Annotated in this window: 51 protein-coding genes, 2 tRNA genes, 1 pseudogene and 1 riboswitch (1 of these 55 running past the window's edge); of the genes and pseudogenes, 29 read left to right on the plus strand and 25 right to left on the minus strand. The window is 70.4% G+C overall.

Going from position 1 to position 55,808, the window contains the following annotated elements; translation table 11 throughout:
* Positions 1–169: 169 nt before the first annotated feature.
* Positions 170–691 (minus strand): NUDIX hydrolase, encoded by a 522-nt coding sequence (locus ACWCP0_RS22570; protein ID WP_451080604.1) that lies wholly within the window; start codon positions 689–691, stop codon positions 170–172.
* Positions 688–2,148 (minus strand): zinc-dependent metalloprotease, encoded by a 1,461-nt coding sequence (locus ACWCP0_RS22575; protein ID WP_451080605.1) that lies wholly within the window; start codon positions 2,146–2,148, stop codon positions 688–690. Before ACWCP0_RS22575 ends, ACWCP0_RS22570 begins: the two co-directional genes overlap by 4 nt.
* Before the next feature lie 190 nt (positions 2,149–2,338).
* Here ACWCP0_RS22575 and ACWCP0_RS22580 point away from each other — a divergent pair, with 190 nt between their 5' ends.
* The 4 genes from ACWCP0_RS22580 to ACWCP0_RS22595 all read left to right on the plus strand — a co-directional run bounded on the left by ACWCP0_RS22580 (position 2,339) and on the right by ACWCP0_RS22595 (position 5,581).
* Positions 2,339–3,451 carry an SDR family oxidoreductase gene (locus tag ACWCP0_RS22580; RefSeq protein WP_451080606.1) on the plus strand — a complete coding sequence of 371 codons (1,113 nt, stop codon included), beginning with the start codon at positions 2,339–2,341 and terminating at the stop codon, positions 3,449–3,451.
* Positions 3,452–3,613: 162 nt separating this feature from the next.
* Entirely contained in the window at positions 3,614–4,075 is a 462-nt protein-coding gene (locus ACWCP0_RS22585; RefSeq protein ID WP_451080607.1) for a molybdenum cofactor biosynthesis protein MoaE, read from the plus strand.
* Positions 4,076–4,237: 162 nt separating this feature from the next.
* Positions 4,238–4,408, plus strand: a complete 171-nt coding sequence (locus ACWCP0_RS22590) for a hypothetical protein (protein WP_451080608.1) — start codon at positions 4,238–4,240, stop codon at positions 4,406–4,408.
* Between the two features lie 84 nt (positions 4,409–4,492).
* A complete protein-coding gene (locus ACWCP0_RS22595; RefSeq protein ID WP_451080609.1) occupies positions 4,493–5,581 on the plus strand; it encodes a YlbL family protein in 1,089 nt (362 codons plus the stop codon).
* 129 nt (positions 5,582–5,710) lie between these two features.
* Here ACWCP0_RS22595 and ACWCP0_RS22600 read toward each other — a convergent pair whose 3' ends face one another.
* Positions 5,711–6,268, minus strand: a complete 558-nt coding sequence (locus ACWCP0_RS22600) for a PPA1309 family protein (protein ID WP_451080610.1) — start codon at positions 6,266–6,268, stop codon at positions 5,711–5,713.
* 154 nt (positions 6,269–6,422) lie between these two features.
* Between ACWCP0_RS22600 and ACWCP0_RS22605 the strand changes: the two genes are divergently transcribed.
* From ACWCP0_RS22605 to ACWCP0_RS22620, 4 genes are all read left to right on the plus strand, one after another.
* A complete protein-coding gene (locus ACWCP0_RS22605; protein WP_451080735.1) occupies positions 6,423–9,311 on the plus strand; it encodes a UPF0182 family membrane protein in 2,889 nt (962 codons plus the stop codon).
* 95 nt (positions 9,312–9,406) lie between these two features.
* Positions 9,407–9,480, plus strand: a tRNA-Met gene (locus ACWCP0_RS22610).
* Positions 9,481–9,694: 214 nt separating this feature from the next.
* Positions 9,695–11,836: a sel1 repeat family protein gene (locus tag ACWCP0_RS22615; protein ID WP_451080611.1), complete on the plus strand. Its 2,142-nt coding sequence runs from the start codon at positions 9,695–9,697 to the stop codon at positions 11,834–11,836.
* Between the two features lie 85 nt (positions 11,837–11,921).
* A tRNA-Met gene (locus ACWCP0_RS22620) sits at positions 11,922–11,995 on the plus strand.
* A 222-nt stretch (positions 11,996–12,217) separates the two neighbouring features.
* Here the strand turns inward: ACWCP0_RS22620 and ACWCP0_RS22625 are convergent.
* Positions 12,218–12,634 carry a Fur family transcriptional regulator gene (locus tag ACWCP0_RS22625; protein WP_451080612.1) on the minus strand — a complete coding sequence of 139 codons (417 nt, stop codon included), beginning with the start codon at positions 12,632–12,634 and terminating at the stop codon, positions 12,218–12,220.
* Positions 12,635–12,761: 127 nt separating this feature from the next.
* Here ACWCP0_RS22625 and ACWCP0_RS22630 point away from each other — a divergent pair, with 127 nt between their 5' ends.
* Positions 12,762–14,240 (plus strand): catalase, encoded by a 1,479-nt coding sequence (locus ACWCP0_RS22630; RefSeq protein ID WP_451080613.1) that lies wholly within the window; start codon positions 12,762–12,764, stop codon positions 14,238–14,240.
* Between the two features lie 86 nt (positions 14,241–14,326).
* Here the strand turns inward: ACWCP0_RS22630 and ACWCP0_RS22635 are convergent, their stop codons facing one another.
* A complete protein-coding gene (locus tag ACWCP0_RS22635; protein WP_451080614.1) occupies positions 14,327–14,737 on the minus strand; it encodes a CBS domain-containing protein in 411 nt (136 codons plus the stop codon).
* Between the two features lie 799 nt (positions 14,738–15,536).
* Here ACWCP0_RS22635 and ACWCP0_RS22640 point away from each other — a divergent pair.
* A complete protein-coding gene (locus ACWCP0_RS22640; protein ID WP_451080615.1) occupies positions 15,537–16,310 on the plus strand; it encodes an enoyl-CoA hydratase-related protein in 774 nt (257 codons plus the stop codon).
* 300 nt (positions 16,311–16,610) lie between these two features.
* Here the strand turns inward: ACWCP0_RS22640 and ACWCP0_RS22645 are convergent, their stop codons facing one another.
* Both ACWCP0_RS22645 and hisN read right to left on the minus strand, forming a co-directional pair.
* On the minus strand, positions 16,611–17,801 hold the full coding sequence (locus ACWCP0_RS22645; RefSeq protein WP_451080616.1) for an NAD(P)/FAD-dependent oxidoreductase: 1,191 nt from the start codon (positions 17,799–17,801) through the stop codon (positions 16,611–16,613).
* Positions 17,802–18,111: 310 nt separating this feature from the next.
* Positions 18,112–18,912, minus strand: coding sequence for a histidinol-phosphatase (gene hisN, locus ACWCP0_RS22650; protein WP_451080617.1), 801 nt, complete (start codon positions 18,910–18,912; stop codon positions 18,112–18,114).
* Positions 18,913–19,069: 157 nt separating this feature from the next.
* Between hisN and ACWCP0_RS22655 the strand changes: the two genes are divergently transcribed.
* On the plus strand, positions 19,070–19,699 hold the full coding sequence (locus ACWCP0_RS22655) for a TetR/AcrR family transcriptional regulator (RefSeq protein ID WP_451080618.1): 630 nt from the start codon (positions 19,070–19,072) through the stop codon (positions 19,697–19,699).
* Here the strand turns inward: ACWCP0_RS22655 and ACWCP0_RS22660 are convergent.
* From ACWCP0_RS22660 to ACWCP0_RS22675, 4 genes are all read right to left on the minus strand, one after another.
* Entirely contained in the window at positions 19,665–19,988 is a 324-nt protein-coding gene (locus tag ACWCP0_RS22660; protein ID WP_451080619.1) for a DMT family transporter, read from the minus strand. The genes ACWCP0_RS22655 and ACWCP0_RS22660 overlap by 35 nt on opposite strands.
* A gap of 103 nt (positions 19,989–20,091) precedes the next feature.
* The gene (gene rsgA / locus ACWCP0_RS22665; protein ID WP_451080620.1) at positions 20,092–21,105 is read right to left on the minus strand and encodes a ribosome small subunit-dependent GTPase A; all 1,014 of its coding nucleotides are present in this window, start codon (positions 21,103–21,105) and stop codon (positions 20,092–20,094) included.
* Positions 21,106–21,121: 16 nt separating this feature from the next.
* Positions 21,122–22,477 carry a 3-phosphoshikimate 1-carboxyvinyltransferase gene (gene aroA / locus ACWCP0_RS22670; protein ID WP_451080621.1) on the minus strand — a complete coding sequence of 452 codons (1,356 nt, stop codon included), beginning with the start codon at positions 22,475–22,477 and terminating at the stop codon, positions 21,122–21,124.
* Positions 22,478–22,525: 48 nt separating this feature from the next.
* The gene (locus ACWCP0_RS22675; RefSeq protein WP_451080622.1) at positions 22,526–23,227 is read right to left on the minus strand and encodes a M50 family metallopeptidase; all 702 of its coding nucleotides are present in this window, start codon (positions 23,225–23,227) and stop codon (positions 22,526–22,528) included.
* A 49-nt stretch (positions 23,228–23,276) separates the two neighbouring features.
* Between ACWCP0_RS22675 and ACWCP0_RS22680 the strand changes: the two genes are divergently transcribed.
* The 9 genes and pseudogenes from ACWCP0_RS22680 to ACWCP0_RS22720 all read left to right on the plus strand — a co-directional run bounded on the left by ACWCP0_RS22680 (position 23,277) and on the right by ACWCP0_RS22720 (position 31,976).
* Positions 23,277–24,092: an SOS response-associated peptidase gene (locus tag ACWCP0_RS22680; RefSeq protein ID WP_451080623.1), complete on the plus strand. Its 816-nt coding sequence runs from the start codon at positions 23,277–23,279 to the stop codon at positions 24,090–24,092.
* 33 nt (positions 24,093–24,125) lie between these two features.
* Entirely contained in the window at positions 24,126–24,773 is a 648-nt protein-coding gene (locus tag ACWCP0_RS22685) for an alpha/beta hydrolase family protein (protein ID WP_451080624.1), read from the plus strand.
* A gap of 278 nt (positions 24,774–25,051) precedes the next feature.
* Entirely contained in the window at positions 25,052–25,699 is a 648-nt protein-coding gene (locus tag ACWCP0_RS22690) for a sigma-70 family RNA polymerase sigma factor (protein ID WP_451080625.1), read from the plus strand.
* Positions 25,696–26,010 (plus strand): mycothiol system anti-sigma-R factor, encoded by a 315-nt coding sequence (rsrA, locus tag ACWCP0_RS22695; RefSeq protein ID WP_451080626.1) that lies wholly within the window; start codon positions 25,696–25,698, stop codon positions 26,008–26,010. Before ACWCP0_RS22690 ends, rsrA begins: the two co-directional genes overlap by 4 nt.
* A gap of 287 nt (positions 26,011–26,297) precedes the next feature.
* A pseudogene (locus ACWCP0_RS22700) lies at positions 26,298–27,701 on the plus strand (HD-GYP domain-containing protein); the annotation flags it as partial.
* Positions 27,702–27,934: 233 nt separating this feature from the next.
* Positions 27,935–29,185: an HD-GYP domain-containing protein gene (locus ACWCP0_RS22705; protein ID WP_451080627.1), complete on the plus strand. Its 1,251-nt coding sequence runs from the start codon at positions 27,935–27,937 to the stop codon at positions 29,183–29,185.
* A 187-nt stretch (positions 29,186–29,372) separates the two neighbouring features.
* On the plus strand, positions 29,373–30,353 hold the full coding sequence (locus ACWCP0_RS22710) for a tetratricopeptide repeat protein (RefSeq protein WP_451080628.1): 981 nt from the start codon (positions 29,373–29,375) through the stop codon (positions 30,351–30,353).
* A 60-nt stretch (positions 30,354–30,413) separates the two neighbouring features.
* Positions 30,414–31,043 (plus strand): peptide deformylase, encoded by a 630-nt coding sequence (gene def / locus ACWCP0_RS22715; protein ID WP_451080629.1) that lies wholly within the window; start codon positions 30,414–30,416, stop codon positions 31,041–31,043.
* Between the two features lie 195 nt (positions 31,044–31,238).
* Positions 31,239–31,976 carry a D-Ala-D-Ala carboxypeptidase family metallohydrolase gene (locus tag ACWCP0_RS22720; protein WP_451080630.1) on the plus strand — a complete coding sequence of 246 codons (738 nt, stop codon included), beginning with the start codon at positions 31,239–31,241 and terminating at the stop codon, positions 31,974–31,976.
* A 62-nt stretch (positions 31,977–32,038) separates the two neighbouring features.
* Here ACWCP0_RS22720 and ACWCP0_RS22725 read toward each other — a convergent pair whose 3' ends face one another.
* Complete coding sequence (locus ACWCP0_RS22725; RefSeq protein WP_451080631.1) at positions 32,039–33,004, minus strand: helix-turn-helix domain-containing protein; 966 nt, start codon at positions 33,002–33,004, stop codon at positions 32,039–32,041.
* A gap of 82 nt (positions 33,005–33,086) precedes the next feature.
* Here ACWCP0_RS22725 and ACWCP0_RS22730 point away from each other — a divergent pair, with 82 nt between their 5' ends.
* Complete coding sequence (locus tag ACWCP0_RS22730) at positions 33,087–33,326, plus strand: hypothetical protein (protein WP_451080632.1); 240 nt, start codon at positions 33,087–33,089, stop codon at positions 33,324–33,326.
* On the opposite strand, the gene ACWCP0_RS22735 is transcribed toward ACWCP0_RS22730, so the two are convergent.
* The 6 genes from ACWCP0_RS22735 to ACWCP0_RS22760 all read right to left on the minus strand — a co-directional run bounded on the left by ACWCP0_RS22735 (position 33,281) and on the right by ACWCP0_RS22760 (position 40,614).
* On the minus strand, positions 33,281–34,348 hold the full coding sequence (locus ACWCP0_RS22735) for a ribonucleotide-diphosphate reductase subunit beta (RefSeq protein WP_451080633.1): 1,068 nt from the start codon (positions 34,346–34,348) through the stop codon (positions 33,281–33,283). The two genes, ACWCP0_RS22730 and ACWCP0_RS22735, sit on opposite strands and share 46 nt — an antisense overlap.
* A complete protein-coding gene (locus ACWCP0_RS22740) occupies positions 34,348–36,726 on the minus strand; it encodes a ribonucleoside-diphosphate reductase subunit alpha (protein WP_451080634.1) in 2,379 nt (792 codons plus the stop codon). The genes ACWCP0_RS22735 and ACWCP0_RS22740 overlap by 1 nt, the downstream gene beginning before the upstream one ends.
* A 130-nt stretch (positions 36,727–36,856) precedes the next feature.
* A riboswitch (cobalamin riboswitch) is annotated at positions 36,857–36,981 on the minus strand.
* 42 nt (positions 36,982–37,023) lie between these two features.
* Positions 37,024–37,536 carry a GNAT family N-acetyltransferase gene (locus ACWCP0_RS22745; RefSeq protein WP_451080635.1) on the minus strand — a complete coding sequence of 171 codons (513 nt, stop codon included), beginning with the start codon at positions 37,534–37,536 and terminating at the stop codon, positions 37,024–37,026.
* Between the two features lie 133 nt (positions 37,537–37,669).
* Positions 37,670–39,295: a monocarboxylate uptake permease MctP gene (gene mctP, locus ACWCP0_RS22750; RefSeq protein ID WP_451080636.1), complete on the minus strand. Its 1,626-nt coding sequence runs from the start codon at positions 39,293–39,295 to the stop codon at positions 37,670–37,672.
* On the minus strand, positions 39,292–39,546 hold the full coding sequence (locus tag ACWCP0_RS22755; RefSeq protein ID WP_451080637.1) for a DUF3311 domain-containing protein: 255 nt from the start codon (positions 39,544–39,546) through the stop codon (positions 39,292–39,294). Before ACWCP0_RS22755 ends, mctP begins: the two co-directional genes overlap by 4 nt.
* Before the next feature lie 300 nt (positions 39,547–39,846).
* Positions 39,847–40,614: a GntR family transcriptional regulator gene (locus ACWCP0_RS22760; RefSeq protein WP_451080736.1), complete on the minus strand. Its 768-nt coding sequence runs from the start codon at positions 40,612–40,614 to the stop codon at positions 39,847–39,849.
* Between the two features lie 294 nt (positions 40,615–40,908).
* Between ACWCP0_RS22760 and ACWCP0_RS22765 the strand changes: the two genes are divergently transcribed.
* The 4 genes from ACWCP0_RS22765 (at position 40,909) to ACWCP0_RS22780 (ending at position 45,747) form a co-directional block, all read left to right on the plus strand.
* Positions 40,909–42,201, plus strand: coding sequence for an extracellular solute-binding protein (locus tag ACWCP0_RS22765; RefSeq protein ID WP_451080638.1), 1,293 nt, complete (start codon positions 40,909–40,911; stop codon positions 42,199–42,201).
* 135 nt (positions 42,202–42,336) lie between these two features.
* Positions 42,337–43,359, plus strand: a complete 1,023-nt coding sequence (locus ACWCP0_RS22770; protein WP_451080639.1) for a carbohydrate ABC transporter permease — start codon at positions 42,337–42,339, stop codon at positions 43,357–43,359.
* A 23-nt stretch (positions 43,360–43,382) separates the two neighbouring features.
* Positions 43,383–44,219, plus strand: coding sequence for a carbohydrate ABC transporter permease (locus ACWCP0_RS22775; RefSeq protein ID WP_451080737.1), 837 nt, complete (start codon positions 43,383–43,385; stop codon positions 44,217–44,219).
* Between the two features lie 7 nt (positions 44,220–44,226).
* Positions 44,227–45,747 carry a glycoside hydrolase family 3 protein gene (locus ACWCP0_RS22780; RefSeq protein WP_451080640.1) on the plus strand — a complete coding sequence of 507 codons (1,521 nt, stop codon included), beginning with the start codon at positions 44,227–44,229 and terminating at the stop codon, positions 45,745–45,747.
* Positions 45,748–46,038: 291 nt separating this feature from the next.
* Here ACWCP0_RS22780 and nagB read toward each other — a convergent pair whose 3' ends face one another.
* Complete coding sequence (nagB, locus tag ACWCP0_RS22785) at positions 46,039–46,824, minus strand: glucosamine-6-phosphate deaminase (protein ID WP_451080641.1); 786 nt, start codon at positions 46,822–46,824, stop codon at positions 46,039–46,041.
* A 156-nt stretch (positions 46,825–46,980) separates the two neighbouring features.
* Between nagB and ACWCP0_RS22790 the strand changes: the two genes are divergently transcribed.
* Together ACWCP0_RS22790 and ACWCP0_RS22795 are read left to right on the plus strand one after the other, a co-directional pair.
* Positions 46,981–48,051: an SIS domain-containing protein gene (locus ACWCP0_RS22790; RefSeq protein WP_451080642.1), complete on the plus strand. Its 1,071-nt coding sequence runs from the start codon at positions 46,981–46,983 to the stop codon at positions 48,049–48,051.
* Between the two features lie 336 nt (positions 48,052–48,387).
* Positions 48,388–49,854 carry a sensor histidine kinase gene (locus ACWCP0_RS22795; protein WP_451080738.1) on the plus strand — a complete coding sequence of 489 codons (1,467 nt, stop codon included), beginning with the start codon at positions 48,388–48,390 and terminating at the stop codon, positions 49,852–49,854.
* 185 nt (positions 49,855–50,039) lie between these two features.
* Here ACWCP0_RS22795 and ACWCP0_RS22800 read toward each other — a convergent pair whose 3' ends face one another.
* Both ACWCP0_RS22800 and ACWCP0_RS22805 read right to left on the minus strand, forming a co-directional pair.
* Complete coding sequence (locus ACWCP0_RS22800) at positions 50,040–50,297, minus strand: WhiB family transcriptional regulator (RefSeq protein WP_003953983.1); 258 nt, start codon at positions 50,295–50,297, stop codon at positions 50,040–50,042.
* 316 nt (positions 50,298–50,613) lie between these two features.
* The gene (locus ACWCP0_RS22805; RefSeq protein ID WP_451080643.1) at positions 50,614–51,582 is read right to left on the minus strand and encodes a diacylglycerol/lipid kinase family protein; all 969 of its coding nucleotides are present in this window, start codon (positions 51,580–51,582) and stop codon (positions 50,614–50,616) included.
* Between the two features lie 81 nt (positions 51,583–51,663).
* On the opposite strand from ACWCP0_RS22805, the gene ACWCP0_RS22810 reads away from it, so the two are divergent.
* Positions 51,664–52,089 (plus strand): hypothetical protein, encoded by a 426-nt coding sequence (locus tag ACWCP0_RS22810; RefSeq protein WP_451080644.1) that lies wholly within the window; start codon positions 51,664–51,666, stop codon positions 52,087–52,089.
* A gap of 25 nt (positions 52,090–52,114) precedes the next feature.
* On the opposite strand, the gene ACWCP0_RS22815 is transcribed toward ACWCP0_RS22810, so the two are convergent.
* The 3 genes from ACWCP0_RS22815 to ACWCP0_RS22825 all read right to left on the minus strand — a co-directional run bounded on the left by ACWCP0_RS22815 (position 52,115) and on the right by ACWCP0_RS22825 (position 53,987).
* Complete coding sequence (locus tag ACWCP0_RS22815; RefSeq protein WP_451080645.1) at positions 52,115–53,074, minus strand: RNA polymerase sigma factor SigF; 960 nt, start codon at positions 53,072–53,074, stop codon at positions 52,115–52,117.
* Complete coding sequence (locus ACWCP0_RS22820; protein ID WP_100111349.1) at positions 53,071–53,484, minus strand: ATP-binding protein; 414 nt, start codon at positions 53,482–53,484, stop codon at positions 53,071–53,073. Before ACWCP0_RS22820 ends, ACWCP0_RS22815 begins: the two co-directional genes overlap by 4 nt.
* Positions 53,485–53,726: 242 nt before the next feature.
* Positions 53,727–53,987 (minus strand): UBP-type zinc finger domain-containing protein, encoded by a 261-nt coding sequence (locus tag ACWCP0_RS22825; RefSeq protein ID WP_451080646.1) that lies wholly within the window; start codon positions 53,985–53,987, stop codon positions 53,727–53,729.
* A 46-nt stretch (positions 53,988–54,033) separates the two neighbouring features.
* Here ACWCP0_RS22825 and ACWCP0_RS22830 point away from each other — a divergent pair, with 46 nt between their 5' ends.
* Positions 54,034–55,635, plus strand: coding sequence for a Na+/H+ antiporter (locus tag ACWCP0_RS22830; protein ID WP_451080647.1), 1,602 nt, complete (start codon positions 54,034–54,036; stop codon positions 55,633–55,635).
* On the opposite strand, the gene ACWCP0_RS22835 is transcribed toward ACWCP0_RS22830, so the two are convergent.
* Positions 55,611–55,808 carry the 3' portion of a 1-aminocyclopropane-1-carboxylate deaminase/D-cysteine desulfhydrase gene (locus tag ACWCP0_RS22835; RefSeq protein ID WP_451080648.1) on the minus strand. Its footprint extends 711 nt past the window's final position, so the window shows 198 of its 909 coding nt (coding positions 712–909); the start codon falls outside the window, past its right edge; it ends in the stop codon at positions 55,611–55,613. The genes ACWCP0_RS22830 and ACWCP0_RS22835 overlap by 25 nt on opposite strands.

Here is a 55,808-nt window from a genome sequence, read left to right on the forward strand (position 1 = left end):
AGACCCCAAGCCGTTCATCTGGACCAAGAGCGCCGAGGAAATCCTCGAATCCCTCGCCCGCTTCTGCCGACGGATCTCCGGCGCAGGACACTAGCCGCACATACGGGTATGGGGCGGTCGCCATCGGCGACCGCCCCATACCCGTCGGCTGCAGCCCACTCTCTGGCGGCTACAGCCGCGCGCGCGTCCGCTCCATCAGCCGCACCACCGACTCGTCTGCCACGTTCGCCACGTCGTCGTAGGCGAACCAGCGGAGATCGAGCGACTCGTCGCTGATCTCCTCCACGGAGCCCGGCGGCGCCAGCGCGGCGTACTGCACATCGAGATGCCAGTGGCAGGGCGCCGGAATCGCATGCCGGTCCAGCCTCACCGGGCCGCCCGTCAGCAGCGTCAGGCCGCGCACCCCGGACTCCTCCGTCGCCTCACGCAACGCAGCCGCGGTCAGCGTCGCATCCCCCGGCTCGCAGTGGCCGCCCATCTGCAGCCACATGCCCAGCTTCTTGTGCAGCGTCAGCAGTACCTGGCCGCGCTCCGGGTCGATCACCAGCGCGCTGGCCGTCAGGTGCCCGGCCTCGCACGCCTTCCACATCCCGTCGGGATGGGCGGCAAGATGATCCAGATACGTCTGGCGCAGCTCTTCCTGGTCCTCGTACTCCTTCAGTACGCGGACGGCGTCGTCGTACAGACTCACTTGTCGGTGTCGTCCTCGTCGTTCCGGCCGGGCTTGTCGTCACCCTTGGTGCCCTGGCCTTCGGTGCCCTGCCCCTTGGCGGCCTCGCCGAGCATCTTGTCCAGCTCCGAGAAGTCCAGATGCTCGCGGTGGACGAAGCCGTCCGGGTCGTCCAGGTCGGACGCGGTCGGCAGCATGTCCGGGTGCGCCCAGAGGCCGTCGCGGCCGTCGAACCCGCGGGCGTCCGTCAGCGACGCCCACAGCCGCGAGGCGTCCCGCAGCCGACGCGGACGCAGCTCCAGACCGATCAGCGTGGCGAACGTCTGCTCGGCGGGGCCTCCGGACGCCCGGCGTCGGCGCAGCGTCTCGCGCAGGGCGTCGGCGGAGGTCAGCCGGTTCTTCGCGGCATCGTGGACAACGGCGTCGACCCAGCCCTCGACCAGCGCGAGCGCCGTCTCCAGCCTGGCGAGTGCCGCCTTCTGCTCCGCGGTGTCCTCCGGCTGGAACATGCCCTGCTGGAGCGCTTCCTGCAGCTGCTCGGGGTGCGTCGGGTCGAACTGGCCGACGACGTCCTCCAGCTTGGTCGTGTCGACCTTGATCCCGCGCGCGTATCCGTCGACCGCACCGAACAAGTGCGAGCGCAGCCACGGCACGTGGGCGAACAGCCGCTGATGGGCGGCCTCGCGCAGGGCCAGATACAGCCGCACCTCGTCCTTGGTGACGCCGAGGTCCTTGCCGAACGCCTCCACGTTCAGCGGGAGCAGTGCGGCCTTGCCGGCCGGTCCGAGCGGCAGCCCGATGTCCGTGGAGCCGACGACCTCGCCCGCCAGCACGCCGATGGCCTGACCGATCTGCTGGCCGAACATGGCGCCGCCCATGGAGCGCATCATGCCGATCAGCGGGCCGGCCATCGCCTGCATCTCCTCGGGCAGCACATCGCCCATCGCGAGGCCCACACGCTCGGCGACCGGGTCGACGAGCTGCTGCCACGCCGGAAGGGTCGCCTCGACCCACTCGGCGCGGCTCCACGCCACGGCGGTGCTCGCACCCGAGGGCAGCGACGTCACACTGTCGAGCCACAGGTCGGCGAGACGGACGGCCTCCTCGACCGCGGCGCGCTCGGCAGGGCCGATGCTCGCGTCCTTCGTGCCGTCCTGGGTGCCCTGCGAGACCGTCTGGCGGGCGATCTGCTTCGCCATGTCCCAGTTCACCGGGCCGCCCTCGTAGCTCAGCATCTGGCCGAGCTGCTGGAAGGCGGCGCCGAGGTCGGTGGGGTTCAGCGAACCGAACATCGCCGCGAACGGATTCTCCGCACCGCCCGCGCCGGCACCCGGGAACCCGAACGCGAAGGGGTTGTCCGGGCCGCCGCCCCGGCCGCCGGAACCCTGCCCACCTCCGGCGGGGTCCTTCTTCTTGCCCTCGTCGCCGTTCTCCGGCTCCTCCGGCGGAAGGCCGAATCCGAATGGGGTGTCACTCACGGGTTTCCTCGGCTCGTAGGGCCGCCGGCTTCCTGCCGGCGGCGAATGCCCGACAACACCACCAGCCTAGACATCCGGGCCGGACAAGGGCTCGATGCTCCGTCGACTCATGGCCTGCGGCAGGATGGACGCCACCTGGTACGCACGCGTCATTCGCGCACTTACTGAACACAACCGCTGGAGACGCCCGGTGAGTTCCCCAGATCCGCAGGTTCGCGCAGCGCGAAACCACTCAACCCCGGCCATGGGGCGCGGCCCCGTGGTCGCGGTCACCGGCGCCGCATCGGGCGTCGGAGACCTGCTGACCAGGCGCCTCGTCGCATCCGACGAGATCAAGCAGGTCATCGCCATCGACGAGCGGCGCGGCGACGTTCCCGAGGCGCACTGGCACATTCTCGACGTCCGCGACCCGGCGATCGCCGAGAAGCTGCGCGGCGCCGACGTCGTCGTCCACCTCGCGCTGGACCTGGACCTGGAGACGGACCCGGCGGCGCGTACCGCGTACAACGTGCGCGGCACCCAGACCGTGCTCACCGCCGCGGCGGCGGCGGGCGTCCACCGGGCCGTCCTGTGCACGTCGGCGATGGTCTACGGGGCGCTGCCCGAAAACGACATCCCGCTCTCCGAGGACGCGGAGCTGCGCGCCACGGCGGAGGCGACCGGCGTCGGCGACCTGCTGGAGATCGAACGCCTGGGCCGGCGCGCGCCCCGCGCCCACCCGGGACTGAACGTCACGGTGGTGAGGCCCGCCGTCCTGGTGGGCGGCACGGACACGGCGCTCACCCGCTACTTCGAGTCCCCGCGGCTGCTCGTGGTCGCCGGATCCCGTCCCACCTGGCAGTTCTGCCACGTGGAGGACCTGGTGAGCGCCCTGGAGTACGCGGCTCTGGAGAAGGTCGACGGGGAGTTCGCGGTCGGCTGCGACGGCTGGCTCGAGCAGGAGGAGGTCGAGGAGCTCAGCGGCATCCGGCGCATGGAGCTGCCGTCCGCCGTCGCGCTGGGCGCGGCGGCCCGGCTGCACCGGATCGGCCTCACCCCGTCCCCCGCCGGGGATCTCGCGTACACGATGCACCCCTGGGTGGTCAGCGTCGGACGGCTGCACGACGCCGGGTGGCGGCCGCACTGGACGAACGAGGAGGTGCTCGCCGCGCTCCTGGAGGAGGTCGAGGGCCGGCACACCGTCGCGGGCCGCCGCCTCGGCCGCAAGGACGCCACGGCCGCCGCCGGTGCCGCGGGCGCGACTGTCGCGCTGCTCGGTACGGCCGCGCTGGTGCGGCGTGCCCGCAAGCGGCGCGGCCTGTAGCGGCGCTGCCCGCGCCCGTACCTCGCTGTGGCCCGTACCTCCATGTGGCCGTACCTCTCCGTACCTTTCTGTAGGAGGCTCCAAAGGAGGCTCCAAGCACAGCCGAGGCCGGCCGGGGGAAGCGCTATTCCGCGATGTAGCGGCGTACGGCACGATGGGGCCATGGCACGCACGAATGAGCACCCCGGAGAGCAGGCGGCAGCGGACCCCATCCGCCTCCTGGAGATCCGTGACACCCCGCTTTCCGTCGACGAGGTCTTCCGCGCCGTCGGTGACGACGCGGCCGGCGGCACGGCGCTCTTCGTCGGCACCGTGCGCAACCACGACGGCGGCGCCGACGTAGACACGCTCGGCTATTCCTGCCATCCCACCGCCTCGGCGGAGATGCGCCGCGTCGCGGAGAAGGTGGCCGCGGAGTACCCGGTTCGGGCCCTCGCCGCCATCCACCGTGTGGGCGATCTGAAGATCGGGGATCTCGCGGTTGTCGTCGCCGTCTCCTGCCCGCACCGCGGTGAGGCGTTCGAGGCCTGCCGCAAGCTGATCGACGACCTGAAGCACGAGGTCCCGATCTGGAAGCACCAGCGCTTCTCGGACGGTACCGAGGAGTGGGTGGGGGCGTGCTGACCGCGCTGTCGGGATGAATGACGGGCACCCCTCCCGGCTGTCACCGCGAGTCGATTTGCGTAACCGCCCCCCTGGCCCGAGCGTTGAACCGACGGATGGTTAATCTGCTGATCAGGTAGCTGTTGCAGCAGTTGCTCCAGCTCAAGGGGTTGGGAGGTCGGGATGGCGGCACTTGCCTGGTTGCTGATTCCGCTGATCGCTGCCATCGGTGCAGCGATATGGGGAAGCTGGGCCTCGCGCGATCGAACCACCGGGGACGTGGCCGAGCTCGCCGGCTACGCCCGCTTCTGTGATGCCATGGAGAAGTCCCACTCCGGTTCGGACGCCGCCTGACGCCTGCCGCGACCCCTCCGCCCCGGGCCCCGTACGGACCGGCCCGACGGGTGTACTGACGGACCAGTCCCGTACTGTCGTTCCATGCCACGCCGCACTGCGACGATGCTCGCCTCCACCCTCGTCCTCATTGTGCTGCTCTGTGTGGGCGTGTTCATGACGCCGCCCTACTCCGAGATGACGCCCGGGCCCACAGTGAACACGCTCGGCGAGTCCGGTGGTGAGCCGGTGCTGCAGGTTTCCGGCCGCAAGACGTACCCGACCTCCGGAAACCTCAACATGACGACGGTCCGGGTCACCGGCGCCGACTACAAGATGAACCTCGCCGAGGTGGTCTACGGCTGGCTTGCTCACGACAACGTGGTGGTGCCGCACGAGACCCTCTATCCGGACGGCAAGACGGAGGAGCAGTCCACCCAGGAGAACGCCGAGGAGTTCACCCAGTCCCAGGAGAGCGCCAAGGTCGCGGCGCTGCGGGAGCTGGGGATCCCGGTGAAGACGCGTGTGGTCGTCTCCTCCGTCCGCAAGGACAGCCCCGCGCAGGGCGTGCTGCATGCCGGCGATGTGATCAAGGCCGTGGACGGTACGCCGGTCAAGGCGCCGGACGATGTCGCGAAGGCCGTCACCAAGCACGAGCCCGGCGGCACGGTGGTCTTCTCCGTCGTCCCGGCGAAGGAGGCGGCGGCCGCGGAGAAGGCCGGCAAGGAGCCGACCGCCGCGCAGGACGTGTCCGTGAACACCGTGAAGTCGGACGAGGGCGACCGGGCCATCGTCGGTATCACCGCCGGCACGGACCACACGTTCCCGTTCACCATCGACATCAAGCTCGCCGATGTGGGCGGACCGAGCGCGGGACTGATGTTCGCGCTCGGCATCGTCGACAAGCTCACCCCGTCCGATCTGACCGGCGGCAAGTTCGTCGCCGGCACCGGCACGATCGACGAGAAGGGTGCGGTCGGCCCGATCGGCGGCATCGAGATGAAGCTGGTGGGCGCGCGGAACGCGGGCGCGGAGTACTTCCTGACGCCCAGCGACAACTGCAAGTCCGCCGCCTCCGACATCCCCGACGGCCTCACCCTGGTCAGGGTCAAGACCATCGACGACGCCGTGAAGTCCCTGGAGAAGATCCGCACCGGCGACACGACCGGCCTGCCCAGCTGCTCCACAGGCTGACCGGGCCGACCGGGCCACGGGGGCGGCGCGCCCTGGACCGATCACGCCCCCTCGTGTCGCCGGCCGCCGACGCCAGACGCCAGACCCCGGACGTCAGCCGTCGGCCGCGCGCCCGGCGCCACCCCGCAACTACGCCTCGAAGGTCGCGGACAGCGCCTCGGCCAGCCCCGGCACCAGGTCGGAACCGGTCAGGACCTCCGTCGGGGAGTCCTTCTCCCGCAGCCGCAGCGCCGACTCGCGCGCGCCGTCGCGGAGCACCGCCACCGTCATCCGGACCTCCTGACGGTCCGGGTGACCTGCGACCCACTTCGCCAGGCCGGCCTCGTCGAGGCCCTCCGGTACGGACGCCTCGGCGGACGGTGGCAGCATCAGCCGCTCCACCGTCAGGGCGCAGCCCGCCACCGCGTCGGGCCAGGCGATCGTGGCGAGGAACTCGTCGAGAGCGGTGCCCGAGGGGATCTCGTCCTGCTCGACCGGGGTCAGCGGAGCGGCCGCCTCACCGCCGTCGAGACCGAGCTGGGCGGCGAGGCCCGGCTCCTGAGTGCGCAGCTGCGCGGTGTCGACGAGGGCGAAGAGCCTCGCCGGCTGGTCCCAGCCGAGGCCGGAGGTGTACTCGTCGATTTCGAGCACCGCTCGCGTGAGCGGGCTCGCGGCCATCGGGGGGCCTGAGGGGGAAACGTTGGACATGGTCAATATCCTGCCTCCTTCGGGCCCGGAGTCGGGAACTAGGTAAAGCTTCAGTAAGTTGCATGAGTGGGCTCTACGATCGCTGAGCCTGCTTGCACAGGGCTTACACGAATTACACGACCGCGAACTCGAGGGGCGCACGTTGGCTTTCCAGATGCCGGACCGCGGCGGAGGCCCTACCGGGCCACGGATCAGAGTCGGTCGGCCGTCCCGGCGTGTCCGCACCCTGCTCATGACTCTGGGGGTGCTGGCCGTCCTGGCCATGGCCTTTGTCATGTTCGCCGGGTTCTGGACCGACTGGCTGTGGTACCGCTCGGTGAAGTACTCGTCGGTGTTCACCACCACCCTCTGGACCAAGGTCGGCCTGTTCGCCGTCTTCGGCCTGCTGATGGCTGCCGCGGTCGGGGTGAACATCTGGCTGGCGCACCGGCTGCGCCCGCCCCTGAGCGCGATGTCGATGGAGCAGCAGAGCCTCGACCGCTACCGGATGGGTGTCGCCCCGTACAAGAAGTGGGTGCTCCTCGCGATCACCGCTCTCGTCGGGCTGATCGCCGGAGCCTCCGCCTCCTCCCAGTGGCGCACCTGGCTGATGTGGGTCAACGGTGTGCCGTTCGGGCAGAAGGACCCCCAGTTCCAGATGGACGTGTCGTTCTACGCGTTCGATCTGCCCTGGTACCGCTTCCTGCTCGGCTTCGGCTTCGCCGCGGCCGTGCTCTCGCTGATCGCCGCCGCGCTCACGCACTATCTGTACGGGGGGCTGCGCATCACCAGCCCCGGTGCGCGGGCGACCGCCGCCGCCACCGGCCATCTCTCGGTGCTGCTCGGCCTCTTCGTCGCGCTCAAGGCCGTGGCGTACTGGCTGGACCGGTACGGCCTGGCCGTGAAGTCCAGTGACTTCAAGGCGGCCGGCAACTGGACGGGCCTGCGGTACGTCGACGCCAACGCGTATCTGCCGGCCAAGACGATCCTCTTCTGCATCGCCGTGATCTGCGCCGTGCTGTTCTTCGCCACGCTGTGGCGCCGCACCTGGCAGCTGCCGGTGATCGGCTTCGGCCTGATGGTGCTGTCGGCGATCCTGATCGGCGGCCTGTACCCGGCCATCGTGCAGAAGTTCCAGGTCCAGCCGAACGAGCAGGCCAAGGAAGCCGCGTACATCCAGAAGAACATCGATGCCACGCGCAAGGCGTACGGCATCGACACGGCCAAGGCCGAGAACTATCCCGGCAAGGGCGACCCGAAGCGCAAGGCGGAGCAGCGCGACCAGGCGACGTCCGCCGCCAGCTACCGGCTCGTCGACTCCAATGTCGTCTCGCCCGCCTTCCAGCAGCTCCAGCAGGAGCGCAAGTACTACCAGTTCCCCGCGACCCTGGACGTCGACCGGTACACCGGCCCGGACGGGAAGCCGCAGGACACGGTCATCGGTCTGCGCGAGCTCAACATCAAGGGCATCCCCAAGCGCAACTGGATCAACGACCACTTCACCTACACCCACGGCTACGGCGCGATCGCGGCCAAGGGGACCAGCACCGTCACGGACCCCGACCAGGGCACGGTCGGCGCGCCCGACTTCACCGAGTCCGGACTGCCGACGACGGGTCAGCTCGGCAAGTACGAGCAGCGGATCTACTACGGCGAGAAGACCGAGCAGTACTCGATCGTGGGCGGCCCGCAGAAGGAGCTCGACTACGAGAAGAACGGTGAGGAGACCACCAGCTACAAGGGCAAGAGCGGGGTCAACCTCTCCAACGCGTTCAACCGAGCGGCGTACGCGGTGGCGTTCAACGAGCCGCAGATCGTCTACTCCGGAGCGATCGGCGAGGGCTCGCGGATCCTGTACAACCGCACGCCCAAGGAGCGCGTCGAGGCGGTGGCCCCCTGGCTCACCATCGACGGCGACGCCTACCCGGCGGTGGTCGACGGCCGCATCAAGTGGATCGTCGACGCGTACACCACGACGAACGGCTACCCCTACGCCTCGCGTACGACGCTGGGCGAGACGACGGCCGACTCGCTGACCGACAGCCAGCGGGCCGTCGTCGCGCAGCAGAACCAGGTCAACTACATCCGCAATTCCGTGAAGGCCACCGTCGACGCCTACGACGGCACGGTCGAGCTGTACCAGTGGGACACGGAGGACCCGGTCCTCAAGACCTGGATGAAGGCCTTCCCGGACACGGTGAAGCCCAAGGGCGACATCGATCCGGGCCTGATGGCCCATCTGCGCTACCCGCAGGACATGTTCAAGGTCCAGCGCGAGCTGCTCACCCGCTACCACGTCACCGACCCCGAGCAGTTCTACAGCGGCAGTGACGCCTGGCAGGTGCCGGACGACCCGACGAACCAGGACAGCAGCGCGGTCCCGCCGTACTACCTGAGCCTCAAGATGCCCGGCGAGACCGAGCAGAAGTTCTCGCTGACGACGACGTTCACGCCCAGCGGACGCCCCAACCTCGGTGCGTTCATGGCCGTCGACGCCGATGCGAACAGCAAGAACTACGGCTCGATAAGGCTGCTGAGAGTCACGTCGACCGTCCAAGGGCCCTCGCAGGTGCAGAGTGAGCTCAACAGCGTGCCCGAGGTCGCGACGTTCGTGCGTGACCTGAGGGGTACGGACTCGGAGATCGACTACGGCAACCTGCTCACGGTTCCGCTGGACGGCGGGTTCCTGTACGTCGAGCCGGTGTACGCCCGAGGCGGCGCCGCGAACTACCCGCTGCTGAAGAAGGTGGCCGTCTCGTACGGCGGAAAGCCTGTCTTCAAGGACAGCCTGGCGGAGGCGCTGAACGCGGTCTTCGGGGTCGACGGCGCCGAGCAGCCGCCTACGACGCCACCGCCGCCGAGTGACACGACGAAGCCGCCGGTCACCGGTGATGTGGCACTGAAGCAGGCCATCGCGGACGCGCAGAAGGCGTACGAGGAAGGCCAGGCCGCGCTCAAGAAGAACGACTGGGCGGCGTACGGAAAGGCCCAGGCGGACCTGCAGGCAGCGCTGGAACGCGCGGCCGCGGCACAGCAGCCGCAGCCGCAGCCGCAGGGAGACTGACCGCAAGGCCGGGCAGGTGGCAGGTGACTGCCCGGTGGCCGAAGGGCCGCCGGGCAGTGGCCGCCACGCACCGTGGTACGGTTGGTGCACAACGACGCGGGGTGGAGCAGCTCGGTAGCTCGCTGGGCTCATAACCCAGAGGTCGCAGGTTCAAATCCTGTCCCCGCTACTGAAGTCGAGGGCCCGGATCCATCAAGGATCCGGGCCCTCGTCATGCGCCGGGGGCGTTCGGGGGAAGTGGGTGCCGGGTGTGGCGAGTTGGTCGGGGCGGGTTGGGGTGAGACGTGTTTGACTTATCTCTCTGTGGGCATGTCGACAAAACGCTGAAGTGACCTCACTGGCTGCGGTATACCAGGTGTACGCGGGTTGCAGGTGGTGCGACGATGGGATTTATGGGGGACAGGGCAACTCTGTTGACTACAGGGCGGTTTGCGCAGCGGCATACCGGAACCGCGATGAGCGCGGTCGGTATCGATGCCGTGGAGGCGGCAGGCGCCCTGGATTTCGCCGAGCCCTTCGACGCCCTGGCGCCCGCCGGCCTCGCGGGGCCGGCTGCGTCCACCGACCACGTGGAACCCCTCGAGTCCATGGAGTCCGTCGAGTTTGGTGAATCCCTCGATTTCGCCGCGTCCGCCGGCTCCGTCGAACCCATGGACGGCGTCGACGCCGTCGACGCCGTGGAGTCGGCCGAGGCCGAGACAGAGGCACGACACCGCCGTGCGGCCGAGGCCGGGGACATCGCGTCCATGAGCGTCCTCGGGGCGATGCTGCTGCGCCGCGGAGACCTGGACGGCGCGGAGCCGTTCCTGCGCGGCGCGACCGCCGAGGGCGACCGCGCCGCCGCGAACAACCTGGGTGTGCTGCTCCACCAGCGCGGCTACGCCGACGAGGCGGCCGGCTGGTGGCGCATCGCCGCCGTCGCGGGCTCCGCGGCGGCCGCGCACGCCCTGGGCCGGCACTACCGCGAGCGCGGCGACGAGCCCGCCGCCGAGTACTGGCTGCGCCAGTCGGCCGAGCAGGGCCATGCGCTCGGCGCGTACGCACTGGCCGACCTGCTGGAGCACCGCAGCGAGCCCGGCGCGGAGCGCTGGCTCCGCGCGGCGGCGGAGCAGGGCCACCGGGAGGCGGCCTACCGACTGGCGCGTGCGCTGGAACGCCACGCCGTGGCCGCGGACGTGCGCCCGGACCGCCCGCAGGGCGTCCGGCTCGACAACGGCAGCCGTGCGGCCGAGCGCGGGAGCCGTGGTGCGCGTGCGCCGGGCGCGGGCGGCCGTGCGCCCGGGCGGGCCGAGACGGGCGCCGCAGGGGCGCGGGCGCTGTGGCGGGAGGCCGAGCAGTGGTACCGGCAGGCCGCCGCGCGAGGGCACCGGCGGGCCGCGCTGCATCTGGGGGCGATCCTGGAGCGGCGGGGCGAGCTGAAGGAGGCCGGGCGGTGGTACCTCACGTCCGCGAAGGACGGCGAGGCCCGTGCCGCCTGCGCGCTCGGGTTCATGCTGCGCGACGCCGGCGACGAGGAGAGCGCCGCCGTGTGGTGGCTGCGTGCCGCGCAGGACGGAGACGGCAACGCCGCCAACGCCCTGGGCGCACTGCACGCCGCCCGCGGTGAGCAGCAGACAGCCGAGCGCTGGTACCGCGCGGCCATGGATGCGGGCGACGTCAACGGCGCCTACAACCTCGGCCTGCTCTGCGCCGCCCAGGACCGCACCGCCCAGGCCGAGCAGTGGTACCGCCGCGCCGCCTACGCGGGCCACCGCGAGGCCTCCAACGCGCTCGCCGTGCTGCTTCTCCAGGCCGGTGACGCGGCCGGCGCGGAGCCGTGGTTCTCCAAGGCCGCGGAGGCCGGCAGCGTGGACGCCGCGTTCAACCTCGGCATCCTGTACGCCGGCCGGGACGACGACCGTACGGCCCTGCGCTGGTACGAGCGGGCAGCCGCTGCCGGGCACACCGAGGCCGCCCTCCAGGTCGGCATGGCGCGGCTGCGCGACGGCGAGGAGCGGGATGCGGAGCGGCACCTGCGGTGCGCTGCCGGCGGTGGCAGCGCCGAGGCGGCGTTCCGGCTCGCGACCGTGCTCGACGCACGCCAGGTGCCGCCCGGACCGCCGGCACTCGGCGAGCCGGTGACCGAGAAGACGGAGTGCGAGGAGTGGTACGAGCGGGCCGCCGAGCAGGGGCACCGGCGTGCGCAGGTACGGGTCGGCATGCTCGCCGCGGCGCGCGGTGACCTCGAGGATGCGGCGCGGTGGTACCGGGAGGCCGCGGAGTCGGGCAGCCGCAACGGGGCGTTCAACCTCGGGCTGCTGCTCGCCCGCGAGGGCAACGAGCGCGAGGCGGCCCTGTGGTGGGCGCGCGCCGCACGGGCCGGGCACGGACGTGCGGCGCTGCGGATGGCGCTGCTCGCGGCGAGGCGGGGCGAGCTCGCCGAGGGCCAGCGGTGGTGCGCGCGGGCCGTGGAGCTGGGGCCGGAGGAGGTCGCGAAGCGCGCGGCGGCGTTGCGGGAGGCGCTGCATCAGGAGCTGACGGCGTGATCGCTCGGCATCATGCCGTGACGAACAGGCGAACGATTATCGATTTGCGCTGGTCCGTGGGGTGACGTACTGTTGGGTTCACCGACGCGGGGTGGAGCAGCTCGGTAGCTCGCTGGGCTCATAACCCAGAGGTCGCAGGTTCAAATCCTGTCCCCGCTACTGAAACCGAAGGCCCGGATTCCTTGAGGATCCGGGCCTTCGGTATGTTCGGGACTGCGGGCCGGTGGGCGGTCCCGTGCCCACCGGTTCTTCCCCTGGTACCTCGTCGCTGGAAAGTCCCGGCGGCTCGTTCCCAGGGAGCCCCCGGCGGAACGAATGCCCACGACACCACGGCAGGCGGCAGACCACGGCCGGGCGACCACGGCCGGGCGATGACCGGAGCTAGGCGTTCGCGCAGTTCGGGCAGATGCCCCGGTAAGTGACCTCGACGTCGGAGATCGTGAAGCCGAAGCGCTCGGCGTCCGGGAGGTCCGACAGAGGGTTGCCCGTCGGGTGGACGTCGCGGATGGCGCCGCAGCGGGCGCAGACCAGGTGCTGGTGCGGACGGTGCGCGTTCGGGTCGTACCGCTTGGCGCGGCGGTCCGTGGAGACCTCCAGGATCTCGCCCAGCGTGACCAGCTCACCCAGCGTGTTGTACACCGTCGCGCGGGAGATCTCCGGCAGCCGCTCGACGGCACGTGCGTGCACCTCGTCGGCGGTCAGGTGAACGTGCTCACCGTCGAGGACCTCGGCCACGACGCGACGCTGTGCGGTCATCCGCCAGCCGCGTCCGCGCAGTCGTTCCAACAGGTCACTCATACGTATCAGCCTAACAGCCTGGGGAGGCGCGTCCCGAACGGGTGTGACTTTGGATGTTTACTTGACTTAGACAATGTCCATCATAGGATCGTGTGTGGCATTGGCCAAGGGACAGGACTTGCTTCGAATGACGCAGGACACGCAGGAGGCGCACGTGATTCAGGGACCGCTCACCACGGAGGCCGGCGCACCGGTCGCCGACAACCAGAACAGTGAGACCGCGGGCGTCGGCGGTCCGGTTCTGGTCCAGGACCAGCTGCTGCTCGAGAAGCTCGCGCACTTCAACCGTGAGCGCATCCCGGAGCGGGTCGTCCACGCGCGTGGTGCCGGCGCTTACGGCACGTTCACCGTGACGGCCGACGTCACCCGGTACACCCGCGCGAAGTTCCTCTCCGAGGTCGGCAAGCAGACCGAGACCTTCCTGCGCTTCTCCACCGTCGCGGGCAACCTCGGTGCGGCCGACGCGGTCCGTGACCCGCGCGGCTTCGCGCTGAAGTTCTACACCGAAGAGGGCAACTACGACCTCGTCGGCAACAACACCCCGGTGTTCTTCATCAAGGACGCCATCAAGTTCCCCGACTTCATCCACACGCAGAAGCGCGACCCGTACACGGGCAGCCAGGAAGCGGACAACGTCTGGGACTTCTGGGGCCTCAGCCCCGAGTCGACGCACCAGGTGACCTGGCTCTTCGGTGACCGCGGCATCCCCGCCTCGTACCGCCACATGAACGGCTACGGCTCGCACACGTACCAGTGGAACAACGAGGCCGGCGAGGTCTTCTGGGTCAAGTACCACTTCAAGACCGACCAGGGCATCAGGAACCTCACGCAGGCCGAGGCGAACAAGCTCGCGGGTGAGGACCCGGACAGCCACCAGCGCGACCTGCGCGAGGCCATCGAGCGCGACGACTTCCCGTCCTGGACCGTGCAGGTCCAGATCATGCCGGCGGCCGATGCGGCGACCTACCGCTTCAACCCGTTCGACCTCACCAAGGTGTGGCCGCACGAGGACTACCCGCCGATCGAGATCGGCAAGCTGGAGCTCAACCGCAACCCGGAGAACATCTTCGCGGAGGTCGAGCAGTCCATCTTCAGCCCCGCGCACTTCGTGCCGGGCATCGGTCCGTCCCCGGACAAGATGCTCCAGGGCCGTCTCTTCGCGTACGGCGACGCCCACCGCTACCGCGTCGGCATCAACGCCGACCACCTGCCGGTGAACCGTCCGCACGCCACCGAGGCGCGCACCAACTCCCGTGACGGCTTCCTGTACGACGGCCGCCACAAGGGCGCCAAGAACTACGAGCCGAACAGCTTCGGCGGCCCCTTCCAGACGGACCGTCCGCTGTGGCAGTCGACCGCCGTCGCCGGCGGCACCGGCAACCACGTGGCCCCGTCGCACGCCGAGGACAACGACTTCGTCCAGGCGGGCAACCTCTACCGCCTGATGTCCGAGGACGAGAAGGGCCGTCTGATCGAGAACCTGTCGGGCTTCATCGCCAAGGTCTCCCGTGACGAGATCGCCGAACGTGCGATCGACAACTTCCGCCAGGCTGACGGCGACTTCGGCAAGCGGCTGGAGGCCGCGGTCCAGGCCCTGCGCGGCTGACACACCAGCACTGCGCCGCTTGTCGTGGAGGGAGGGCCGGATCCCCGTTCAGGGGATCCGGCCCTCTCGTGTGCCCCGCGGTCTCCCTAGCCGCTGAGTGCGGCTGCCGTCGCGCGCCGCCGGGCGGCCGGCGTCCAGCAGCGGATGATGTCGCGTACGGAGACGATGCCGACAGGACCGTGGGCGTCGAGCACGATGAGATGGCGGAAGCCGCCGTGCGTCATGGCCTCCGCCGCCTCCTCCAGCGTCCAGGCGGGCGCGGCGAAGACGACGTCGGTGGTGGTGTGGGTACCTGCGATTTCGCGGTCGGGGTCCTGACCGGCGCCGAGCGAGTTCAGGATGTCCCGCTCGGTGAGGATGCCGAGACCACTGGTGTCGGGGTCGAGGACGACGGCCGCCCCGACGCGGCGTGCGGCCATCAGCCGGGCTGCCTGGCGGAGGGTGTGTGCGGGGCCGATGGTGAGGACCACCGTGCTCATGGCGTCACGGACGAGCATGGATGGAGCCACCTCCTTGGTGAACCGTTCAACGAGAACTGATTCACAAGTTCACAAGTGGGGGGACTCTCAGCGTGGCAGCGATGTGCGATACCAACAAGGGGGCGTGCGCGGCCGAGTGGGGGCGCGGATGGCGTGCGGCGCGCGGCCGGTGGAGGGGTGAGCCCGGTGCGGCTGGAGGGCCGTGTGCCGCCCGGGTGCCGGCGGCCGTCCCCCTGATGCCCGGCACCGACAAGCGGTGCAGGCGTCAGTAGCGCTGGTTGAGATCGACTCCCTTCGTGTGCTGCTGAGTTACTCCGCGACCCAGTGGCGACCTGCGGCTGAGCCGTCGTTGCATGACGTCGTCGGTCGTTGCCGGCCACCCTTGGACGGCCCACAGACGGCCCCATCGTGCAGATGCGGTGGGCGCGGCTGTGGGCCGTCGTTGGCGTATGGGTTGGGGTACAGCGCGTCTGATCCGTAGGCGGGTGCACCTCGATCGTGCTGGCCCCCACGGCCGCTACCGCTCGAAATTTGCCTTGCCCGCGTGTGTGCTTGCCCATCAGCGTCCGCCGACGTTGATGTCACGTTGATGTCATCGGCTCCGGTCGTGAACCGTCGACTCTCAGCCGTGTCCGCGCACGGATGACGCGATCGTGTCCCATCGAGTGGTGTAGTCACTGGCCGAGCTGATTCGGTTCCGGCTGGGGAGGCTGGCGGTCGTCCTCGGCCGCTATGGACTGTGGACAGCGCCCAGGCGGAGCCATGTTCGAAGTTCAGGACAAGGACTCGGAACGCGGGCCAGGCGTAGGCTGAGATCATGGCCATGTGTGAGCGGGTGATCGTGTCCCCTCGAGGCGATTTCACCTGGGTCACCATGAATCATCCCGAGCGCAGGAACGCCCTGAGCTGGGAGATGCTGCGAGAGCTGCAGAAATCCCTGACCGAGGTGGCCGGCTCCCGGGCCACGGGGATCGTGCTGGCGGCCAGGGGACCGGTGTTCAGTTCCGGGCACGACTTCGCCGACGTGCTGGCCCTGGACGTTCAGAGCGCCCGCGAGCTGCTGCAGCTGTGCACCGACGTGATGCGGCTGCTCGAGTCCCTCCCCCAGGTGGTGGTGGCCCGGGTGCAGGGGCTGGCCACGGCCGCAGGGTGTCAGCTGGTGGCGTCCTGCGACCTGGCCGTGGCGGGTGACCGTGCCGGTTTCGCCCTTCCCGGCGGCAAGGGGGGCTGGTTCTGCCACACCCCTGCCGTGCCGGTGGCCCGCTCCATCGGACGCAAACGGCTCATGGAGATGGCCCTGACCGGTGACGTGATCGACGCCCGCACCGCCCTGGACTGGGGACTGATCAACCAAGTCGTACCCGACAGCGAGCTGGACACAGCGGTCGAGGAACTCCTCACCCGCGCCACCCGCGGCAGCGCGGCCAGCAAGGCACTGGGCAAACGCACCCTGTATGCACAACTGGACCGACCTGAAGCAGACGCCTATGACATCGCCTTCCCGGTCATGGCCGACTCCTCCCAGACCCCGGCAGCCCGTGAAGGCATCGCCTCCTTCCTCGACAAACGCCCACCCCACTGGCCCGAATAGCATCAAGGGCGGCCGACGCCATTCAGTTCGGCTGCCAGTCCAGGGTGGAGGTGCGCCCTGCCACCACCGGGCCGCGATGCCGGGTGAGGCCGCCGGGGCAATCGACCGGCGCACCCCGTGCGGGTCGGAAAAGGGGATGCGGCCGTGCCTGCCAGTGAGCGGTTGGACGCCACCGCCAGCGGCCACTTCTGCCCTGCGGCACGCTGCGTCGCTCGGTCATGCCGCCGAAGCCGTGGGCGGGCGTGGGCGCTGGCGGCTGGGGCACCGCGGGAGCGTTCTTGAGCGGGTCAGGTCTTCTCGTCAGGCCCAGCGGGCCTGCAAGTGCCGCAGGAGGATGGTCGCCGCGGCCGGCGCGGCTTTGACGAAACCCAGAAACGGGCCGAAGTCCTGGGTGGCTGCGAAGCCGGTGAGATAGAGGCCGGGAACGGTGGTCTGGAAGTTCTCGTCCAATACCGGGAAACCGTTGCGGGTGGCGATCTGCTCCAAGAGACCGGCCAGGTAGGGGACACGTGCCAGATCGGGCGCGTACCCGGTGGCGAACACCACCTGATCAGCTGTCAGGGTTTCGGAATTGGACAGCGTGACCTGCACGGTGTCACCGGTCGCGCCGCCGTCGGCGTGGACGACATCGGTGTCCGGCCACAGGTGCACCACCGCGGGGTCCAGCCGGGCAGGCAGCCACGGTTCCAGAGTCGCCCGTCCGGCCCGCCAGCACCGCATGACGATCGCTTCCCGCTCCATGGCCGTCAGCCGACGCCACCACCTGGTGACCTGCAGGGTGCTGTCGATGTAGTCGTCGAAGAACGCCCAGCTCACCGGCTCAAAACGCGGAACGGGATGGCGGTGGACGATGTCGACGTGTTCGGCATCGTGCTCGGCCAGCAAGGCCGCCCACTCGTACGCGCTCTGCCGACCTCCCACGATCAGCACACGTCGGCCCGCCAGTTCGTCGAAACAGACCAGGTCACAGCTATGGGCCGCCCGACGGGCCGGCACACCGGCCGCCCACAGAGGCAACTGCCGAAAATAGCAGAGACCAGGAGCGGCGACCACGACTTTGGCACGCACCCGCCCGCCATCGGCGAGTTCCGCTTCGAATCCCGTCTCCCGCCGCGCGATGTCCAGCACCGGTCCGGGCCGGACCGGCACCTGCTTGACGCGGCGGAACCACTCGCCGTACTCACGAAACAGTCCCACGGGGACCGGGAGGATCTCGTCACCGGTCAGCCCCTGCTCTTCCAGGTAGGCCTGAAGTGTGTGCACTCCCGCGGCGTCCAGATGCCAGTCGACCCCCGAGCGCAGCAGCATCCCGTCGGGCATGTGCTCATGCCAAAAACCCATCGGCCGCCCGACCACCTGCGTGTCAATGCCGTAATCGCGGGCGAGGGCGGCCGCTGAGAGTCCGTACGGTCCCGCACCGACGACGAGCACATCGGTGGAGAGAGTTTCGTCCATGTCAGGCTCCCTTTCGGCCTGCGGATCCGCGGACACCAGCAGGTGCGTGCGACGCGGCCGAGCCAGGACACCGCATGGCCCTCAGCCCCGGGCCTGGCCCCTGCAGACCTGGCAGGGTCCGCCCCGGCCGAGACACCCCCGTTCCCCCCTCCATTCCACCGCACACGGCGCACCCGAGCATCACGGCCGTCGCGGACCGGCATCCGACGAGACCGTAACGGGCCGATGACGCCACTTGCTGTCCCTGATCGAGAGGTCGCGCGGACAGGCGTGCGGTCATGGTCGGCGGTTCGGGCGACGGCCCAGGGGGCCTGAGCCAAACGCGCAGGTCACGCGGGAAGCGACGTCAGTAGCGCTGATTGAGATAGCCCAGCAGCTCCTCGTGCAGCAGCCCGTTCGACGCCGCCGCGTTGCCGCTGTGCGGGCCGCGGACCCCGTCCAGGCCGGTGAACGTGCCGCCCGCCTCCTGGACCACGATCGCGGTCGCCGCCATGTCCCACAACGACAGCTCCGGCTCCGCGCAGATGTCCACAGAACCCTCGGCCACCATCATGTACGGCCAGAAGTCGCCGTACGCCCGCGTGCGCCACACAGCCCGCGTCAGATCGAGGAAGCCGTCCAGCCGCCCGTACTCCTCCCAGCCGCTGAGCGAGGAGTACGCGAACGACGCGTCCGAGAGCCGGGACATCTTCGAGACGTGGAGGCGGGTCGCGGAGGACAGGCTGCGGCCGGTGTACGCACCCGCGCCCTTCGCCGCCCACCAGCGGCGGCCGAGCGCCGGTGCCGACACCACGCCGACGACGGGCTGGTAGCCGCCCTCACCGGCCTCCATCAGGGAGATCAGCGTTGCCCACACGGGAACCCCGCGAACGTAGTTCTTCGTGCCGTCGATCGGGTCGATGACCCAGCGCCGCGGGCCGGTGCCCTCGATGCCGTACTCCTCGCCGAGGATCGCGTCGCGCGGCCTGGCGCGCTGGAGCTGGGAGCGGATCAGCTCCTCGGCCGCCTTGTCGGCCTCGCTCACCGGAGTCATGTCCGGCTTGGTCTCGACCTTGAGGTCGAGCGCCTTGAACCGGGCCATCGTCGCCGCGTCGGCGGCGTCCGCGAGGACATGGGCGAGACGCAGATCATCGTGATAGTCGGCCATGGTCGAACTCTATCCCCGCAGGCGCAACGCAACTCCGGCCCCTCGGACTCCTCGTCGGGCGAGACCGGGGACCGCAGGTGCTCTTGACAGCGCGTGTCCGCGCGTCAACTCTGAGCGCAGCGCCGCAGGGCCCCGGGGGCCCGCCCGGGAGGCCACGATGCCATCAGCGCGAGAAGCACTGCTGAACGCCGCTCTCACCGCTCTCTCCCATCTGCCCTGGTCGGGGATCCGGATGGTCGATGTCGCCTCCGTCGCGGGGGTCTCCCGTCAGACGCTCTACAACGAGTTCGGCAGCAAGGAGGGCCTTGCCCGCGCGCTCGTGCGGCGCGAGGCCGACGCGTATCTCCACGGAGTGGAGCGGGCGCTGCTCCTCGAGCGTGGCGCGGGCGGCGTCGAGCAGCTCGTGGCCGTCGCCGAGTGGACCGTCGGCGAGGCCCGCGCCAGGCCGCTGCTGCGTGCCCTGCTCACCGGCTGCTGGGGCGAGCGCCTGCCGGCGCCGCGTGCCGTGCGGACCGCCGCCCGCTCCGGCGTGCCCGCGCAGCGCCGCGCGGACGCCAGGCATCCCGCGCCGGCCGAGCTGGCAGCGGCCGTACGGGACCGCTCGCTCGCCGCACTGGAACAGGCTGCCCGGAGCCGTACCAAAGAGGAGGCCGCCGAGGTCGCCCACCGCTGCGAACTGGCCGTGCGGCTCGCGCTCTCGTGCGTCGTCGCCCCCGCCCCCGAAGGCGTCGGTCAGCTGGTCCGTACGGCCGTCAGTGGGCCGGGCTGGAGAGCTGCAGGCCGATGACGCCGGAGATCACCAGGACGATCGAGACGATCTTCAGGGTGGAGGCCACCTCCCCGAGGAAGATCATTCCGTAGATCGCGGTGCCCGACGCCCCGATCCCTGTCCACACCGCGTAGGCAGGGCCGACGTCGAGCTTGCGCAGCGACAGCGTCAGCAGGCCGAAGCTGCTCATCGCGAAGATGGCGAACGCGATGGTCGGCCAGAGACGCGTGAAGCCGTGCGACAGCTTGAGACAGATCGCGAACCCCGTCTCCAGGAGTCCGGCGACAACTACCAGCAGCCACGCCATGGTCAGTGCCTCCCGCGTCCCAGTCCCACGCTCAGTGACTGCTTCGTCTCACTTGGTGCGATTATGCACTTACCAGCGGCGGTCGTTCGCAAACGTGCGCGGCTCAGTCGCCTTCGCGTCGTTCGCGCGTGGCCAGCAGCCGCCTCAGTGAGTACAGACGCGCGGGATCGGCGTTTCCCTGAGCGACCCACTCGTCGAGTGCACAGTCCGGCTCGTCGTGCGAACAGGCACGCGGACACCCCTCCGTGCCCGGTACGAGATCGGGAAAGGCCAGGATCACCCGCGAGGGATCGACATGGTGCAGCCCGAAGGACCGCACGCCGGGGGTGTCGATCACCCAGCCGTTGTCCTTGCCCGCGAGGGGGAGCGCGAGCGCCGAGGTGGTGGTGTGCCGGCCGCGGCCCGTGACCGCGTTCACCACGCCGGTGCTGCGCCACCGATCCATCGGGACGAGGGCGTTGACCAGGGTCGTCTTGCCGACGCCGGAGTGGCCGACGAACGCGGTGGTCCGGCCCCTGAGGTGCTCGTAGACCCGCTCGGCCGCGACGCCGCCCACGAACTCGTCGCGGGTGGTGACGACATGGGGAACGCCGAGCGCGCCGTACATCTCGAGCAGTTCGTCGGGCGAGGCCAGATCCGACTTGGTCAGCACCAGCAGCGGTTCCAGCCCGCCGTCGAACGCGGCGACCAGACAGCGGTCGATCAGCCGCGGGCGCGGTTCGGGGTCGGCGAGGGCCGTCACGATCGCCAGCTGGTCGGCGTTGGCGACGACGACGCGCTCGTACGGATCGTCGTCATCGGCCGTGCGCCGCAGCACCGAGGCGCGCTCGCCGATGCGGACGATGCGGGCCAGGGTGTCCTTCTTGCCGGACAGATCACCGACCAGTTCGACGCGGTCGCCCACCACGGCGGCCTTGCGGCCCAGCTCGCGGGCCTTCATGGCCATGACCGTACGGTCATCGACCAGGCAGGTGAGACGGCCGCGGTCGACGGTCAGGACCATCCCCTCCGCCGCGTCCTCGTGCTTGGGGCGGATGGACGTCCGGGGACGGTTGCCCTTGGGGTTCGGGCGCTGACGGATGTCGTCCTCGTCGGTGTGCTTGCCGTAGCGGCGCATCTCTTGCCGTCCCCGCTCAGTTGCCCGCGAGCATGTCGGTCCACATCCTCGGGAAGTCGGGCAGGGTCTTGGCGGTCGTCGCCACGTTCTCGATCTCCACTCCCTCGACGGCGAGACCGATGATCGAGCCGGCCGTCGCCATCCGGTGGTCGTCGTAGGTGTGGAACACCCCGCTGTGCAGCGGGCGCGGGCGGATGTGCAGCCCGTCCTCGGTCTCGGTGACATCGCCGCCGAGCTCGTTGATCTCCTTGGTGAGCGCGGCCAGGCGGTCCGTCTCGTGGAGGCGCAGATGCGCGACACCGCGCAGCGTCGAGGGGGAGTCGGCGAGCGCCGCGACCGCGGCGATGCCCGGGGTCAGCTCGCCGACCTCGCTCAGGTCGACGTCGATGCCGTGGATCCGGCCGGTGCCGGTGAACGTCAGCCCGGCGTCGGTCAGCTCGCAGGAACCGCCCATTTCGGTGAAGATCTCCCGCAGTGCGTCACCGGGCTGGGTGGTGTGCTCGGGCCAGTCGCGGACGGTGACCCTGCCACCCGTCACCAGCGCGGCCGCCAGGAACGGCTGGGCGTTCGACAGATCCGGCTCCACGGTCAGATCCCGGCCGAGCAGTGCGCCGCTGCGCACCCGCCAGACGTTCGGCTCGCCGCCGGTCTCCGGCTCGTCGACCTGCGCCCCGACCGTGCGGAGCATATCGACCGTCATCCGGATGTGCGGCATCGACGGCAGTGTGGAGCCCATGTGCCGCACCTCGACGCCCAGGTTGAAGCGGGGCGCCGAGAGCAGCAGGGCGGACACGAACTGCGAGGACGAGGAGGCGTCGATCTCCACCGGGCCGCCGTCCAGCGCCCCGCCGCCGTGCACGGTCAACGGGAGCGCATCGCGCCCGTCGTCGTCGATCCGGGCGCCCAGGGCACGCAGGCCGTTGATCACGCCGCCGAGTGGACGCTCGTACGAGCGCGGGTCGCCGTCGAAGCGGATCGGGCCGTCGGCGAGGGCGGCGACCGGAGGCAGGAAGCGCATCACGGTGCCGGCGTTGCCCACGTCGACGGTGGCGGGGCCGTGCAGACCGGCGGGAATGACCCGCCAGGCCTCGCCGCAGTCCCGGCCGCCGGTGGCGGTGGAGCTGGAGGAGACCTGCTCCTCGATGCCGACGCCCATCGCCCGCAGGGCCTCGGCCATCAGCAGGGTGTCGCGGGACCGCAGCGGGCGGCGCAGCCAGCCGGGCTCGGCGGCCAGTGCCGCGAGGACCAGTCCGCGGTTGGTGACCGACTTGGATCCGGGCACGGTGACCGTCGCATCGACAGGCCCGCTCGCATGAGGGGCGGGCCAGAGATCAAGGTGCTCGGGGTGCACGTGCACGGGGCTGTCGGTCATGGCCTTCACTTTAGTGGGCCGCAACCACCCCGGGTGTTCCACGACCGGTCACAGACCGAGCAGCCAGCGACCGCCACCGATCAGTGAGCACAGCGACACGGCGTGGAAGAGGAAGAACCACATCGCGGGCGGCACATGCGTCAGCCGGGCCAGCTGGTCGGCGTCCGAGTCGGACGCTCCGCCGTGCCGCCGCTTCGCCTGCAGCTCGAAGGCCGGCCGTACGCCGCCGAGCAGCAGGAACCACACGGCTGCGTAGGCGAACGCCGCCTGTACGGCGGGCTCGGTCAGCCAGGACACCAGCAGGAAGGCCGCGCCGGTGAGGATCACGGTGAGTGCCCCGTACGCGTTGCGGATCATCAGCAGCATGGCGATCAGCAGCGCCGTCGCCACCCACAGCAGCAGCGTGATGCGGTGCGCGGCGAGCAGCCAGGCGCCGCCGAGGCCGAGCAGCGGCGGCGCGGTGTAGCCCGCGGCCGCGGTGAGGATCATGCCGAGCCCGGTCGGCTTGCCGCGGCTGACGGTGAGGCCGCTGGTGTCGGAGTGCAGCCGGATGCCCTGCAGCCGGCGGCCGGTGACCAGGGCGATCAGGCCGTGACCGCCCTCGTGGGCGATGGTGATCGCATTGCGGGAGAGCCGCCACAGCGCGTGCGGGACGACGGCGACGAGGGCGAGCGCGGCCGTGCCTATGACCAGCCACTGGTCGGGCGCGGGCTGGGTGCCGAAGACTTCGACGGCGGCGGTGGTGGCCATTTCCGGGGTGGCTCCTCGGGACGCTGGGGATCGTGGCAGTGTGGCACTTATGTGCGGACGGTATGCAGCGAGTCGCAGGCCCGAGGACCTGACGGGACTCTTCCAGATCGAGAAGTGGGAACCGGCGGAGACCCTGGCCCCCGACTGGAACGTGGCCCCCACGAAAGAGGTCTACGCGGTACTCGAACGTCCTCTGAAGGACGCGGACGACCGACGTCCGGTTCGCCAGCTGCGGAAGCTCAAGTGGGGACTCGTCCCGTCCTTCGCCAAGAACCCCGAGGGCGCGGCCCGGATGATCAACGCCCGCGCGGAGACCGTCCACGAGAAGCCCTCGTACCGCCGGCCCTTCCTCGCCCGCCGCTGCATCCTGCCGGCCGACGGCTACTACGAGTGGGTCACCGGGTCGGACGAGCGGGAGCTGGAGGTGCAGGGCAAGAAGAAGCGGCCCCGCAAGCAGCCGTACTTCCTCACCCCGGCCGACGGCTCGGTCTTCGCGATGGCCGGGCTCTACGAGTTCTGGCGCGACCGGACCCTGCCCGACGACCACCCCCAGTCCTGGTGGGTGACCTGCTCGGTGATCACGACCGAGGCGGAGACGAGCCCGCTGGCGGTCGCGCCCGCGGACGGCCCGCACTCGCTGTCCGACATCCACCCGCGGATGCCGCTGATGCTGACCGAGGACCGCTGGGACGCATGGCTCGACCCGGCGCGCACGGACGTGGACGAGCTGCGCGCGCTGCTGGCGCCGCCGCCGCCCGGACTGATGCGGGCGTATCCGGTGACGACGGCGGTCAGCAACGTCCGCAACAACGGGCCGGAGCTGCTGGAGGAACTGGAGGCTCCCGAGGTGGGCACGCTCTTCTGAGCTCTCCGGGGCCGGCGGTGTGACACTGCTTACGTGACACAGAGCGAGATCGAGAGCGAGATCGTCGGGACGCCCGCGGGGGACGCCCGCATCACCTGGCACCCCGCCACCGGCAAGGCCCGGCTCGTGCTGGCGGCGAGTCATGGCGCGGGCGGCGGCATCGGGGCCCGTGACCTGCAGGCACTCGCCGCCGAGCTGCCCGCCGCCGGGGTGACCGTGGCCCTCGTGGAGCAGCCTTGGCGGGTGGCAGGGAAGCAGGTCGCACCGGCGCCGAAGACCCTGGACACCGGCTGGCGGGGGCTGTGGCCCGCGCTGGAGAAGAAGGGGCTGCCGATCGTCGCGGGCGGGCGCAGCGCCGGGGCGCGCGTGGCCTGCCGCACGGCGAGTGAGCTGGGCGCCCGCGCCGTACTCGCGCTGAGCTTCCCCCTGCATCCGCCGGGCAGGCCGGAGAAGTCCCGGGCGGACGAGCTGCTGGGCGCAGGGGTGCCCGTACTCGTCGTCCAGGGCGGGAACGACCCGTTCGGGACGCCGGGGGAGTTCCCCGAGGGGGAGTACGAGTTGATCGAGGTGGACTCAGCCGATCATGGGCTGTCCGTGCCCAAGCGGGCGGTGCTGACGCAGGAGGAGGCGCTGGCCGAGGTCGTCGGCGGCGTACGGAAGTGGATCACCGCTCTTGCGTGACCCGCCCCGAATCGTGCTTGATCCTGACGGTCGTCCACGCACGGGAATAGCCGAGGGCCGGACCACTGTTGTGCCGGACGTCAGTTCAGGAGCTCGGAGAGGGAGTCCGTCGCATGGGTTCGACCATCTGCCCCAGTCGTTCGCGCGCCTCTGACCTGGAGTGGACGGTCCTTCCGACGGTCGGGACCGGCGCCACTCGGGCGGCGGGCGGAGCGGTTGGTCGTCTATCCTCCGATTCGAGCGGGTCCGGTTTCGGACTCGCCACAGCGTTGGAGGAGGTGGGTCCGGTCACTGGGACCGACGACGGCCGTGCGGATGAGACGACCGCCGAGCGCAACGCACGATTCGAGCGGGACGCTCTCGGTTTTCTCGACCAGATGTACTCGGCCGCACTTCGCATGACGCGGAACCCGGCCGACGCCGAGGATCTCGTACAGGAGACGTACGCGAAGGCGTACGGCTCGTTCCACCAGTTCCGGGAGGGCACGAACCTCAAGGCCTGGCTGTATCGCATCCTCACCAACACCTTCATCAACTCGTACCGCAAGAAGCAGCGCGAGCCGCAGCGCAGTGCCGCCGAGGAGATCGAGGACTGGCAGCTCGCACGTGCCGAGTCCCACATGTCGACCGGTCTGCGCTCCGCCGAGTCCCAGGCGCTCGACCACCTGCCGGACTCCGACGTGAAGGAAGCGCTGCAGGCGATCCCCGAGGAGTTCCGCATCGCCGTCTATCTGGCGGACGTCGAGGGCTTTGCCTACAAGGAGATCGCGGACATCATGGGAACACCCATCGGTACGGTGATGTCCCGACTGCACCGGGGCCGCCGCCAGTTGCGCGGAATGCTCGAGGACTACGCCCGTGACCGCGGGCTGGTTCCCGCAGGCGCCGGGGAGTCGACGAACGATCGGAAAGGCTCGGGCTCATGAGCTGCGGAGAGCCGCACGAGACGGATTGCGCGGAGATTCTCGATCATCTCTACGAGTTTCTCGACCGTGAGATGCCCGACGCCGACTGCACCAAGTTCGAGGTCCACTTCGAGGAGTGCTCGCCCTGCCTGGAGAAGTACGGCCTGGAGCGGGCGGTCAAGAAGCTCGTCAAGCGCTGCTGCGGCCATGACGACGTACCGGTCGATCTGCGGGCCAAGGTCATGGGCCGGATCGAGCTGATCCGGTCGGGGGAGGCCGTGCCGGAGCACGACGTGACGGTGGCGGATCTACCGACCGCGACGGCGGAGTAGCCGCTGCCGCACCCGGCGACGGAAGAAGGGGCGCACCGGAAAGGTGCGCCCCTTCTCGCGTACGCGGGCGCACGCGGGGCGCCTGGCCCGGGTGGGCCGCGGGTGTACACGGGGTGCCTGGCCCGGGCGGGCAGCGGACGATGCTCCCGCGGCCGGGCCTGTGGAGGGGCTGCGGAGATCGCTCGTGTCACCCGATGGTGCTAATCGGTCGTTTCCCGCCGCCGGGGATCGGTCGACTCGCTAGCCTGACGCTCTGTTAGGGGGCGGCCGAGGAGGGCTGAGCGCGGGTGAGAGGTATCCCGGGTGGGGCGCGTGCGTTGATTCTCTGCGCCGTGGCGTGCGCCGGCGCATGTGTGCTCCCCTCGGTGTTCTCCGGAGCCGATGTCGCCTGGGGCGCGGTCGCGCTGCTGGCCGGGGTCTACGCGATGTGCGAGATGCCCGCCGGTCGCCCGTTCCTCGGACGGTTCCCCGGCGGGTCGGTGCCGATGGGTGCCGGATCGTTCTTTCCCGTGCTGCTGGCGGCCGCGCTGCTGCTGCCGCCCGCCGCGGCGGCGCTGGCGGCGGTGCCGGGCGCGCTCGTCGCCCACGTCGAACAGCGACCCGCGGCCGTACGGCGGGTGTGGCGTGCCGCCCAACTCGCCCTGGCCGCCTGGGCAGCGTCCTGGGCGGCCCTGCTGTGCGGAGGGATCGGCACCACGCCCGCCTTTCCGCATGCGCTGCTGCCGGCGGGGGCCGCGGCGGTGGCGTTCTGCCTGGTCCTCAGCGCGCTCGACGGCGCCGTCCTGGCCACTGCCGAGCGGCTGCCGTTACGGGCGGCCTGGCGTGGGCTCCTGCCGGGCTCGCTCGCCCCGCACACCGTCCACGGCCTGGCCGGTCTGATGATGGCCGTGCTGTGGCGCAGCCCGTACGGCCCCGTCTCCGCGCTGTTCGTCCTGCTGCCGATGTACATCTCCTGCTGGGCCTTCGCGCAGTACCACCGTGAGCGGAGCGCCCACCGCTCCACCATCCGGGCCCTGGTGCAGGCCGTCGACATCAAGGACAAGTACACGCGCGGGCACAGCGAGCGCGTGGGGCAGGCGTCCGTACTGATCGCGCGCGAGCTGGGCATGGACGAGGAACGGCTGGAGGTCCTCCGCTTCGCCGGCATCCTCCACGACGTCGGCAAGCTCGGCGTGCCCACGCGGGTACTGCGCAAGGACGGACCGCTCACCCCCGATGAGCGCCGGGTCATCGAGCTGCACCCGGAGTACGGACACGAGATCGTGCGCGGGATCGGCTTCCTCGACGAGGCCAGGGCGGCCATCCTGCACCACCACGAACGCCTCGACGGCAGCGGCTACCCGTACGGACTGGCCGGCCGCCAGATCCCCGAGTTCGCCCGGGTCGTGGCCGTCGCCGACGCCTTCGACGCGATGACCTCGACCCGCTCCTACCGACGGGCCCGCCCCGTCGCGTCGGCCGTCGAGGAGCTGAAGCGCTGCTCGGGCACCCAGTTCGACCCCCAGATGGTCCGTGCCCTGGTGCGGGCGCTGTCCCGCCACGGCTGGCAGACCGCCGTCACCGCGGACGAGCCCCTGCCGGGCGCCGTGGGCGGCCCCGGTGGTCCCCGTCCGCCCGCTGCCGCCGCAGCCGGCGCCCCGTCGGCGGCGGTTCCGGCCGCGGCTCCCGGTGCGGCACGTACGCCGGGCGCGCCGCCCACCCCGCGTGGCCCTGCCGTGGGCCCCGCGTCCCTCGTGGCCGATGTCCCCGACCCGGCCCCGGCGCCCGACGTCCCCCATCCGGCCCCGGCGCCCGACGTCCCCGGCCCTGCCGCACCCCCGCCCGCCGGCACCCCGGGCACCCGGGGCGAACGGGTACGCCGCGTGGTCGACGCCGTGGTCGCAGCGCGGGCCGCCCGGGGCATGGCCGACAGACGGCGGGGCGGATGAGACGGCGCGTCCCGCCGACCGTCGCGTGTGTGTACGGGGCGGCGGCAGTGCTGACCGGGGCCGGGCTGGGATGGACGCTGTGGACCGGGATCGAGGACCCGGGCATCGCGCTCGCGTTCGGGGTGCTCATCGCCGTCGGGGAGCTGGCCCGCCGGGGCGCGCTGCCGGGGGAGCGCGAGCCCGCGCCCCTGGGGTCGGCCGGGGCGCTCGCGTACGCGCTGCTCGACGAGAGCGCGGGCACGAGCAGCACCCACGGCGTCCTCCAGGTCGTCGCGGTCGTCGTCGCGGGCGCCCTCGCCGGAGTCGTCCCGCACATCGCACGCGGCCGCGGCCCCGCGCTCGACCAGGTGGCCCGCCGAGTGCTCACCGTCACGTTCGCCGCGGTCTGCTTCCAACCGCTCCACCACTCGGGCGAGTTGGCCGACCGTGTCGGCAAGGGCCCGTACTACGCGCTCTACCTGCTGCTGCTCCTCCTGCTCACCGCGCTCTGCGACGCCGTGCTCGCCGCCCTGATGCTCCGTGCACGCACCCGCTACCCCTACGGTCCGCTGCTCCGCGACGAGCTGCGCTCGCTCCTCGGCATCGGCTCCGCCGTCTGCGCCACCGGAGCCGTCATGGCGCTCGGCGTCGCCGTCGCCGGACTCTGGGCGCTCCCGGTCTTCTGCGTACCGCTGCTGCTGACCCAGCTGTCCTTCCGGCGGTACGCGGCGGTGCGGACCACCTACCGCCAGACGATCGCCTCGCTCGCCCGGGCCACCGAGATCGCCGGCTACACCCCCCACGGCCATGCCCACCGCGTCGCCGCCCTGAGCACCGCCGTCGGTCGCGAGCTGGGGCTGTCGGGGCCGGAGCTGACCGTTCTCGAGTACGCGGCGCTCATGCACGACATCGGGCAGCTCTCCCTCGTCGACCCCGTGCCCGAAGGGGCCACCGCCCGCCTTCCGGCCGCCGAGCAGCGCCGCATCGCCCTGCTGGGCGGCGCCGTGGTCCGCCAGACCGGCGTGCCCGCGGCCGTCGCCGTGGTCGTCGAGCGGCAGGCGGACCCGTACCGCGAACAGCCACTTCCCGCCCGAATCGTCCGCGCCGTCAACGCGTACGACGATCTCACCGGTGAAAGCGCCAAAGGCGCTCTCGGCGCGCTGGAGGAGCTCCGCCTCGGGACCGCGCGCGACTACCAGCCGGAAGTCGTGGAGTCCCTCGCCCGCGTCCTGTCCCGTGAAGGGTGGGGCCCGCAGGGCCTCCGCTGAGGGTGGTGGTGGGGGATGGGCAGGCGGTCTGGCCCCTGCCCAGCCTGGGTAACCCATGGGTAATGAGCGGGCGTCCGACCGGGCATGGTTGGATGCGAATGAAGGCAGATACAGGAGACACGGCTACGAAGACACAGGCGGCCATGTGTCCGGGGGAAGTGACCCGAGCGACCGGCAGGCGGGAATCGTGAGGATCTTCGGGAAGGTACGGCATCGGCCCTCCGCCTCTTGGCGGCAGGCCACCGACCGCGCGTTCACGCTGATCGGCGACGGCCGGTACGAGGACGCGGGCGCGCTGCTGACCCGCGCTGCGGACCTGGAGCCCTGGCTCTCGGAGTCCTGGTTCAATCTGGCGCTGCTGCACAAGTTCCGGCACGACTGGGAGCAGGCGCGCGCCGCGGGCCTGCGTGCCGTCGCGCTGCTCGACAAGGAGACCGGCGCCCCCGACTGGTGGAACGTCGGCATCGCCGCGACGGCCCTGCAGGACTGGCCGCTGGCCCGGCGCGCCTGGCAGGCCTACGGGCTGAGGGTGCCGGGCGAGGCCGCCGCGAGCGGCGAACCCGTCGGCATGGACCTGGGCAGCGCTGCCGTGCGGCTGTCGCCCGAGGGCGAGGCCGAGGTCGTGTGGGGCCGCAGGCTCGACCCGGCCCGGATAGAGGTGCTGTCCATCCCGCTGCCGTCGTCCGGCCGCCGCTGGGGCGAGGTCGTCCTGCACGACGGCGTACCGCACGGCGAGCGCACGACGGCCGCCGGCCACAGTTTCCCCGTCTTCGACGAGATCGAGCTCTGGGCGCCCTCGCCCGTCCCGACCTGGGTGGTGCTGCTGGAGGCCGCCACCGAGGAGGACCGGGACGCGCTGGAGCAGCTCGCGGCCGACGCCGGTTTCGCCGCCGAGGACTGGTCGTCCTCCGTCCGGCTGCTCTGCCGGGCCTGCTCCGAGAGCCGGATGCCGAGCGCCGAGGGCGACGGCGAGCACCTGGACCCGCACGACCACAGCGAGCCGGGCCACCCCGGGCCGCTCGGCCACCGCACGGCCGGGGACCTGTGGGTACCGGAGCGCGAGTGCGGGATCGCGGCGCCCGCCGGCCTGGTGCGCGGACTGCTGGACGGCTGGGTGGCGGACAGTCCGGACAGCCGTGAGTGGCGGGATCTCGAGGAAGTCTGCTGACGCAGGGCCGTAGGCTGTACGGAGCAACCAGACGGCACCGAGGAAGGCGTACGGCGGACAATGGCGCAGCAGGAGACGGACCAGCAGGTCAACGATGGTTTCGTCGTGGACACGGAGGACTGTGAGGAGCGCGAGCGGGCGCACCGCGAGCGCGGCACGGCCCGTCCCATCACCGTCGTCGGCAACCCCGTGCTCCACAAGGAGTGCAAGGACGTCACCGAGTTCGACGACAAGCTCGCGGCGCTGATCGACGACATGTTCGCCAGCCAGCGGGCGGCGGAGGGCGTGGGCCTGGCCGCCAACCAGATCGGTGTGGACCTGAAGGTCTTCGTCTACGACTGCCCGGACGACGAAGGCGTACGTCACACCGGCGTCGTCTGCAACCCGGTGCTGCAGGAGCTGCCGCCGGAGCGCCGTGTGCTCGACGACTCGAACGAGGGCTGCCTGTCCGTCCCGACGGCGTACGCCTCGCTGCCCCGCCCGGACTACGCCGAGGTGCACGGACAGGACGCCGAGGGCAGGCCGATCAAGGTGCGCGGCACCGGCTACTTCGCGCGATGCCTGCAGCACGAGACGGACCACCTCTACGGCTACCTGTACATCGACCGGCTCTCGAAGCGCGACCGCAAGGACGCGCTGCGGCAGATGGCGGAGGGCACGCCGCGCTACGAGACCGTGCCGAACGCCTGAAACGACTGACGTCGTGTCCGTGGTGAGGGCCCCGTTCCGGTGACCGGTGCGGGGCCCTCGCCTTGCCGCCGGTGGACTGCCAATGGGCGGACAAATGACGGCTGTCCATGCCCTGTTGACGCGCGTCGACCGTCCCGCCAGTCTCATGCGTGCACTCGCACGTCTCTCATCCGGTGGACTTGCCCTGGAGGGCCGATGCCCAGACGCACCGCACGACTCCTGCTGTCCTTTGTCATGCTCATGGTTGCCAGTGTGGGCGGGGTGATGGCCACGGCCGGTACCGCCCACGCCGACGGCTGCTACACCTGGTCCCGCACCCTCTCCCAGGGGACCTCCGGCGCCGACGTCACCCAGCTCCAGATCCGGGTCGCGGGCTACCCGGGCTACGGTGGCGTCCTCGCCATCGACGGCGACTTCGGCCCGGCGACCGCTGCCGCGGTCAAGCGCTTCCAGTCTGCGTACGGACTCGCCGCCGACGGCATCGCGGGCCCCGCCACCTTCAGCAAGCTCTACGTCCTCCAGGACGACGACTGCACCCCGATCCACTTCAGCTACGCCGAGCTCAACGACTGCAACTCCACCTGGGCGGGCGGTGCGGTGAGCGCGGCCACCGCGAAGTCCAACGCGCTGCGCACGATGTGGAAGCTGGAGGCCATGCGGCACGCCCTCGGCGACCAGCCCATCACCGTGACCAGCGGCTTCCGTTCGTACGCCTGCAACAGCGCGGTCGGCGGAGCCTCCGACAGCCGCCATCTGTACGGTGACGCAGCCGACCTCGGCGCGGGCCCGCACTCCCTGTGCAAGCTCGCCCAGCAGGCTCGTAACCACGGCTTCAACGGCATCCTCGGCCCCGGCTACCCGGGCCACGGCGACCACGCTCACGTCGATCACCGCGCGAGCCGCTTCTGGTCCGCGTCGAGCTGCGGAATCTGAGTTCGCCCGGGTCCGGCCGAACCCACCCGGGCCCGCTGCCCGCTCAGGCCAGCCGGGCCCGCTCAGGCCGCGCGCACCGGCCCGCGGAACGTGCGCCGGTACGTGTGGGGCGTCGTCCCGAGCGTACGGAGGAAGTGGTGGCGCAGCGCGGCCGCGTTGCCGAAGCCCGCGCGGCCCGCGATCGCGCCCACCGTGTCGTCCGTGGCCTCCAGCAACTCCTGCGCCAGCAGCACCCGCTGGCGCAGGAGCCAGCGGTACGGCGTCGTCCCCGTCTCCTGGTGGAAACGGCGCGCGAAGGTCCGCGGTGACATGTGCGCCCGCTCCGCCAGCTGTTCCACGGTCAGCTCACGGTCGAGGTGCCGCTCCATCCAGGCGAGCACCTCGCCCACCGTGTCGCACCGGGTGCGCGGCAGCGGCCGGTCGATGTACTGCGCCTGCCCGCCGTCGCGATGCGGCGGCACGACCATCCTGCGGGCGATCTTGTTGGCGACCTCCGGACCGTATTCACTGCGCACGAGATGCAGGCAGGCGTCGATCGCGGCCGCGGTGCCGGCCGACGTGATCACCGGCCCTTCGTCGACGTAGAGCACATCGGGGTCGACGAGCGCCCGCGGACAGCGGCCGGCCAGTGCGGCGGCATGGCGCCAGTGAGTGGTGCAGTGCCGGCCGTCGAGCAGCCCCGCGGCACCCAGCACGAAGGCCCCGGTGCACACGGAGAGCACCCGCGCACCCCGGTCGACGGCAGCGCGCAGCGCCTCCAGCAGATCCTGCGGGTACTCACGCTCCGTGTAGTTGCTCCCGGTCGGCACGGCGATCAGATCGGCCTCCGCCAGCCGGTCGAGGCCGTGTTCCACGGACAGCGTGAAACCGGCGTGGGTGCGCAGTTGCGGCCCCTCCGCCGAGGCCACGGCGAAGTCGTGGACCGGGAGCCCGTCGTCGCTGCGGTCGAGGCCGAAGACCTCACAGAGGACTCCGAGTTCGAAGGGGTGTACGCCGTCGAGCAGGACGGCTGCCACGTTCTTCAGCATGGATCCAGTGTGGCAGTAATTCGATGGTTGCCGACAGTCCTGCCACTGATATTCCAGGGGCCCGACGACGAGAGTGGAGGGCATGAACACATTCCTCACCTACCTCGTCATCGTCGGGATGCTCGTGCTCGTCGGCCTTCCGCCACTCGTCGGGTACGCAAGGGACCGCGCCGTCGACCGCGGGCTGCGTGAGGCGGAGCGCCGGGACGCGGAGCGGGCAGGGGCCCGGACCGTCACTCGGTCCGGGCCCCCGCCCGCATGTGTCCGGCAGAACCGTCAGAAGTCCTCGTCCAGGTCGACGGAGCCCTCGACCGCCACCTGATACGCGGACGGCCGGCGCTCGAAGAAGTTCGTCAGCTCCTGGACGCCCTGGAGCTCCATGAAGGAGAACGGATTCTGCGAGCCGTAGACCGGCGCGAAGCCGAGCCGGGTGAGCCGCTGGTCGGCGACGCACTCCAGGTACTCGCGCATCGACTCGGTGTTCATGCCCGGCAGGCCGTCACCGCACAGATCGCGCCCGAACTGCAGCTCCGCCTCCACCGCCTCCTTCAGCATGTCGGTGACCTGCTGCCGGAGTTCGTCGTCGAAGAGCTCCGGCTCCTCCTTGCGGACCGTGTCCACGACCTCGAAGGCGAAGTTCATGTGCATCGTCTCGTCCCGGAACACCCAGTTCGTCCCGGTGGCGAGACCGTGCAGCAGGCCGCGGGAGCGGAACCAGTACACATAGGCGAAGGCGCCGTAGAAGAACAGCCCCTCGATGCACGCCGCGAAGCAGATCAGGTTCAGCAGGAAGCGGCGGCGGTCGGCCCTGGTCTCCAGACGGTCGATCGTCTCGACGGAGTCCATCCACGTGAAGCAGAACTGCGCCTTCTCGCGGATCGAGGGGATGTTCTCGACGGCGGCGAAAGCTGCCGCGCGGTCCTCCGGGTCGGGAAGGTAGGTGTCCAGCAGCGTCAGATAGAACTGGACGTGCACGGCCTCCTCGAAGAGCTGGCGGGAGAGATACAGCCGCGCCTCGGGGGAGTTGATGTGCTTGTAGAGCGTCAGCACGAGGTTGTTCGCGACGATCGAGTCGCCGGTCGCGAAGAAGGCCACGAGCCGGCCGATCATGTGCTGCTCCCCGGGGGAGAGCTTGGCGAGGTCGGCGACGTCGGAGTGGAGGTCGACCTCCTCCACGGTCCAGGTGTTCTTGATGGCGTCCCGGTAGCGCTCGTAGAAGTCCGGGTAGCGCATCGGACGGAGTGTCAGTTCGAAGCCCGGGTCGAGCAGATTCTTCGGAATTCGGGAGGAGTCGGCGCGAAGCGCCGTCGTTGAGGGGTGGTGGTCGGGCGACGGGTGGGACATTACTGGCAGGCCTCGCAGGACTCGGGGTTTTCAAGGGAGCAGGCGATCGCGTCGGCGTCGGGGGCCGCCTGCTGCAGGGGGACGGTGGTGGCGACCGGCCTCGCGCCGGATGCGGCACGGGCGATGCGGGTCGCCGGGCGGGAGCGCAGGTAGTACGTCGTCTTCAGGCCCTGCTTCCAGGCGTACGCGTACATCGAGCTGAGCTTGCCGATGGTCGGCGTCTCCATGAAGAGGTTCAGCGACTGCGACTGGTCCAGGAACGGGGTGCGGGCCGCCGCCATGTCGATCAGGCCGCGCTGTGGGATCTCCCACGCCGTGCGGTACAGCTCCCGCACGTCCGCCGGGATCCAGTTGAGGCCCTGCACCGAGCCGCTGGAGTCGCGCAGCGCCTCCCGGGTCTGCGCGTCCCAGACGCCCAGCTTCTTCAGGTCGTCCACGAGATAGGAGTTGACCTGCAGGAACTCACCGGACAGAGTCTCGCGCTTGAAGAGATTGGAGACCTGGGGCTCGATGCACTCGTACACGCCCGCGATCGAGGCGATGGTCGCGGTCGGCGCGATCGCGAGGAGGAGGGAGTTGCGCATGCCGCTGGTCGCGATCCGCTCGCGCAGGGCCGCCCAGCGCTCGGGCCAGGTGAGCTCGACGTCGTAGTGGTCGGGGTGCAGCACTCCGCGCGCGGCGCGCGTCTGCTCCCAGGCGGGCAGCGGGCCGTTGCGCTCGGCGAGTTCGCACGACGCCTCGTACGCCGCCAGCATGATCCGCTCGGAGAGGCGCGTGGAAAGGGCCTTCGCCTCCGCCGAGTCGAAGGGCAGCCGGAGCTTGAAGAGGACGTCCTGGAGGCCCATCGCGCCGAGGCCCACCGGGCGCCACCTGGCGTTGGAGCGGCCCGCCTGCTCGGTCGGGTAGAAGTTGATGTCGACGACGCGGTCGAGGAAGGTCACGGCCGTGCGGACGGCCTCGTCGAGCCGCTCCCAGTCGATGTCACCGGCCGGGGTGACGAAGGCGCCCAGGTTGACCGAGCCCAGGTTGCAGACGGCCGTCTCGCCGTCGTTCGTGACCTCGATGATCTCGGTGCAGAGGTTGGAGGAGTGCACGACCGTGCCGGGCTCGGCGGTCTGGTTGGCGGTCCGGTTGGAGGCGTCCTTGAAGGTCATCCAGCCGTTGCCGGTCTGCGCGAGGGTGCGCATCATGCGGCCGTAGAGGTCGCGGGCCGGAATGGTCCTGCGGGCGAGGCCTGCCGCCTCCGCCTTCCGGTACGCGGCGTCGAAGTCGTCGCCCCACAGGTCCACGAGCTCGGGCACATCGGCCGGGGAGAAGAGGGACCAGTCGGCGTCCGCGTTCACCCGGCGCATGAACTCGTCGGGGATCCAGTGCGCGAGGTTGAGGTTGTGCGTACGGCGCGCCTCCTCGCCCGTGTTGTCGCGCAGCTCCAGGAACTCCTCGATGTCCGCGTGCCAGGTCTCCAGGTAGACGCAGGCCGCGCCCTTGCGGCGGCCGCCCTGGTTCACGGCGGCGACCGACGAGTCGAGGGTCCGCAGGAACGGCACGATGCCGTTGGAGTGGCCGTTGGTGCCGCGGATCAGCGAACCGCGTGAGCGGATACGGGAGTACGAGAGGCCGATGCCGCCCGCGTGCTTCGAGAGCCGTGCGACCTGGTGGTAGCGGTCGTAGATGGAGTCGAGCTCGTCGAGGGGGGAGTCCAGCAGATAGCACGACGACATCTGCGGGTGGCGGGTGCCGGAGTTGAAGAGCGTGGGGGACGAGGGCAGATAGTCGAGCCGGCTCATCAGCCCGTAGAGCGCGGCGACTTCGTCGAGGGCGCGGACCGAGTCGTCCTCGGCGAGCCCGGCGGCCACGCGCAGCATGAACTGCTGCGGCGTCTCGATGACCTTGCGTGCGATCGGGTGCCGCAGGAGGTAGCGGCTGTAGAGCGTGCGCAGACCGAAGTAGCCGAAGCGGTCGTCCGCGGCGCCGTCGATCAGCGCGTCGAGCCGGGCGGAATGGGTGCGTACGAACGCGGCGGTCCGGTCCGCGATCAGGCCCTCGCGGTGGCCCACGGCGATGGAGTCGGAGAAGGCGGCCGCCCCCTGTGAGGTCGCCTCCTCCGTGATGGTGAGGCTCAGCAGCCGGGCCGCGAGCCGCGAGTACGCCGGGTCCTCGGAGATCAGCCCCGCGGCCGCCTCGGTCGCGAGCTCCCGCAGCTCGGCCTCGTCCGAGCCCGCCTGCCGGCCGCGGAGCGCGGCGGCGGCGACCCGGCCCGGGTCGGTGTCGGGGAGGTCGGCGGTGAGGTCGGTCAGGGTCCGCAGCAGCGCGGTGCCTGGCCCATCGGCTCGGTCTGCACGCTGCACTGAAGCAGGATCGGGCGGCGCGATGGTCACGGGGTGCTCTCCCTCGCTCGGCTCGGGGCCGGCGGGGCGCTCGGGGCACGGGCGCACGCCTGTGGGGGCAGGTGCGCCGCGTCCACCGGCCTTTCCGCGAGGCCCGGACGTTCGGGCACCCGGGCCGGACGGTCCGGGCGCACCGTCGGCAGGTCCTTGGACTCGCAGGCGCGCGCACATGCACGCCGGCACACCATTGCGGGACAGTTCCGGGTTCGCACCGGATTCCCCTGCGGCGACAGCGAGCATGAGCATACATGTGGGGGCGGGGAGTTACATCACCCACCACATGTTGTGTCACGGCGTCGGACGGAGCTCCAGGGCGTACGTCAGCAGGGCCAGCCCGGGGATCGGCTCCCAGTCCCGCTCGGGGGTCCGTACGAAGCCCAGACGCTCGTAGATGCGGTGCGCGGTGTGCATCGAGGGCTGCGTGGACAGGACGAGCCGCACGCACCCGTCGGTGGCCAGTGCCCGGTCGACGCACGTCCGGACGAGCGCCTCGCCGGCGCCCTTGCCACGGCCCTCCCTGGCCACGGCGAGCATCCGGAACTCGGCCTCGCCCTCGCGAGCGATGTCGGCCCACGGGCCGCCGGACGCGACGAAGGTCACCCCGCCCAGCACCCGTCCCTGCGCCTCCACGGCGACCAGTACCTCGGCGTCCTCGACGCGCGCCGCCACGTCCCGCAAGGTGTGCAGGTACTCGTCGTCCTCCCCGAAGTCGAGCAGCCCGTCCCCGAGGTACGCCTCCGCCGTGATCGCCCCGAGCGTCTCGTACTCGGCGGGCTCGGCGCGCCTGATGATGAAGTCCATGCCGGCAGTCTTCCTCACGGCGGCGACGGCGGTCCGGGCGAGCACCGGCGCCCGTCGAGGGCCCTGCCGTGAGACGGCGATCGGCGCAGGCTCACCGAGCCTGCGCCGATCGCGGACGAGAGCCTCCCGTGGGTCAGTGCGTGCTCGCGCCGACCGTGGGGAGCTCCGCCTTGACGCCCGCGTCCCCCGCGTCCGCCGTGTAGTCCTCCGGGGACGTCTCGTCGATCCCGTCCGGCGCCTTCACCGCACGCAGCACGAACGTCAGGACGACCGTGACCACCACGTTCAGCACAAAGGCCGTCAGGCCGATGTAGCCGATCTCCCCGATCCCGGGAATCTCCGCCGACGACCCACCGAAGTGCTTCTGTGTGGGGCTCGCGACCCCGTACGCCGCCATCGTGCCGTACAGCATGCCGACCGCCCAGCCCGCGATCAGTGCCCAGCGGTGGAACCACCGTGTGAAGAGGCCGCCGACCAGTGCCGGGAAGGTCTGCAGGATCCAGATGCCGCCCAGCAGCTGGAAGTTGATGGCGACCGTCTTGTCCATCGTCAGGACGAAGGCCAGCGCGCCCACCTTCACCAGCAGCGACACCAGCTTCGACACCTTGGTCTCCTGCGCCGGTGTCGCGTCCGGCTTCAGGAAGTCCTTGTAGATGTTCCGCGTGAAGAGGTTCGCCGCGGCGATCGACATGATCGCTGCAGGCACCAGCGCGCCGATCCCGATGGCCGCGAAGGCCACACCCGCGAACCAGTCGGGGAACATGTTCTCGAACAACTGCGGGATGGCGAGCTGACCGTTGGTCACCTTCACCCCGGCAGCGATCGCCATGAAGCCGAGCAGCGCCAGCAGTCCCAGCATCAGCGAGTACAGCGGCAGGATCGTCGTGTTGCGCCGGATCACCTCACGGCTGCGCGAGGACAGCGTCGCCGTGATCGAGTGCGGATACATGAAGAGCGCGAGCGCCGAGCCGAGCGCCAGCGTGGCGTAACCCCACTGGCCCAGCTCCCCGGGCACCAGCGCGCCTCGCGGCTTGTCCGTCGCCGGGTTGATCTGCGCGTACGCTTCGCCCGCCTTGGCGAAGATGTCGTCGAAGCCGCCGAGCTTGATCGGGATGTAGATGATCGCGACCGCGATCACGATGTAGATCAGCGTGTCCTTGACGAAGGCGATCAGCGCCGGCGCCCGCAGCCCGGACGAGTAGGTGTACGCCGCCAGCACACCGAAGGCGATCAGCAGCGGCAGATCCTTGATGAACCAGTTCGTGTTCTCGCCGCCGCCGACGCCCATGACGTCCAGCACGGCCTGGATGCCGACGAGCTGCAGGGCGATGTACGGCATCGTCGCGAGGATGCCGGTCACCGCGACCGCCAGCGACAGCCCCTTCGAGCCGAAGCGCCCGCGCACGAAGTCGGACGTCGTCACATAGCCGTGCTTGTGCGACACGGACCACAGTCGCGGCAGGAAGGTGAAGATCAGCGGATAGACGAGGATCGTGTACGGCACCGCGAAGAAGCCCGCCGCGCCCGCCGCGTAGATCGCCGCGGGTACGGCGACGAAGGTGTACGCGGTGTAGAGGTCGCCGCCCAGCAGGAACCAGGTCACCCAGGTGCCGAACGAGCGGCCGCCCAGGCCCCATTCGTCCAGGCTGTTCTCGTTCTCGGCCCTGCGCCAGCGCGACGCGAGGAAGCCCATGACCGTGACGGCCAGGAAGAAGAAGATGAAGACGGCGAGTGCGACGCCGTTCACGCCGTCCTTCACTTCGACGCACCTTCCTTGCGGGCGCGCTGGTCACGCTGCCACAGCACGTAGGCCACCATCGTCAGCGCCGTCGAGACGACGACCCAGAGCATCTGGTACCAGTAGAAGAACGGGATCCCGGCGAAGGTGGGCTCGACCTTCGCGTACGAGCCGACCCAGAGCATCGCGACGAACGGCGCGATCAGGCAGAGGGCCACGACCGTCCGTACCGGCGTGACGATCGGTTTTCTGTGTTCGGGTACTTCGGGCATGAGCGGCTCCGTCCCGTCGCTGATCAGCTGCGCTGATGTAACGCGCACGAAATCTAGGCGACGGTTCCGCTTGATGGAACCCTTGTCCGAATAACGGACGCGGCAATCGCCGAGCGGCTCGGGTCGGCCGCTCAGCGGCCGAATTCGACCGCTCGGCGGCTGATTCCGACCGCTCAACCGCTCGTCCGGACCGTTCGGCCGCCGCCCGGGATACCCCGGGGCACGGCCGGCCCGTCTCCGCCCGCCGCGGCCGCGCGACGCTGTGCTGTTCCGGAGGCCGGCCCCCGGACTCCCCGGCCCTCAGTCCGACTCGGGCCGCTGCAGCCTCGCGACGAACTTGTACCGGTCGCCGCGGTACACCGACCGCACCCACTCCACCGGCTCGCCGTTCCTGTCCAGCGAGTGCCGGGACAGCATCAGCATCGGCAGGCCCACGTCCGTACCGAGCAGTCCCGCCTCGCGGGGCGTGGCCAGGGAGGTCTCGATCGTCTCCTCGGCCTCCGCCAGATGGACGTCGTACACCTCGGCCAGCGCCGTGTACAGGGACGTGTACTTGACCAGCGACCGCCGCAGCGCGGGGAAGCGCTTCGCCGACAGATGGGTCGTCTCGATCGCCATCGGCTCGCCGCTCGCCAGCCGCAGCCGCTCGATCCGCAGCACCCGGCCGCCCGGCGAGATGTCCAGCAGGCCGGCCAGTGTGTCGTCGGCCGTGACGTATCCGATGTCCAGTAGTTGAGAGGTGGGCTCCAGGCCCTGTGCCTTCATGTCCTCGGTGTAGGAGGTGAGTTGGAGGGCCTGCGACACCTTGGGCTTCGCGACGAAGGTGCCCTTGCCCTGGATCCGTTCCAGCCGGCCCTCGACGACCAGCTCCTGGAGGGCCTGCCGGACCGTCGTGCGCGAGGTGTCGAACTCGGCGGCGAGCGTGCGTTCGGGCGGTACGGGCGTGCCGGGCGGCAGTGTCTCCGTCATGTCGAGCAAGTGCCTTTTGAGCCGGTAGTACTTGGGCACGCGCGCGGTACGGGTTCCCGTCCCGTTCTCCGCCTCGGTGCCGCCCCCGTCCGTGGCCATGGCCTGCCTTCCCGACTCGTGTGCTGCTGCCGTCACCGGCACCTCCGTCTGTTGCGGCTCACATGGTGGCACGCTCCGGTCACGGGTCGTCGCCCTCCCTCAGGTGTCGGTCCGATAACGGACGCGACAGCCCTTCTTATACACCCTTGACACCCCTAAAGGTCTAGGCCAAGCTCCCGAGTACTGGTCTAAACCATTAAAGACCAAGTCCCAGCCCCACGAGCAGTACTCGGCGTATGTCTCCGTATGTCTTCGCGGTGGGCGGGGGGTTGCAGCATCCCTGAGGAGGGTGGCGTGAAGCGCAAGCTCATCGCGGCGATCGGCGTCGCGGGCATGATGGTCAGCATTGCCGCATGTGGCTCCGACAGCGACAAGGGCGGCGAGGGCAAGAGCGACGCCGGGGGCAACAAGACTCTCACCGTCTGGGTCATGGACGGGTCCGCTCCGGAGGCCTGGATCGCGGAGGTCAACAAGGAGTTCGAGGCCAAGCACAAGGGCGTCAAGGTCAAGGTCGAGACCCAGCAGTGGAACGGAATCCAGGAGAAGGTCACCACGGCCCTCTCCGAGGACACCCCGCCGGACGTCCTCGAGCTCGGCAACACCCAGACCGCCGGCTACGCCGTCACCGGTGGCCTCGCCGACCTCACCGGGGACAAGGCCGAGCTCGGCTACGACGGTTGGAACAAGGGCATGCTCACCTCCGCCGAGCTGGACGGTAAGCTCTACTCCGCCCCGTGGTACGCCGCGAACCGTGTCGTCGTCTACGACAAGGCCCTCTTCAAGAAGGCCGGCGTGAACCCGCCGAAGACCCGCGACGAGTGGCTCGCCGGTCTGAAGAAGATCAAGGCGTCGGACTCCAAGGTCCAGCCGATCTACCTGCCCGGCCAGAGCTGGTACGTGTACGCCGGTTTCGTCTGGGACGAGGGCGGTGACCTCGCGGTCAAGGACGGCGACAAGTGGAAGGGCAACCTGTCCTCCCCCGAGGCGGTCGCGGCGATGAACTTCTACAAGGAGCTGCAGTCCTACTCGACCGCCCCGAAGGACAAGGACGAGGCGACGCCGCAGCAGTCCACGGACGTCGTCCCCAAGGGCGGGGTCGCGTCCTGGATCGGTCTCGGCTGGGAGGCCGGCGGCGCGATCGACGCGATGAAGACGGCAGGCAAGACCGCCGACTTCGGCTACTTCCCGATCCCGGGCAAGACCGCCGACAAGCCGGGCTCCGTCTTCTTCGGCGGCTCGAACCTCGCCGTCGCCGAGCGCTCCGCCAACAAGGACCTGGCCAAGGAGTGGCTGGCCCTGGCGGCCGGCAAGGACCACATGGCCAAGTACGCCCAGGCGACCGAGGGCGGCCTGCTGCCGAACAACGACGCCGCGCAGTTCACGCCGCCGGCCGGTTCCTTCGCCGAGGCGATGGCGCTGTCCGCGCCCGTCGGCAAGATCACCCCGGTCACCCCGGGCTGGGCGAACGTCGAGACCGCGCCCAACCCGATCAAGGAGTACATGACCAAGGTGCTCAAGGGTGAGGACGCCAAGAAGGCCGGCGAGGCGGCCGACAAGGTGATCACCGAGCGCGTCAACCAGGAGTAGTCGCAGCTGCCCGATGGTGCGGTCGGCGCCCCGCGCACCGACCGCACCACCGGCCTTCGCACCGACCAGCGGCCCGCTTCGTCGCGGGCCGCGCCCGATGGGCACGGGAGCCCCAGAACCGCGAGGAAGAGGACCATGACCGTGGACTCCCAGGGAGCGGTGGCCTCCGCTCCTCCGGACGCGCCCCGGGGGGCGGCAGGGACGGCGAACACCCCGCCACCGCCTTCCGGAACGAAGGAGGTTCTTCAGCCTCCTCGAGGCAGACGCGCGCTGCCCGGCGGACTGCTGCCGTACCTGCTGGTCGCACCGGCGGTCCTCAGCATGGCGGTGCTGCTGCTCTATCCGTTGATCCGGAACGTGATCCTCGCCTTCCAGCAGGTCAACCGAAGAGAGCTGATCACCCGCAAGCCCGAGTGGATCGGGTTCGACAACTTCACCGAGCTGCTGGGGGATCCGGACTTCTGGACCGTCGCCCTGCGGAGCGTCGCGTTCACCGCCGCCAACGTCGTCCTCATCATGGGCATCGGCACGCTGATCGGCCTGCTCCTGAACCGGCTCGGCAAGAAGATGCGACTGGTGCTCTCGCTGGCACTGATCCTCGCCTGGGCGATGCCGATCGTCGCGTCCGTCACCGTCTTCCGCTGGCTCTTCGACGAGCAGTTCGGCGTCATGAACTGGCTGATGCGCACACTCGGCTTCGCCGGCTACGAGCAGCACAACTGGTTCGAGACCGGTCTGTCCACCCTCGTCATCGTGACGGTCCTGGTGGCCTGGGGCTCGATCCCGTTCGTCGCACTGAACATGTACGCCGGTCTCACCACGATCGGGACCGAGCTCTACGAGGCGGCGCGGATGGACGGCGCGGGCGGCTGGCGGACCTTCTGGTCGGTGGTCTTCCCGAACCTGAAGCCCTTCTTCATGGTCACGACGTTTCTGGAGATCATCTGGGTCTTCAAGGCGTTCACCCAGGTCTACGCCATGAACGCCGGCGGCCCCGACCGGGCGTCCGAGACCCTCCCCGTCTACGCGTACATCACCGGCCCCGGCCAGGGGCACTACGGTCTCGCCGCGGCGATCTCGGTGCTCACCATCGTCATGCTGATCGCCGTCATGTCCTTCTACTTCCGTCTCATCCTGAAGCAGGAGGAGCAGCAGTGACCGCCACCTCCCCGACCGCACCCGTGCGCCGCAGGAAGCCGCTCCGGCCCGCCGTGATCGCCAAGAACGCGGCCGCGCTCGTCATCGCGGCCCTGTTCGCCTTCCCCGTCTACTGGATGGTCGCCTCCTCGCTGAAGCCGCAGAGCGAGATCCTCAGCAAGGACCCGGTCTTCGTCTTCACCCCGACGACCGAGAACTACACGACCGCCACCGGCGTCGACCTGTTCTGGACGTATGTCGTCAACAGCCTCACCGTGACCGTCGGCGCCGTGCTGATCGCCCTGGTGATCGCCCTGGCCGCGAGCTTCGCGATCGCCCGGATGAGGTTCCGCGGCCGAAGGGGCCTGGTCCTCGCCGTGATGATGGCCCAGATGGCGCCCTGGGAGGTCATGGTCATCGTGATGTACATGATCGCCCGCGACCAGGACATGCTGAACAGCATCCCGCTGCTCACGGCGATCTACTTCGTCATGGTGCTGCCTTTCACCATCTGGACGCTGCGCGGCTTCATCGCCGCCGTGCCGGTGGAGCTCGAGGAGGCCGCGCTCATCGACGGCTGCAACCGCGGCCAGGCCTTCGTCAAGGTGATCTTCCCGCTCCTCGCACCCGGTCTGATGGCGACCTCGCTCTTCGGCTTCATCACCGCATGGAACGAGTTCGCCATGGTCCTGATCCTCAACAAGGAGAAGGAGGCGCAGACCCTGACGCTGTGGCTGACGCAGTTCCAGACCGCCTTCGGCGACGACTGGGGCGCCACCATGGCCGCTTCCACGCTCTTCGCCCTGCCCGTGCTCATCGTCTTCGTCTTCCTCCAGCGCAGGGCCGTCGGCGGCATGACCGCCGGCGCGGTGAAGGGATAACGCCACCGTGACGACGCTCGCACACCGCACCGACACGCTCACGCGTGACGCACTCGCCGTCCTCCAGCCCGGCTTCGTCGGCACCGCCGCGCCCGAGTGGCTGCTGCGCCGGATCGGCGAAGGGCTCTCGTCCGTGGGCCTGTTCGGCCGCAACATCGCCTCGCCCGAGCAGCTCGCCGCGCTCACCGCGCAGTTGCGGGCCGAGCGGGACGACGTACTCGTCGCCATCGACGAGGAGGGCGGGGACGTCACCCGCCTGGAAGTCCGTACCGGCTCATCCTTCCCCGGCAACTGCGCCCTCGGATCCGTCGACGACGTCGAGCTGACCCGGGGCGTGGCCGCGGAGCTGGGCCGCCGGCTCGCCGCATGCGGGGTCGATCTGAACTGGGCCCCTTCGGCTGATGTGAACTCAAATCCGAACAATCCCGTCATCGGCGTGCGTTCCTTCGGTGCCGATCCCCTGCTGGTGGCCCGGCACACCGCCGCATACGTCGAGGGAATGCAGTCCGCAGGAGTGGCTGCATGCACCAAGCACTTCCCGGGGCACGGCGACACCGCCGTCGACTCGCATGACGCACTGCCCCGCATCGATGTGGACTTGGCCACGTTGCACGCCCGTGAGCTGCTGCCTTTCCGCGCAGCCATCGCAGCGGGTTCCAAGTCGGTCATGAGCGCGCATATCCTGCTGCCTGCGCTCGACCCGGACCGCCCGGCGACCCTGAGCCCGCAGACCCTCACCGGTCTGCTGCGCCAGGAGTTGGGCTTCGACGGACTCATCGTCACGGATGGCATGGAGATGCAGGCCATCGCCGCGACACACGGAATCGAGCGCGGCAGTGTCCTCGCGATCGCCGCCGGTGCCGACGCGATCTGTGTCGGTGGCGGCCTGGCCGACGAGGACACCGTGCTGCGGCTGCGCGATGCGCTGGTCACCGCGGTGCGCGAGGGCGAGCTGCCCGAGGAACGACTGGCCGACGCGGCCGCTCGCGTGCGCGCGCTCGCGGAGTGGACCAGAGGGGCCAGGGGGGCGGCATCGGAGCCGGGCGCGGCTTCACAGGAGGGGACCGCGCCCGGCACCGACATCGGCCTCGTCGCGGCGCGGCGGGCGGTGCGTGTCACGGCGGGGAAGCGGCCCTTCGAGCCCCTGACCTCGGCGCCTTACGTCGCCGCGTTCACCGCGGTCGCCAACATCGCCGTCGGCGACGAGACCCCTTGGGGCGTCGCGGCGGAACTGGCCCGGCTGCTCCCGGGTACGGAGACGGGAAGGTACGCGGACGCCGCGGTCGACGACGTCCTCCTGGCCGCGGGGGACCGCCGGATCGTCGCGGTCGTGCGCGACGCCCACCGGCACACGTGGATGGCCCAGTCCCTGGACGCCCTCCTCGCGGCCCGCCCCGACACGATCGTCGTCGAGATGGGCCTCGACCAGGCCCCACCGCGGGGCGCACTCCACGTCGCCACCCTGGGCGCGGCACGGGTCTGCGGCATCGCGGCCGCCGAAGTGGTCTGCGGGCGGTCGCTCCCCTAGCCAGGGCGATGGGGTCCCTCCGGGCGAAGCTCGGGGGACAGTGGGTGGCCCGCTGCCGTACAGCCACGGAAGCCGGGCCGCCCCCGCGCGGGGGGGGGCCGGCGTACGGCGGGGGGGGGTAGCCGGGCGGCGGGGGGGGGGCCGCCCCCCCCGCGGGGGGTTGGGGGCCCCGCGGGGCTCGGGGGGGGGTTCGGGGGGGGGCCGGGGGCCGACACCCCCCGCACGGGGGCCCCCCCCGGGGGGGGGGCGGCCCGGCTTCCGTCGTCCGGGGTACGCGGCGCGGCAGGGGGCCTACAGGCCCTGCCAGGCCGGCTTGTTCGCGTAGGTGTGCCGGAAGTAGTCCGCAAGCTTCAGCTTCGACGCGGCGGCCTCGTCCACGACCACCGTCGCATGCGGATGCAACTGCAGCGCCGAGGCGGGGCACACGGCCGCAACCGGCCCCTCGACGGTGGCCGCGACCGCCTCCGCCTTGCCCTCGCCCGTGGCCAGCAGCACCAGGTGCCGGGCGTCCAGAATCGTCCCGATCCCCTGAGTGATCACGTGATGCGGCACCTGGTCGATGTCGCCGTCGAAGAAGCGCGCGTTGTCCACCCGCGTCTGCTCGGTCAGCGTCTTGATCCGCGTGCGCGACGCGAGCGACGAGCACGGCTCGTTGAACCCGATGTGCCCGTCCGTCCCGATGCCGAGCAGCTGGAGGTCCACCCCGCCCGCCGCGGCCAGGGCGGCGTCGTACGCCTCGCACGCGCCCTGCACGTCCTCCGCGGACCCGTCCGGGCCCAGGAATGCCTCCGCGTCGAGTCCGAGCGGCTCGACGACTTCGCGCAGGACGACCGAGCAGTACGACTCGGGGTGCCCGGCCGGCAGGCCCACGTACTCGTCAAGCTGGGCGATCCGCGCGCGCGACGCGTCCACCTCGCCCGACCGGACCTTCGCCGAGAGGGCTTCGTAGACGGGCAGCGGGGTCGATCCGGTGGCCACACCGAGCAGCGCGTCGGGCTTGCGGCGGAGCAGGTGCGCGATGCCCTCCGCAATGAGTTCCCCGCCGGCATGGGCGTCCGGGACGATGACAACTTCCACGCTGGGCCTGCCGATCGGTCGATGGTATGTGGTATAGACCAATCTAGCAGAATCGGGTGGCGCCACGGTGAATGCCGGCTGGCGGGGGTGAGGTCCTCCGTGGTCGACTGAGCCTGACGGCGACGCCGGCCATCACACGTTTGGGAGGCACCCAGCATGTCCGCCACGACGTCCGCCGAGCACAGCGAGCATCCGGGACGGATCATGTCCGGCGAGATGGCGGAGCAGCCCGCGGTGCTGCGCCGGATCCTCGACCAGGGGGCTCCGCGGATCCGCGAGGTCGCCGCCGCGATCGCCGGGCGCAAGCCCCGTTTCGTGCTCCTCACCGCACGCGGCACGTCCGACAACGCCGCCCTCTACGCCAAGTACCTGCTGGAGATCCAGCTCGGGCTGCCCTGCGGGCTCACGTCCATGTCGACGACGACGGCGTACGGCGCGAAGCCGAACCTCACCGACGTCCTCGTCGTCACCGTCAGCCAGTCCGGCGGCTCGCCCGACCTGGTGGCCTCCACGCAGGCCGCCAGGAACGCGGGTGCGGTCACCCTGGCGGTGACGAACAACCCGGACTCGCCGCTCGCCGCGGTCTCCGAGTACCACATCGACATCCTCGCCGGCCCGGAGAGGGCGCTCCCCGCGACCAAGACGTACACCGCGTCCCTGCTGTCCCTGTACCTCTTCGTCGAGGGTCTGCGGGGCGGGGACGGTTCGGCGGCGCAGGTCCTGCCGGGGCTCGCCGAGCGGATCCTGGCCCGCCAGGACGAGGTCAGGTCCCTGGCCGCGCGCTACCGCTTCGCCGAGCGCATGGTGATCACGTCCCGGGGTTACGGCTATCCGACCGCCAAGGAGGCGGCCCTGAAGCTGATGGAGACGAGCTACATCCCGGCTCTGTCCTACTCCGGGGCCGATCTGCTGCACGGTCCGCTGGCCATGGTCGACAACATCTCCCCGGTGATCGCCGTCGTCACGGACGGCCGCGGCGGTGAGGCCCTCCAGCCGGTCCTCGACCGCCTCCGCGGCCGTGGGGCCGACCTCTTCGTGGTCGGTCCCAAGCGCCAGGTCGATGCCGCGTCCGCGGGCTTCGTGCTGCCCACGGAGGGCGTGGCGGAGGAGGTCCAGCCCGTCCTGGAGATCCTCCCCCTCCAGCTGCTGGCGTACGAGGTCACCATCGCCCGCGGCCAGGACCCGGACGCGCCGCGCGCTCTCGCCAAGGTCACCGAGACCCGCTGATCCGGCCGGTCCGGCGGCACCACCCTCGGAAAAACCCACGGGCCGCGGCGCCGGGACGGGACCCTCAGCCCGTCCGGCACCGCAGCCCGGAGTTGCTCGGCCGGCGGGTGTGCGTCCCACGCGGCCGTGGCGAGGCAGCGGCGCAGTCAGGGCAGAGAGCGCCGGGTGCCTCGGTCCGTCCTCCTGTGCGGGGAGGGCGGAAGTTGTTGAGTCATTGTGGACTAGACCATTCTTGTCTGTCCATCCATACGTTCGGACTGTTTTGGGGGCCATCCTCCACCACGGAGCCCCGTCCCGTCAGGTTCATACCGAAGGTACGCTCGCAGCGTGCCCTCCATGAACGACCTCGTACGCCAGCACACCGCTCTGAGTGAGTCCGACCTCGAGTGGCTGCACCTGCTGGTCTCGGAGTGGCAGCTGCTCTCCGACCTCTCCTTCGCCGACCTCGTCCTCTGGGTGCCCACCCTCGACGGCACGCGCTATGTCTCCGTCGCCCAGATGCGGCCGAACACCGGCCCCACCTCCTATCAGGACGACATGGTCGGCCATTTGGTTCCCCGTGGCCGCCGCCCGCTGCTCGACGCGGCACTGGATGAGGGCCGGATCGTGCGCGAGGGCGACCCGGAGTGGCGCGAGGAAGTGCCGGTGCGGGTCGAGTCCATCCCCGTACGCCGCGAGGGCCGCGTCCTCGGCGTCATCGCCCGCAACACCAATCTGCTGACCGTGCGCACCCCGAGCCGGCTCGAGCTCACGTACCTACAGTCGGCATCGGACCTCGCGCAGATGATCGCCGCCGGCTCCTTCCCCTTCCCCGGGCAGCAGGTCGACATGGACGCGTCCCCGCGCGCCGGCGACGGACTGATCCGCCTCGACGCCGACGGAATCGTCCAGTACGCGTCCCCGAACGCGCTCTCCGCGTACCACCGTCTCGGCCTCGCCGCCGACCTCGTCGGACAGCACCTCGGTCAGATCACCGCCGAACTCGCCCCGTCCCGCGGCCCGGTCGACGAGGCCCTGGTCAAGCTCGCCAGCGGATACGCGCCCCGCGAGACCGAGGTGGAGGGCAGCGGCGGGGTGATCCAGCTGCGCGCCATCCCGCTCAAGCCCAAGGGCACCCGGATCGGCTCTCTCATCCTGCTCCGCGACGTCACCGAACTCCGCCGCCGTGAACGCGAGTTGATCACCAAGGACGCCACCATCCGGGAGATCCACCACCGGGTGAAGAACAACCTCCAGACGGTCGCCGCGCTCCTGCGGCTGCAGGCCCGCCGGATGGATTCGGTACGCGGCCGCGAGGCGCTCGACGAGGCCGTACGCCGCGTCGGCTCCATCGCGATCGTCCACGAGACGCTCTCTCAGAACCTCGACGAGCGCGTCGAGTTCGACGAGATCGCCGACCGGGTCGTCGCGATGGTCGCGGAGATCTCCCCGGGAAAGGTCGTGTGCCGCCGTACCGGGCGCTGCGGAATCCTGGACGCCGAGGTGGCGACCCCGCTCTCGATGGTCCTGACCGAGGTCCTGCAGAACGCCCTGGAGCACGCCTTCGCCCCGGGGGAGCACGGCACGGTCGAGGTCGCGGCGATGCGCGGCGGCCCGCGTGGCCAGGAGCGGCTGCTGATCACGGTCCAGGACGACGGCCGCGGTCTGCCGGAAGGCTTCGATCCGCAGCGGGCCGGCAATCTGGGTCTCCAGATCGTCAGGACGCTCGTCGAGGGGGAGTTGGGCGGCAGCTTCGACATGGTGCCGGGTGTGGAGCGCGGCACGCGTGTCGTTCTCGACATTCCCGTGCGAAGCCAGAAGTAGCCCACGAACAGCCCCGGTCAGTCCCGAGGGCGCGGCCGGAAGCCGGACACAGCAGCGAGCCCCGGACCGTTTCGACACGGTCCGGGGCTCGAACGCTGTGAGTTACTGCTGCGCGCTGCGGCTCGGGGGCGGTGAGTGCGTACTCGCCGTACGCGCCGCCGGGCTCAGGCTCGTAACAGGTGGCGTCAGGCGCTGGCGTTGCGCGCCCGGTTGCGAGCGGCGCGACGCTTCATGGCGCGGCGCTCGTCCTCGCTGAGGCCACCCCAGACGCCGGAGTCCTGGCCGGACTCGAGCGCCCACTGCAGACACTGCTCCATGACGGGGCAGCGGCGGCAGACGGCCTTGGCTTCCTCGATCTGCAGCAGCGCAGGACCGGTGTTGCCGATGGGGAAGAACAGCTCGGGGTCTTCCTCGCGGCAAACGGCGTTGTGACGCCAGTCCATGGCTGCTACCTCTCTTGGTATTACGTGCGGGTTGCTTGTGAATGTGAACGCTTTCACGAATCCCCCCGCAAGGGAAGGGCCAACGCCCAGACGAACTGGCTGCGGTCCACGATTGAGGAGGGGTTCTGGCTCTCAGGGATGCCGGTTCTGCGGGCCGTCCCGATCGCCATGTAGAGATTCGCAAACCTCGGCGGCGGATACAACCCCTTCCGGAAAGTTTTTTTTGATTCCTCGGTGTCGACTAGGTCACAGCCGTACTTCCATGGGGTGGACCCGCGCCTAAACGTTCGAGTGGAAGGACTTTTGCCCGTTCCGCTCACACAATCACACGCAGTGCACGGCGTACGCCTGTGAACGTCACGCTCTTACGCAGGCCGAGGTGGTCTCCGTCCATCTGGAACGGCAGTGGGACCTTCGAATGCAAGGTGAAGTCCGTCAGGTCGTGAAGCGACGCGACGTGCTTGCCGTGCGGGCCTCGCTCAGGGGTCGAGGTGAGCAGCTGGGTCGCGTAACGGACCAGTGCGGGCGTCGAGAGCCGGCTCAGGGCCATGACGTCCAGGGCGGTGTCGAAGGAGGCGTCGGGGGACGCGTACACCGGACGATTTCCCAGGTAGGTCCAGGGAGAGGTGTTGCAGACGATCGACAGCACAAGATCCTTGACCGGCTCCTCGGCGGGGCGCTCCAGCGTGATCGCGCCGCGCCGGCGGTTCGGTTCCTCGAGGAACTGACGGGCCGCCTGGCGTATGTAAAGGGCGTGTGTCGATCTCCTGCCGCGCTCCCGCTGCTGTTCGACCCGGCCGACCACGCCCGCGTCGAAACCGAATCCGGCGCAGAAGGTGAACCAGCGGGGCGGGGTCGCCTCGTCGGCCGTGCCGGGCGTGCCGGACGCCAGTCCAAGGCCGACCGTCCGTTCGGTGCGTTGGCTCAGTGCGTCCAGGATCGCGCCGGTCGCCTCCACCGCGTCGTTCGGGAGCCCGAGCGCGCGGGCGAACACATTCGTGGAGCCGCCGGGGACGACCGCGAGGCGGGGGAGGGCGTTGGGGGCCGGGCCCGCGTGCAGCAGGCCGTTCACGACCTCGTTGACGGTGCCGTCGCCGCCGAGGGCGACGACCAGGTCTATCTCGTCGGAGTCGGCCGCGCGCCGGGCGAGGTCGCGGGCGTGGCCGCGGTACTCGGTCGTCACGGCCTCCAGCTTCATCTCGCTGGCGAGGGCGTGGATGAGGACGTCCCGGGTGCGAGCACTGGTGGTGGTTGCTGCCGGGTTGACCACGAGGAGTGCGCGCATGGGCGCCAGCGTACCTACCGGGAAGTACCGGGCCCAGCCCCGGCCCGGAGTGCGGACCTCGGCCGGGGCTACCCTGCTGGGGTGAGCAGTGCTGAGCAGACCCCTGAGTCCCCGCAGTCCCGTCCGGCTCGTCTGACCGCGGCGGCGGCCGTCTGCGGGCTGGAGGCGCTGGCCCTGATCGCCGGCGGCATCTACATGCTGGTGACCGGCCTCACGGGCGACCCGGAGAGCACCTCCCAGGCCGAAACGGGCGGCGTCACGCTCATCGCGCTCGGTGTCATCCCGCTGCTGGCGGCGCGCGGGCTGCTCCTGCGCCGCGGCTGGAGCCGCGGGCCGGCGATCATCACCCAGCTCATGGCCGTCCCGGTCGCCTGGACCCTCCTGCGCTCCTCCGGCGCCCTCCTGATCCCGGCCGGGATCGCCCTCGCGGTGGTGGCGGTGACGGGCCTCGTGCTCCTGCTCAACCCGGCGACGACCCGGGCGCTGGGCATCCGCACCCGCCAGTAGCCTGCGGGGGCATCCGCACCGCCCCCTACTCCTCCACCAGCAGCTTCTCGCGGAGCTGTGCCAGGGTGCGGGCCAGGAGGCGGGAGACGTGCATCTGGGAGATGCCGACCTCCTGTGCGATCTGCGACTGGGTCATGTTCCCGAAGAAGCGCAACAGCAGGATCCGCTTCTCCCGCGGCGGGAGGTCCTCCAGCAGCGGCTTCAGCGACTCCCGGTACTCGACGCCCTCCAGCGCCTCGTCCTCCGCGCCCAGCGTGTCCGCGACCGCAGGGGACTCGTCGTCCGTGTCGGGGACGTCCAGCGAGAGCGTCGAGTACGCGTTCGCCGACTCCAGGCCCTCCAGGACCTCCTCCTCGGAGATCCCGAGGCGCTCCGCCAGCTCGTGCACCGTCGGTGAGCGGCCGTGCTGCTGGGAGAGTTCCGCCGTCGCCGTCGTCAGCGCGAGCCGCAGCTCCTGGAGCCGCCGCGGCACCCGCACCGCCCAGCCCTTGTCGCGGAAGTGGCGCTTGATCTCGCCGACGACCGTGGGCGTCGCATACGTCGAGAACTCGACGCCGCGCTCCGGGTCGAACCGGTCCACCGACTTGATCAGACCGATCGTCGCGACCTGCGTGAGGTCGTCCAGCGGCTCCCCACGGTTCCGGAACCGCCGCGCCAGGTGCTCGACCAGCGGCAGATGCATCCGCACCAGCCGATTGCGCAGTTCGGCGCGCTCCGGCGACCCCTCCGGGAGTTTGCGCAGCTCGATGAACATCGACCGCGCCTCGCTCCGGTCATTCGCATCGTGGTGCTGGTGCTGCTCGCTCATATGGGCCGCCCGCTCTGCCTGCGCCTGCTCCGCCGAGGCCGATAGGCCATCACGTCCATCCACCGCCGGATGCGGCCTGGCCTGCTGCTCCGGGATGCCCGCCGGTGCGTACACCGGCTCCGCCGGAGCAGCGCGCCCGCGCTCCTCGTCCCGCACCGGACCGTCCTCGTCCCTCACGCCGGCCCGGGTCCCGCGCCGCGCTGTTTGTACAGGCTGATGGCGACCGTACGGTCGTCGGCGACGGAGGAGTCGACCTTGCCGGCCAGTGCCGAGAGCACCGTCCAGGCGAAGGTGTCACGCTCCGGCGCGCGTCCGTCGGTCGTCGGAGCCGAGACCGTGACCTCCAGGGAGTCGTCGACGAGCCGGAAGACGCAGCTGAGGACGGATCCCGGGACGGCCTGCTGCAGCAGGATCGCGCAGGCCTCGTCGACCGCGATGCGCAGGTCCTCGATCTCGTCGAGGGTGAAGTCCAAGCGCGCCGCGAGTCCGGCCGTGGCCGTACGCAGCACGGACAGGTAGGCACCCGCAGCGGGCAGCCGGACTTCCACGAAGTCCTGAGTCCCGGGCTCGCCTGCGATCTGGGACACCCTCACCTCCAAGGTGGCACAAGGTCGATCGAGGCCCCAGGAGGACGATCCCGGAGCCGAGTGCTACGCATCGGTGCGCAGCCAGTACCTGGACTGGCGACGCTATCGCGATCCGTGGTGCCGTGTCGCCGGGACCCTTACCCGGCGCTGTCACTCATGGTAAGCACATGGGCACGCACAGTGGCTAGAGGTGTGCGGGACCCAATTGTGAGAAACCGGCGGAGGGTTGACGTACCCAGGCGTCAGACGATCGAACCGTCCACGAAGCACCACCGCCAGCTCTCTCCGGGTTCCAACGTCCGCATCACCGGATGCCCCGTCCCCTCGGAGTGCCGGAAGGCGTGCCGGCCCGCCGAGGAGTCGCAACATCCCACGTGCCCGCAGCTCAGGCAGATCCGGAGCTGCACCGGATGAGTCCCGTCCGCCTGACATGTGGGACAAGTATGACTCAATGGTGCGGGCTCGGGGTGCGGCAGGTCGAGAACATGCGGGCACTCGCTCATGATTGCCAGGTTACGACGAGGGCGACGCACGTGAGGTCGATGAGGCATGGACGTACTGCAGGTGGTGGCGCTGATCGCGGCGAGCGCCGCGATCGCGGGGGTTGCCCGCAGGACGCCCGTTCCGGCGCCGCTGATGCTGGTGGCCGCGGGGCTGATCGCCTCGCACGTACCGGGCATGCCCGGCTACACCCTCGACCCGCACATCGTGCTCCCCCTGATCCTGCCCCCGCTGCTGCACACGGCCGCCCTCGAGAGCTCGTACCTCGACCTGCGGGCCAATATCCGGCCCATCGCGCTGCTCTCGGTCGGCTACGTGCTCTTCGCGACCTTCGCCGTCGGCTGGATCGCGTACCAGCTGGTGCCGGACCTGCCGCTGACCGCCGCGCTGGTGCTCGGCGCCGTCGTCGCTCCGCCGGACGCCGTGGCGGCCACCGCCATCGCCCGCCGACTCGGTCTGCCGCACCGCATCACCACGATCCTCCAGGGCGAGTCCCTGGTGAACGACGCCACCGCGATCACCGCCTACCGGGTGGCGGTGGCCGCGGCCCTCGGTGAGGGGGTGACCTGGGCGGGCAGCATCGGGGAGTTCGTCCTGGCTGCGTTGGGCGGTGTCGCCGTCGGGCTGGTCCTGATGGTGCCGATCCACTGGCTGCGCACGCATCTGAAGGAAGCGCTGCTGCAGAACACCCTGTCCCTGCTCATCCCCTTCGTCGCCTATGCGGCCGCCGAGCGCGTCCACGCCTCCGGTGTCCTGGCGGTCGTGGTGGTCGGCCTCTTCCTCGGCCACCGTGCCTGGCAGGTCGATTTCGCGACCCGCCTCCAGGAGGCGGCCGTCTGGAAGATGGTCGCCTTCATTCTGGAGTCGTCCGTTTTCGCGCTGATCGGGCTGCAGCTGCCGTACGTCGTCCAGGGGCTCGGCGCCTACGGGGTGCGGGAGTCCGCGCTGTACGCCCTCGGAGTCTTCATCGCCGTCGTCGCGGTGCGCTTCGTCTGGGTCTTCCCCTCCACCTTCCTGCCACGTGTGCTGTCGCGCCGGATCAGGGAGCGCGAGCCGGGTGTGACGTGGAAGACCCCCGTGATCGTCGCCTGGGCCGGAATGCGCGGTGTCGTCTCGCTGGCGATCGCCTTCTCCATCCCGCTCACCGTGCAGGGAGGGGAGCCCTTCCCGGCCCGCAACCTGGTGCTGTTCCTGACCTTCACCACCGTGATCGGGACGCTCGTCGTGCAGGGGCTGACCCTGCCGATGCTGATCCGGGTGCTGAAGCTGCCGCAGCCGGACGCGCAGGCGGTCACCCTGGCCGAGGCACAGGCCCAGAGCGAGGCGTCCCGGGCGGCGGAGGAGCGCCTCGAAGCGCTGCTCGCGGACGAGCGCAACGCCCTGCCGGGACCGCTCGCCGAGCGGCTGCGAAGGGTGGTGGAGCGGCGGAGGAACGCCGTCTGGGAACGACTGGGGACGGGCAATCCCGTCACCGGGGAGTCCGCGGACGACACCTACCGGCGGCTCTCGCGCGAGACCATCGAGGCCGAGCGGGAGGTCTTCGTGCGGCTGAGGGACGAGCGGCGGATCGACGACGAGATGATGCGTACGCTGCTGCGGCGACTGGATCTGGAGGAGGCGGCCGCCTACCGGGAGGGTGCGGAGGACTGAGGGCTGCCTGTGATCACGGCCGCAACGGTCGTTCCTGGCGCGAAGGCGCCCTCTTCGGCGAGAGCGACGAGCGCGTACAGCATTTTGGCGACATAGAGACGTTCGACGGGCAGTTTGTGCCGTGCCTCGAAGTCCTCGGCGAAGGCGACGAGCGCCGGGGTGGTCCGGGCGTA

The organism is Streptomyces sp. NPDC001970 (assembly GCF_053594115.1).

What these genes read in the sequence shown, in the direction of transcription:
- ACWCP0_RS22770 (WP_451080639.1), top strand. Translation starts at nt 42,337, where the DNA reads ATGACCGTGGACTCCCAGGGAGCGGTGGCCTCCGCTCCTCCGGACGCG.
- ACWCP0_RS22615 (WP_451080611.1), top strand. Translation starts at nt 9,695, where the DNA reads ATGGGATTTATGGGGGACAGGGCAACTCTGTTGACTACAGGGCGGTTT.
- ACWCP0_RS22635 (WP_451080614.1), bottom strand. Translation starts at nt 14,737, where the DNA reads ATGCTCGTCCGTGACGCCATGAGCACGGTGGTCCTCACCATCGGCCCC.
- ACWCP0_RS22605 (WP_451080735.1), top strand. Translation starts at nt 6,423, where the DNA reads ATGCCGGACCGCGGCGGAGGCCCTACCGGGCCACGGATCAGAGTCGGT.
- ACWCP0_RS22680 (WP_451080623.1), top strand. Translation starts at nt 23,277, where the DNA reads ATGTGCGGACGGTATGCAGCGAGTCGCAGGCCCGAGGACCTGACGGGA.
- ACWCP0_RS22595 (WP_451080609.1), top strand. Translation starts at nt 4,493, where the DNA reads ATGCCACGCCGCACTGCGACGATGCTCGCCTCCACCCTCGTCCTCATT.
- ACWCP0_RS22725 (WP_451080631.1), bottom strand. Translation starts at nt 33,004, where the DNA reads ATGCTGAAGAACGTGGCAGCCGTCCTGCTCGACGGCGTACACCCCTTC.
- rsgA (WP_451080620.1), bottom strand. Translation starts at nt 21,105, where the DNA reads ATGCGCCGCTACGGCAAGCACACCGACGAGGACGACATCCGTCAGCGC.
- ACWCP0_RS22790 (WP_451080642.1), top strand. Translation starts at nt 46,981, where the DNA reads ATGTCCGCCACGACGTCCGCCGAGCACAGCGAGCATCCGGGACGGATC.
- ACWCP0_RS22640 (WP_451080615.1), top strand. Translation starts at nt 15,537, where the DNA reads ATGGCCATGTGTGAGCGGGTGATCGTGTCCCCTCGAGGCGATTTCACC.
- rsrA (WP_451080626.1), top strand. Translation starts at nt 25,696, where the DNA reads ATGAGCTGCGGAGAGCCGCACGAGACGGATTGCGCGGAGATTCTCGAT.
- ACWCP0_RS22760 (WP_451080736.1), bottom strand. Translation starts at nt 40,614, where the DNA reads ATGGCCACGGACGGGGGCGGCACCGAGGCGGAGAACGGGACGGGAACC.
- ACWCP0_RS22675 (WP_451080622.1), bottom strand. Translation starts at nt 23,227, where the DNA reads ATGGCCACCACCGCCGCCGTCGAAGTCTTCGGCACCCAGCCCGCGCCC.
- ACWCP0_RS22625 (WP_451080612.1), bottom strand. Translation starts at nt 12,634, where the DNA reads ATGAGTGACCTGTTGGAACGACTGCGCGGACGCGGCTGGCGGATGACC.
- ACWCP0_RS22730 (WP_451080632.1), top strand. Translation starts at nt 33,087, where the DNA reads ATGAACACATTCCTCACCTACCTCGTCATCGTCGGGATGCTCGTGCTC.
- aroA (WP_451080621.1), bottom strand. Translation starts at nt 22,477, where the DNA reads ATGACCGACAGCCCCGTGCACGTGCACCCCGAGCACCTTGATCTCTGG.
- ACWCP0_RS22705 (WP_451080627.1), top strand. Translation starts at nt 27,935, where the DNA reads ATGAGACGGCGCGTCCCGCCGACCGTCGCGTGTGTGTACGGGGCGGCG.
- ACWCP0_RS22600 (WP_451080610.1), bottom strand. Translation starts at nt 6,268, where the DNA reads ATGTCCAACGTTTCCCCCTCAGGCCCCCCGATGGCCGCGAGCCCGCTC.
- ACWCP0_RS22755 (WP_451080637.1), bottom strand. Translation starts at nt 39,546, where the DNA reads ATGCCCGAAGTACCCGAACACAGAAAACCGATCGTCACGCCGGTACGG.
- ACWCP0_RS22720 (WP_451080630.1), top strand. Translation starts at nt 31,239, where the DNA reads ATGCCCAGACGCACCGCACGACTCCTGCTGTCCTTTGTCATGCTCATG.
- ACWCP0_RS22800 (WP_003953983.1), bottom strand. Translation starts at nt 50,297, where the DNA reads ATGGACTGGCGTCACAACGCCGTTTGCCGCGAGGAAGACCCCGAGCTG.
- ACWCP0_RS22745 (WP_451080635.1), bottom strand. Translation starts at nt 37,536, where the DNA reads ATGGACTTCATCATCAGGCGCGCCGAGCCCGCCGAGTACGAGACGCTC.
- ACWCP0_RS22660 (WP_451080619.1), bottom strand. Translation starts at nt 19,988, where the DNA reads ATGGCGTGGCTGCTGGTAGTTGTCGCCGGACTCCTGGAGACGGGGTTC.
- ACWCP0_RS22805 (WP_451080643.1), bottom strand. Translation starts at nt 51,582, where the DNA reads ATGCGCGCACTCCTCGTGGTCAACCCGGCAGCAACCACCACCAGTGCT.
- ACWCP0_RS22585 (WP_451080607.1), top strand. Translation starts at nt 3,614, where the DNA reads ATGGCACGCACGAATGAGCACCCCGGAGAGCAGGCGGCAGCGGACCCC.
- ACWCP0_RS22795 (WP_451080738.1), top strand. Translation starts at nt 48,388, where the DNA reads ATGAACGACCTCGTACGCCAGCACACCGCTCTGAGTGAGTCCGACCTC.
- ACWCP0_RS22630 (WP_451080613.1), top strand. Translation starts at nt 12,762, where the DNA reads ATGACGCAGGACACGCAGGAGGCGCACGTGATTCAGGGACCGCTCACC.
- ACWCP0_RS22735 (WP_451080633.1), bottom strand. Translation starts at nt 34,348, where the DNA reads ATGTCCCACCCGTCGCCCGACCACCACCCCTCAACGACGGCGCTTCGC.
- hisN (WP_451080617.1), bottom strand. Translation starts at nt 18,912, where the DNA reads ATGGCCGACTATCACGATGATCTGCGTCTCGCCCATGTCCTCGCGGAC.
- def (WP_451080629.1), top strand. Translation starts at nt 30,414, where the DNA reads ATGGCGCAGCAGGAGACGGACCAGCAGGTCAACGATGGTTTCGTCGTG.
- ACWCP0_RS22830 (WP_451080647.1), top strand. Translation starts at nt 54,034, where the DNA reads ATGGACGTACTGCAGGTGGTGGCGCTGATCGCGGCGAGCGCCGCGATC.
- ACWCP0_RS22590 (WP_451080608.1), top strand. Translation starts at nt 4,238, where the DNA reads ATGGCGGCACTTGCCTGGTTGCTGATTCCGCTGATCGCTGCCATCGGT.
- ACWCP0_RS22825 (WP_451080646.1), bottom strand. Translation starts at nt 53,987, where the DNA reads ATGAGCGAGTGCCCGCATGTTCTCGACCTGCCGCACCCCGAGCCCGCA.
- ACWCP0_RS22655 (WP_451080618.1), top strand. Translation starts at nt 19,070, where the DNA reads ATGCCATCAGCGCGAGAAGCACTGCTGAACGCCGCTCTCACCGCTCTC.